This window comes from Candidatus Fukatsuia anoeciicola, assembly GCF_964059965.1.
In the GTDB taxonomy this organism is placed as follows: Bacteria; Pseudomonadota; Gammaproteobacteria; order Enterobacterales; family Enterobacteriaceae; genus Fukatsuia; species Fukatsuia anoeciicola.
This window is the reverse complement of record NZ_OZ060923.1, coordinates 634,387-692,057: the sequence shown is the minus strand read 5'-3', so window position 1 is coordinate 692,057 and position 57,671 is coordinate 634,387. Positions and strand designations below refer to the sequence as shown.

Sequence of the window (57,671 nt, the reverse complement as noted above, 5' to 3'; positions counted from 1 at the left end):
AAGAAATTAAGTTATTTGCTAATAAACAAGCTCAATTGCTCGAACGTTGTTATCAACAACCTAAGGTATCCTGTATGCCACAGGAGGGTAAATTTAACGCTAATATAACTAATAATCAGACCACAAATAATAATAAAGAACCAGATTATTTAGATATTCCAGCTTTTTTACGTAAACAGTCAACTAATAGTTAGAATCTTATTCTTTATGTTAAAATATATGGTAAATTTTGCACTAGCTTAAATTAGCTAGATATATTTGTTGTGAGATAACACAATGATAAAGCAAAGAACACTAAAGAGTGTTGTTCAAACAACAGGTGTTGGTCTACATACTGGAAAAAAAGTTAAACTAACAATGCGACCAGCAGCAGCTAATACTGGCATAATTTATCGTCGTATTGATTTAACACCTATAGTTGATTTTCCAGTAGACGCAAAATCAGTGCAAGATACTTTATTTTGTACTTGTCTAGTTAATGAATATAATGTACGCATTTCTACAGTTGAGCATCTCAATGCTGCTCTAGCAGGTTTAGGGGTTGATAATATCATTATTGAAGTTGATGCCCCTGAGATACCAATTATGGATGGTAGTTCTAATCCTTTTATATTTCTGTTATTAAACGCAGGTATTAAAGAATTAAATAGAGCAAAAAGATTTTTACGTTTAAAAGAAGCGGTACGTGTTGAGGATGGTAATAAATGGGCAGAATTATTACCATTTAATGGCTTCTATCTAGATTTTACTATTGATTTTAATCATCCAGCAATCGACGTTAACACGCAGCATTATCGTTTAGATTTTTCGGTTAACTCTTTTATACAGCAGATTAGTCGAGCACGTACTTTTGGTTTTACGCGTGATATTAAATATCTTCAATCTTGTGGGTTATGTCTTGGTGGTAGTTTTGATTGTGCTATAGTCATGGATGATTATCGTGTACTTAATGAAGATGGCCTACGTTTTAACGATGAATTTGTAAGACATAAAATACTTGATGCTATTGGTGATCTATTTATGTGTGGTCATAATATTATTGGCGCTTTTGTTGCTTTTAAATCCGGTCACGCATTAAATAATAACTTATTACAGGCTGTTCTAAAAAAACAACAAGCTTGGGAATATGTTATTTTTCAAGATGAAACAGAATTACCAACAGCATTTAAAACACCATTAACATTGTCGGCCTGTTAATTAAATTCTTGCTAACGAAGCTAAACGTTCTAGTATAATACGTAATTTTTCTGGGCTACGACTTGCTAGTTTTCTAAGCTCTGTCGCGCTTTTCATGCTTAAATGACGATTTAATAGTACCGGTTTTTTTGTATTTTCTGCTGGTTTTGTAATATCTTTCATAACTTTATAATCAAAGACCATTAGCTTAGGATTAATCTTAATATCAATTGATGATAACGAGGATAAATTTTTTTTTCTTAGTGTAGAAAGTAAATATAGTTGTTGATAACGCAATGCCATCATCCAGCTTGCATTTGCTACTTCTAGTACTAAAATATTTTGTCGGTAATTTGCAACACGACACCATGGTTGTAATTTTAGTGGGAGTAATTCTTGCACCGCTTTATTAAGCTTTAATAGCATAACTGCATGTTGTTGCATACTATAGAGTTGAGAATTATCTTTTTGTAAATAAGATAATAAACTATATTTTTCTGTTATCGTATTATTAAATAAAATGTTCAATAATTGTGGATGGCTTTGTCGCATGAATATAGTCTCTCAGATATTAAACTAATAATTAGTATTCTAAAACCTTGATAATAGTTACACAGCTATTATTTTGGTTACTAGATAATAGACTTCTTGCAAAATTGTTGTTCTATACTACGCTATAGGTTAAGTGAGGGGCCTAATATAACTTTTATTTACCCATATAGCAGTATTGTAAGAGATATTAATAATTATGCTAATTAAATTATTCACTAAAATGTTTGGTAGTCATAATGATCGTATTTTACGTCATATGTATAAAATGGTTGATGTTATTAATTATATGGAGTCAAAAATTGTAAAATTATCCGATCAGCAACTACGTGCTAAAACTGATGAGTTTCGAGTACGTTTATCTAAAAATGAAACATTAGAAAATTTAATGCCAGAAGCTTTTGCGGTTGTTCGTGAGGCAAGTAAGCGGATATTTGGTATGCGTCATTTTGACGTACAATTAATCGGTGGTATGGTACTTAATAAGCGTTGTATTGCAGAAATGCGTACTGGTGAAGGTAAAACATTAACAGCAACGCTACCTGCTTATCTTAATGCTTTAAGTGGTCGTGGTGTTCATGTTGTTACAGTTAATGATTACTTAGCACAACGTGATGCTAAAAATAATTATCCATTGTTTGATTTTCTTGGTTTAAGTATCGGAATTAATATATCAGGTATGCTAGCATCTGATAAACGTAAAGCTTATGCTGCAGATATTACGTATGGCACTAATAATGAGTATGGTTTTGATTATTTGCGTGATAATATGGTTTTTAGTCCGCAAGAACGTGTGCAGCGTGAATTATATTATGTGCTTATCGATGAAGTTGATTCAATTCTAATTGACGAAGCTCGTACTCCGCTTATTATTTCTGGTCCAGTAGAAAATAACTCGGATATGTATCTTAGAATTAATAAGCTAATCCCAAAACTTATTCGCCAAGATAAAGAAGATTCTGAAATCTTTCAAGGCGAAGGACATTTTTTTGTTGATGAAAAAGCACGCCAAGTACATTTAACTGAACGTGGTTTAGTTCTAATTGAACATATGTTAATTGACGCTAATATCATACAAGAAGGTAAATCTCTTTATTCTACAACTAATATTATACTAATGCATCATGTTATTGCTGCACTACGTGCACATGTTTTATTTACGCGTGATGTTGATTATATAGTTAAAGATGGTGCAGTAATTATTGTTGACGAACATACTGGGCGCACTATGCAAGGGCGTCGCTGGTCAGATGGTTTGCATCAGGCGATTGAATCAAAAGAAGGTGTTAACATTCAGAATGAAAACCAAACATTAGCTTCTATTACTTTCCAAAATTATTTCCGTCTATATGAAAAATTAGCAGGAATGACGGGTACTGCAGATACTGAAGCATTTGAATTTAGTTCAATTTATAAACTAGATACTATAGTAGTTCCTACTAATCGTCCGATGATCCGTAAAGATTTAGCTGACTTAGTTTATATGTCAGAGAAGGAAAAAATAGAGGCAATTATTAATAATATTCGCGAATGTACTGTTAGGGGGCAACCAGTACTAGTAGGTACCATTTCAATTGAAAAGTCTGAAATGATTTCTGCTAAATTAAATAAGGCTGGTATTATACATAAAGTACTAAATGCTAAATTTCATGCAATGGAAGCTGAAATTATTGCACAAGCTGGGCGACCTAGAGCAGTTACTATTGCTACTAACATGGCTGGACGAGGGACTGATATCGTATTAGGTGGTAGTTGGCAAAGTGAAATTGATTTATTGGATAATCCATCACAAGAGCAAATTGCTACTATTAAAACTGCTTGGAAAATTCGTCATAATACTGTACTAGCATCTGGTGGTTTACATATTATTGGTACTGAGCGTCACGAATCACGTCGCATTGATAATCAACTTCGTGGTCGTGCAGGTCGTCAAGGTGATGCTGGTTCTTCACGTTTTTATCTATCAATGGAAGATACTTTAATGCGTATTTTCGCTTCTGATCGTGTGTCTAATATAATGCGTAAGCTAGGAATAAAATCTGGTGAGGCTATTGAGCATCCATGGGTCACAAGAGCAATCGAGAGTGCACAACGTAAAGTAGAAGGCCGTAACTTTGATATACGTAAACAATTATTAGAATATGATGATGTTGCTAATGATCAACGACGTGCTATTTATAGTCAACGTAACGAGTTATTAAATACTTTGGATATAAGTAAAACTATAAATAGCATTCGTAAGGATGTATTTACTCTTATTATCAATCGTTTTATTCCACCTCAATCAGTAGAGGAAATGTGGGATATTTATGGGTTAGTTCAATGTTTAAAAAATGATTTTGACCTTAATGTACCTATTAATTCTTGGTTAGTAAATAAAAAACTACTAAGTGAGCAATCATCAGACGAAAAAATATTGCTTAAACGCATTCTTCAGTATTCTATTAATCAATATCAACAAAAAGAAGAAGTTATTGGCAGAGAAACAATGCTTAATATTACAAAAGGAGTTATGCTGCAAACATTAGACTCTCTATGGAAAGAGCATCTAGCCGCAATGGATTATCTACGTCAGGGTATTCATTTACGTGGCTATGCGCAAAAAGATCCAAAACAGGAATATAAACGTGAATCTTTTGCAATGTTTTCTACTATGCTAGAATTACTAAAATATGAAGTTATTAGTATCTTAAGCAAATTGCAGGTACATACTCCAGAAGAGATTGCTTTACTAAAGTTACAATATCATGAAATTATAAATCATATAGCAAACCAGCAACAATTAAGTTATTTAAATAATAATAGCACATTTATTTTATCTAAAAAAAAAATGCAAATAGAGATTAAAGGTAAAATAGGTCGTAATGACCCTTGTCCTTGTGGTTTTAAAAAAAAATACAAACAATGTCATGGTCGTTTAAAAAAATAATTTTTTAAGATTTTAAAAATAAAAGTCTAATATTATAAGATATCAATGAAATTTTTATAAAACTAACTATATATTATAAATTTTACGTTATGTTATATTTACTATTTTATGTATTTATATTTACTACTAAGATTCTTACACGTTAGATATTTTAGTTTTATATAATAAATTTTATTCTATAAACAGTCTAATATAACTTTTGAATTTAGTAGCAGTTAACTTGCTAAATAGAATTATTCATAATATATCTAAAAATAATTATATCTTTTATATACTATTAATAATATAAGTAGTAAATTATTCTTTATATTATTAATAGTATATAAAAGATATGTAAGATACATATAGAAATTTAAAGCTATATTTTTATTTTATTTATTTAAATTAGTAGATTAAAAGTACTTATTTATTACTTGTATGGTACGTGTAATATATTGATTTAATAATTATTTAAGTAACTAATTTAGGGGTATTATTACCTAATTTTTTTCTTTTTTCTTTCTTACTAAATATTTTAGGTTACTTATTTAAAAAGTTGCAACATAATATCTAGCTTTAATAGAAAAGATAATTATCTTATAGTATATTTTGCAGATTTAAAATAATTTATATTTTCGTAGTTTAATCATATTACTATTTAAATATAGGAGAATAGTTTAGATTTATATTTAATCTAATTATAGTAATTTATAACATGAAAATTAGATAAATAAAAGTTTCTAAATAGGTCTATAAAATAAAAAATTTTTTTATTACTACTTATAATGATTATAGAGTGACAAACTATTTAGTTTTATAAATAAACTAATATCTTTAGTTGCTAGTTGAATTTTATCTCATCAGTACCTATTATTCTAGTTACGGTATTATCCGTGATAAAAAGGTATAATGAGACCTATGGAATGGATCCTAGATCCAACTATTTGGGTAGGCTTAGCAACTCTTATAGTGCTTGAAATTGTATTAGGTATTGATAACATAATATTTATTGCTATTTTAGTAGAAAAATTACCATTTCAGCTGCGGGATAAAGCGCGTGTTAGCGGGTTAGTTTGTGCACTTTTAATGCGATTATTATTGTTATCTGGTGTTTCATGGATGGCTAGCCTAACAACACCATTAATGACACTTTATACTTACCAGTTTAGTGCTCGTGATCTTATTATGTTAATTGGTGGGATATTTTTGCTTTTTAAGGCTACTATTGAATTAAATATTCGTTTAGAAGGAAAGGAACAGCACCAATCTGATCAAAATAAAAGTGCACGTTTTTGGCCTGTTATTGTACAAATTGTAGTGCTTGATACTGTTTTTTCATTAGATTCTGTAATTACAGCTATTGGTATGGTTAATCACCTTGCTATTATGATGGCAGCAGTAGTTATTTCTGTTGGTGTAATGCTGCTAGCTAGTAAGTCATTAACTAATTTTATTAATGCGCATCCTACTATTGTTATTCTTTGTCTAAGTTTTTTGTTAACTATTGGTTTTACCCTACTTGCCGAAGGCTTTGGTTATTTTATTCCAAAAGGCTATCTATACGCTGCAATAGGTTTTTCTGTTATAATTGAATCCCTTAATCAATTTGCTCAATTTAATCGCCGTCGTTTTCTTTCTACTGTACGACCTTTACGAGAACGTACTGCAGCAGCAGTATTACGTATGTTAAGTGGTAAACATGAAGAAGCAGAATTAGATAATCATGCAGCTAATTTAATTGCTGATAATACCCATGAAGGGCAAGAAGTATTTAATCAACAGGAAAGACGAATGATTGAGGGAGTTTTAGGATTAGCGCAACGTACTGTTAGTAGTGTTATGACCTCTCGTCATGATGTAGAGTACCTAGATCTTAATGATTCATCTAAAAAAATAGTTCAATTATTAACAAAAAATCTACATACTCGTTTAGTAGTTACTAAAGATGGTGTAACAGACGAACCATTAGGTGTAATCCATATCATTGATTTGTTAAAACAGCAATTAGAAAAAAAAATCCTAGATCTACGAACATTAATTTATCAACCTTTGATTTTTCCTAAACAAGTTTCATTGTTAATGGCTTTAGAACAGTTTCGTCAAGCACAAACACATTTTGCTTTTGTTGTCAATGAATTTGGCACTATTGAAGGGGTAGTAACATTAACTGATCTGATAGAAACTATCACTGGTAATTTACCTATTGCGAGAGAAGTAACAGATACACATCATGATATACAACAAATAGGAGATAATAGCTGGATTGCTAATGGTTATATGCCACTCGAAGATTTAGTATTACATTTATCACTTCCTATTGACGGAAAACGTGAATACTATACTTTAGCAGGTTTGCTAATGGAATATAGCCAACGTATTCCTCAAACCGGAGAACGATTACAAATCGGTAATTATCTATTTGAATCACTAGAGGTTAGTAGCCACCGTATTAATAAAGTAAAAATCACTTCGCTTAATATTAACTAATATATCATATTATAATTAAGTAAACTCATATAAAATGTTTATAAAATTATTATATTATTAATTATTAATTTCATAATAGTTTGTTACTTTAAATACATTATATTTAGCTAAATTGTAAAAAATTCTTTATCTTTTTATCTAATCCTATTAGAATATAATGCTTACATTTAATTTGTATTTTAATTTTTATTAGAAATATTAATATAAAGAAGTGCCTTAATGCTTTATTATATTTAGATTAAATTTAAACTCTTTTCTAATTTATTGATAAATTAATTATAATTTTTTCTATAAGAGTAAATATAGTGAATTACTAGTAAGAGTACTTACTTTAACTAATATTACTTAATATAATATAAGATTAGTTTATAATCTCTAAGTTAAAATAACAGTACATACTCGTATTTCATTTTCTTTACTAATAGTATTAACTATTACTTATTTAAACCATTATCTGATAATTATTTTTATGTAAATAATATTGCTTAATAATAGTAATAACTTAAATATATTTAATTCAGCTAGTGATTGTTGTATCAATAAGTTATTTAGTTTATTTTTTACTACTAATTTTAGTTTATTTATTTTAATTACATAATAAAATAAAATACTAGAGTAGTTAGAATAATTAAAATAGTTTTAGATATGATATTTACTATAACTCTAATATTATTAATAAATAGACTATTATTAATTTATATTTGTAACTAGTTTTATACTAAATACCTAGAGTTAGCATGATATAGTAACTAGTTTATATATTTACTTGCCTACTTATCCTTATTATTAAAATATTAGTAATTTCTAAAAAATTTACTATAGATAATATTATAAACTAAGATCAGTTTCTAGAAAGAAAGTTGAATATTGTTAATTAGCTAAGTTTATTCTATACTAAGTTAAAATTAAGACTATATTAGTTTAATTATTGCTAACTTTTTGTTAAACAAATAAGTTATTAATCAATTTTCTATATTAGTATATAATACTAAGCACTACTACTATTAATAAATATATAAATATTAATAGTAGTTGCTAGAATATTAATATTTATATATTTATTAATTAGTTAAGATCTGTTAATAGCGATAATATAACTATACTTATTAGTATATCCACTTTAATAAGTTTTAATAATTTTTAAATTAATCTTTATAAATACGACTAGCAACAGCTCCTTGTTGATTGCAGTATTTAGCATTTTTTCGGTTATTATATGGACGAATAGCAGAGCTAGAAAGAGGCTCAAAGCTTACTGCACCAATTAACATCCCTGGACGTAGAGCTAGTGGCAACTTACCTGAATTATAGAACTCCAAAACGATATTACCTTGCCAACCAGGATCAATGCGATGCGCAGTAACATGAACCATTAATCCTAAACGCGCTAAGGATGAGCGACCATCAAGCCAACCAACCAAATTATTTGGTAATATTATTGACTCCAAAGTTACCGCTAATACTAGCTCGCCAGGATGTAAAAAAAAAGCCTTTCCTTCCGCTAAAATAATTTCGTCACTCATTACTAGTTCTAATGCAGCGCTAATTTTTTCTTTAGGGCCACTTAAATCAATAAAAGGAGCAGTATAATCACAAAAAACACGAAATTGGTTACCTAAACTAACATCAACAGTAACACCATTAATACGCTCAACTGGCGGGCGTGGAGTAATAGTTAATCTACCACTATCTAGATAGGCTTCTATATCATGATCACAGAGTCTCATTATAAATTCTTATTTAATTTAATTATAGTAATAAAGAGATAATTATAAAGCCATAAAAGTAATATGTTTTAGTATTGCATCATTATAATACTAATAGTTTTTACTACCATTCAAAAAGTAATTAATAATAAATATAACTATATTACTACTTAGATAGTCAATTACTGTCAGTTTACTAAAATTTAAATTTTTACATAAAGCAATACATAGAGATATTTAATTTAGTAATTTACAGTTATATTGTTTCATTAATTTTATCCTACCACTACTAAAATTACTTCTGAACAATTGTGGTACTATAAATATACACGCTTATATTCTGAATAAACCCAATATAGATATATTAGTTTTAAGTTATTTTTAATATCTACATTAATGCTTACTTGCTATTAAACTACGCTAAAATATAATATTTTTATTATCTACTAAGTAACTAATAAAATTAGTTATTAACTTATATGTTATAACTAGTTACATATATTTATTATTAGATGAGGTTAATTATTTGTCTATAACTTGATATATTATGTTAATAAACCATAAATATTTACATCTAAAATATTACTTTAGCATCTATTTTACTAATGCTAATACTAAATTAATTCAATACCAAATTTACTAATGCTATTTTTGCCCCGAGGAGCTAATCACTAAAATATTAAGCACTTCTCGTATGTTTGTCTACTTATTAAGTAGATATAAGTTCTTAATATTATATAAAAGATTTTAATTAATAACTTAAGAATTAAATATCTTAAATAGTCTTTATTAGTTTTTTATAATACTATAAAAACGAAAACCTAGACAAAAGATATTATTAATTTAATATATAACATATTATTAAATAAAGTCTAATAATGTAGATTATATAGTTTACTAAGATTTTTTTAATGTTAGATGAATAAAACGAGTAAGTATCTCATTAAGTTATAATTTTAATAGATTAGAAAAAATTCTGCTCATAAAATTCTTTTGCTTATCTTAATTTTTTAAATTAACCTAAAAATGATGATTAGTAGTATACTAAAATTCTATTAGATAATAGTTAATATTTATGGATATTTTAAATATATAAATTATTAATATCACTTTGTAACCTAGCAATATAGATTATTACTATAACTATTATGCTTTTATGATTAATATAATTTTTAGTATTGGTTAACTCTTTAATATATTTTATCTGTAATAATTGTAGTTTCTTATAACTTTTTAAGTTTTATAATATTTTTTTATTAATAGTAAGCTCTCTATTTGAATATCTCTCTATTCAAAGTAGTAATAGTTATGTTTTTTGCTATTATTTTTTAATAGTATTTCTTACTAAAAATACCTATAGCAATAAAAGAGTAATATAATTAATATAGTAATAAATAAAATTATCAAGAGACTACATATAATTTTCTCTTATTAATGACATATAATATATCCATAAAACTATTTAATTAAATATTAAAATCTCTAACAATATAGAATATCTAGCATTTTATTTTAGTATAAATATTTTAATGATTAGCATTATTTAATTTATAAAAAATGGACTAATAATAACAACGAATTCTAGTGTTATAGGTATAAAAATCTACGTTATTTTGTAACTCAGCTAATAAAACTTAAAAATATTACTTAATAGTATTAATACTACTTATATAACAAATAATCTAAATACTTAAGCTATCTATGATAAATATAAAATTTATCATTTTTATTTTTAATTAAAAGACATTGTTAGTAGTAATATACTAACTTTAGTAACAATTATTTTTTAATCTTTTTATTAATTAAACCTCTTTAAAAATTCTTGTATCTAATTTTCATGCTATAAATGATTGTAGTTATTGGATTATATCTTAATTTAAACCATTATTACCTATTTTAGTAATGATCTAACATAACTTGTAATTAAGTTATCTTTTAATACTAAAAAATTTTCTTTATTTTTTAAGTAGTATTAAATTTAAATGAATTTTACTAGTCTTAAGTAATCTATATCTGTTATTATTTTAATTATAAGATTTATTTATACATAAAACCTTTAAGTAATTTAAAATTAGATTGTGTTTTATTAATAAAAAATTATATAGATAATTGCTTTACTTTTTTATTAATGACTACTTAGTTCTTAAAGTATGTCTTTTTCTAAATAAAACTCTTTATGTTTTATCAGTTTAAACAGTATTTAGTAGTGTTAATAAGTATACGCTGATACTGTATATTACTTTTTAATATGTAATTATTACTTATCCTATATTTTTAATTAACAAAAAAATAACTATGATACTATCGTAAGTATTTGAGTATTATTAATAAATAACTATTTAAACATAATCTTAATTTTAATTATTATTGTTTATTTATACTTATCTAGTGTTAAATATATTTATTATTTTTAATATAAACTATATCTAATACTAATTAAATAATAAATTTTTTTTCTTTTAGCATTTTTATTTATTTCTTCATATTATACAAAGATCCCCTTGTTAGAAGATTATTAGCAATACTTATGTAGGACTAAGGGTATTAGTCTTAAAAGAATTTTTAGTAATTTTAATGTTATATATATTTTTACTAAGTATTAGAATTAATATTATTAAATATAAGACATTAAGATATTAGCAAGCAAAATAGGTATAATATTACACCTGTATAACTCTACGTAGGTTGCGTAATCGTTGTTTTTCTGCTCGTGACATAAACCACCATATAATTAAACTAATAATACCCACTACTAATAGAATCAATGTTGCTAATGCATTAATTTCTGGATTAATACCCATCCGTACATTAGAAAATACCAACATAGGCAAAGTAGTTGAACCAGGACCAGCAACAAAACTAGAGATTACTAAATCATCTAGAGAAAGTGTAAATGCAAGTAATAAGCTAGATACTAATGCTGGGATAATCATGGGTACAGTAATCACAAAAAATACTTTTAGCGGTGTTGCACCAAGATCCATTGCTGCTTCTTCAATTGAACGGTCTAATTCACGTAATCTTGAGCTAATAACCACAGTAACATAGGCGCTACAGAAAGTAACATGTGCTAACCATATAGTAACTATACCACGCTCTAATGGCCAACCAATAGCGTATCCCATAGCAACAAATAGTAATAGTAATGATAGACCAGTAATTATATCTGGCATAACTAAAGGCGCCGTTAACATAAAAGCAAAACTAGTTGAGCCGCAAAAATATTTAAACCTAATCATTACAACAGCAGCTAAAGTACCAAGTACTACCGCCATCATTGCTGATGCTGCAGCTATTATTAAGCTAAGTCCTATAGCTGAAATCATCATGGAGTCATTAAATAGTATACTATACCAATGAACCGACCAGCCCGCCCAAACTGTTACTAATTTAGAGCTATTAAATGAATAAATAACTAGTATTAATATCGGAGCATAAAGGAAAGTATAGCCTATTAATAATATCAGGAAACGCCATATTGAATATATTAGATTTTTCACATCCTTGCTCCTATTATTTTAGATTTTTTAGATCTACTGTTAGGCATATTTAATATTACGTATTACGCATAATCTTTATGTACGTATGCATCCATCAATTTATTATGTTTTAGAGGTATCTTAACTTAATATTGATGTTATAGTTTTGCAAGAAGTTTCTTATTTTGATACTTATGAAACCAGAGTATTGGTATAATCAGCACAGCTAACATAACTATTGCTATTGCTGAGGCAACTGGCCAGTCATGATTATTAAAAAATTCTTGCCACAGAATTCTACCAATCATAATACTATCTGATCCTCCAAGTAATTCAGGAATAATAAATTCTCCTACTGTTGGGATAAAGACTAGCATTGAACCAGCAATAATGCCGCTTTTAGTTAGTGGGATAATAATATTAATGAACGTTTTAAGTGGTTTAGCACCAAGATCTAATGCTGCTTCTACTAATGAATAATCTAACTGTATTAATGCAGTATAAATAGGTAGTACCATAAAAGGTAAGTAGGAATAAACAATTCCAATATATACCGCGATATTAGTATGTAGAATTACTAAGGGCTGATCAATAATACCTAACCATATCAATAAATTATTTAGGATGCCATTATTTTTTAATAACCCCATCCAAGCATAAACTCGAATTAAAAATGACGTCCAAGATGGTAATATAATAAGTAAAAGAAAAATATTACGTGTAGAAGATTTACTTTGAACAATCGCCCACGCTAATGGATAACAAATAAACAAACAACATAGCGTAGAGATAAATGCAACTTGTAATGATTGTAGATAAGCATCTATGTAAAGTCGATCATTAAATAACTGTAAGTAATTACCTAGATTTAGCGTAATACTTAATTTATTATCTAACCAAGTGATAAGATTTGAGTATGGTGGAATAGTACGCATTACTTCAGATAAACTTATTTTAAATACGATTAAAAATGGTAGCATGAACAATAAAAATAGCCAGAGATATGGTAATGCTATTATTAATTTACGACCATGAATTAGCTGAATATGTTGCAATAATGTTTTGACTAATAGGTTAATGGGGGCTATAAATTTTATTAAGGTACGTATAAAATCTAATATTATCATATCAACTCCCTAAAACTACACAACTATCAGCATCCCAACATAAATGTACTATGTCACCCCAAGTTGGCATACCTTTATGGTAACGATGACTATTTTGTAATTGAGCACTAATCATCTGATTACTATATAGTTTTACATGATATATAGATAAATCCCCTAGATAGGCAATATCTACTACTTCTCCTATTGCAAAATTACATGCATCTTGTGGTTTATTTTTACAAAGCATAATTTTTTCTGGTCGTAGTGCAATTAATACCGGAACACCATCAATTACTGAAGCATTAGAGGGAACTTTTAGCAAATAACGTAAACTAGGACTATGTATCCGTAATGCATCATCTTTTCTATCAATTAATAAACCTTCAAAAACATTTATTGAGCCAATAAATTCAGCACTAAATCTACTGTTTGGATGCTCATAGATTTCTTCCGGTTCACCAATTTGTACAAATTTTCCGCGGTTCATAATAGCTATACGTCCAGCCATTGTCATTGCTTCTTCCTGATCATGTGTTACCATAACACAAGTAACACCAATACCTTCTAAAATATTAACTACTTCTAATTGCATGCGATCACGTAGTTTTTTATCCAATGCACCCATAGGTTCATCTAGTAGAAGCAATTTAGGCCGCTTAGCTAAACTACGTGCCAAAGCTACACGTTGTTGTTGGCCACCAGAGAGTTGATATGGTTTACGTTTAGCAAATTCTTTCATATGTACTAGTGTTAGCATTTCAGCAACACGATTTTTGATTTCTTGTGTTGTAAATTTATCTTGCTTTAATCCAAAAGCAATATTTTGCTCTACTGTCATATGAGGAAATAATGCGTAAGATTGAAACATCATATTTATGGGACGCTGATAAGGTGGCATACAGGATAAATCTTGCCCATCAAGTACTACTTGTCCTTGAGTTGGTTGTTCAAAGCCAGCTAATATACGTAATAAAGTTGATTTTCCGCAACCAGATGCGCCTAGTAACGCAAAAATTTCACCTTTGTAGATAGTTAAATTAATATCATCAACTACGACGTTACCATCAAAAAATTTAGTTAAATTGTGTATCTCCAATAAAGGAGTGAAAATTTTTTGGGATTTTAGTGATAGGTGGCTAGTAATTTCGTTCACTCAGTAAACTCTCCAGTCGTTCTATTTGCCGCTTTTAATTTTAGTCCAAGCACGTGTAATTACTCTATCTAATTTTGGTGGGTGTAATTTGAGAATAAACATTTTAGCGCGAATATTTGCTGAAGGATAAATCTCAGGGTTATTTCGCACCACTTCACTCATTAAGGGTATAGCTGCTTGGCTAGCATTGGCGTAGTATATATGGTTACTAACATTAGCAATAACATCTGGACGCATTAAATAATTTAAAAACTGATAAGTTTCCTGTAAATTTTTTGCTTTTGTAGGGATAGCAAATAGATCAAAAGTAACTAATGCGCCTTCTTTAGGAATGCTATAAGCTAAATTAATACTATTTTTTGCTTCTTTTGCTCGGTTAGCTGCTTGGATCACATCTCCACTCCAGCCAATGGTTACGCAAATATCTCCGTTTGCTAGATCATTAATATATTGAGAAGAATGAAAATAACGGATATTAGGTCGTAATTTTAATAATAGCTCAGTTGCTGTACCAGTATAATCTGAAGCTAATGAACTGTTTGCGTCTTTGCCTAAATAATGTAATATAGTAGCAAAAACTTCACTTGGTGCATCAAGAAAAGAAACTCCACAACTTTGTAGTTTTGCTAAATTTTCTGGTTTTAAAACTAAATCCCAACTATCAACTGGTGCATTATTACCTAGTACTTTTTTAACTTTGTCAATATTATAACCAATCCCTGTAGTCATCCACATATAGGGAATAGAAAACTGATTATCTGTATCGTAGTTAGCTACTAATTTTAATAATTGTGGATCAAGATTTTTATAATTAGGTAATTTATTTTTATCTAAAGGCTGAAAAACCTTAGCTATCAATTGACGTTCAAGAAAACTATCTGAAGGAACTACTAAATCAAAACCAGTATTTCCTGCCATAAGCTTGCCATCTAGTACTTCGTTAGAATCAAATACATCATAAACTACTTTAATACCAGTTTCTTTTTGAAAATTAGTTAGTGTATTAGGTGCAATGTAATCAGACCAGTTATAAATATATAATTTTTTCTCCTTAGCAGAAATAGAAACAAATGTAGTTATTAATAGAACCGTAGTTATAGTAGATAACCACTTTATATTGAACATCTATACTCCTTAAAAACCTATTAAAACCTATTTTAAATCTTTTATATTAGTTATATTTTAATCAAGTATTTTTATTAAAACGTACTTAAAATACTTATTTTTCCCTTGTCTGAGTATTGTTTAGGAAGATTTAGAATAAGTTTTTAGGAATTTATTTTTAAACTTGTTGATACTTCATTAAAAATGAGTATTTTAATTACACAAAAGAAGTGACGATGTTTTTCGTTTTTCTAAAATTAATGGATAATTGGACGTAATTTCGATACTAATAGTGAATTTTTTGCTTCATTCTCTTCCTTATCCTCTTCTTCGTCATCCTTATATTCATAATAGTTATTAAGAAATAGCATATCATTTTCTACTATTGTAGAAATAATCATTAAAATTTGTTCTGTAGATTGCTGTATAAAATAGTTAAATTGCTGCTTTATGATGCCAGTTGCTATACTGATAGATTGACATATGACTAGCTGTGCTAAATTATCATCTTCTTCAATATTAATAAATGCTTTTGCTGTCAAAGAGAGAGTATTAATATGACTTAAATTATTATTTAATGAAATTAATGCTATTGGCCTAATTTCTACTAATACTGAAAATAAGATAATGTTATCTTTAAGATCAATTCTGACATCAGATACGCAATTATGTTTTTGCATATGACGTAAGTGGAATGCCTGACAAGAGTCACACTCAAAAAATGGACATTCTAGTTGACTTAGCCAACAACGTAACAAAGCCAAATCTGGAATCTTAAAATCTAAAGCATTAAGTGAGACCATTATAATTAACCTCATTGAGACAAAATTAACATAACTTATGTAATATTTACGATAAGTGCTATTATTAATTTTAATAAATTAAAGAATAAACGTTCATCTTACTTTTACTCTCCTTAGAGTCTATTTAAATTTATGATTCTTGTGAGTATCTACAATACAACCTTAGTAAGGGGTTTATTATTAATCATAACAATAGATAATTACTACTTTTTTCTATAAATTTTTCTTTCAATAACAAATATTTAAGTAGATGTAATCTTTTATTTAAATTAATGGCTATGTTAATTAATTTAAATAAAAGATGAATATTATAATATTTTTATTTAGTTTATATTTTATATCTTAATACATTAATATTACTAATTATTTATTATATCATGGTATAATAAATAATTTTTAGAAATTAATTTCTTTACTAAATAATAAATCTATAAAATAGCAAAGTAAAATATTACTATTTTAACTAAATATGGCTAGAATGTATTTATGATTCTAAATCTTAACATAGATCTATTTTTAAACTTAAATAGCAAAATATAGAGCGTGTTTGTAGTATAATAAAAACTATAAACGTTTTAAAAATAACCTCTATTTAAAAGATTATAAAAAATAATTCCATATCATCTAATATATTTAATTTTTCTTAGAATATAATAATCATAAATTTTTATCTTTATTTTTAATAAAAAGTGGCATCTTTATTTTTTTAAATAAATATATGCTTAATATTATATATCTTACATAACTTACTGCATGAATAATATTTATTATATTTTCAATATTATAAGATAGTTAAATAGCAGTAAAGACACTAAAATTAGGTAATTGATAAAAATCTATTTAAAAACAAGAATACTATAATGTATGTACTATTATATTCAAATATAATAGTATTCTTTTATATTTATATACAAGAATTACTAAATAAGCTTTCAGCATAACTTAATAAATTTTAAGTTTAGTTATATTAAGATTTATATAGAAAATATTAGTAAAATAGATCTAGAAATTAGTATAGGTAAACTAGTTTATATAATACTATATATTGTTATTAACAATAACATATTAATAATTATATAATTTGAGACTTATATTAAAAAATATTCTTATTAAATTTATCAAATAGTATATTTATATATTTCTTATGAAGTACTTTGAATAATAAAGGAAAACAGCAGGCATCTGCTGTTTTCTATACTAATTTTTTTCAGTATTTGTAGATTCAACAAAACAAAAATTATTTTTTTTTGTTTTTATATTTGGTAAGTCAGTAATGCTACCTTCATAGATCTCCGCAGCTAGACCAATAGATTCATGTAAAGTTGGATGAGAATGAATAGTAAGAGCAAGATCTTCAGCATCACAACCCATTTCAATAGCTAATCCAATTTCACCTAATAATTCACCTCCATTAGCACCAACGATAGCGCCTCCAATAACGCGATGTGTTTCTTTATCAAGAATTAGTTTAGTAATACCTTCGGCACAATTAGAAGTAATCGCACGTCCTGATGCTGTCCATGGAAAAGTAGAAGTTTCATATTTTTTTACATTGGTTTTTTCATTATAAATAATACCATCTTTTTCTGCTTGTAATTTATCTTTTGCTATGAGTTCTTTTTCTGTCAAACCAATCCAGGCAACTTCTGGCTCAGTATAAGCGATAAAAGGGATTACCTTAGGATCAAAATAATGTTTTTTCCCTGAGATAACTTCAGCCGCAATATGTCCCTCATGTATTCCTTTATGAGCTAGCATTGGTTGACCTACAATGTCACCAATAGCAAAAATATGCGGTATATTAGTGCGTAATTGTTTATCAACAGGAATAAAACCAAGTTTATTGACGTTAATTTTTGCTTTTTCTGCGTCTAATAACTTACCGTTTGGTACTCGACCAATTGCAACAAGTACAGCATCATAACGTATTGATACATCAGGTGCTTTTTTTCCTTCCATCATCACATAGAGCCCATCTTTTCTTGCTTCTATTTGAATAACTTTGGTTTCTAACATTAAATTAAATTGCTTACTAATCTGTTTATTGAATATTTTAATAACGTCCTTGTCTACTGCCGGAATTACTTGATCAAGCATCTCAACTATATCAACTTTAGAACCTAATGCATGATAAACCGTACCTATTTCTAAACCAATAATCCCACCACCCATAATAAGTAATTTTTCAGGAATCATATCTAATTTTAGTGCATCAGTAGAATTCCATATACGTGGATCATTATAAGGAATAAATGGAAGTTGAATCGGACGTGAACCTGCTGCAATAATTATATTATCAAAATGAAGAGTTGTAATTACCCCTTTTGCATTTTCTATTATTAACGTGTGTTCACTAGTAAATTTACCTATTCCATTTACTACTAAGATTTTGCGCCCTTTTGCCATTATTGCTAAACTACTATTCATTTGAGAGATTACTTTTTTTTTCCAATCTTGTACTTTTTTTATATTAATAATAGGATCGCCAAATGTGACCCCACAATTACTTATTGCTTTAGCCTCGTTAATAACTTTTGTAATATGTAATAAAGCCTTAGAAGGAATACAACCTACATTAAGACAAACACCACCTAAAGTCTCATAGCGCTCAACTAATACAGTTTTAAGACCTAAATCTGCACAACGGAAAGCTGCAGAATATCCTGCAGGGCCTGCTCCAAGTACTGCAACCTGAGTTTGTATTTTAGTATTCATTATATTTTCTCATAGGGTTTGTTTGATAATAAAATATCACATAACAAGACGACGGATATCTGCCATTAAATAGCTAATATGTTTGATAAAATGAGCACCTGCAGCACCATCTATAACACGATGATCAAAGGAAAGTGATAGCGGTAGCATTAAACGTGGCACAAACTTTTTACCATTCCAAATCGGTTTTATTAATGACTTAGAGACACCAAGAATTGCTACTTCTGGGGCATTAATAATGGGTGTAAATGCTGTACTACCGATACCTCCTAAGTTTGATATAGTAAAACATCCCCCTTGTATATCAGTAGGAGTTAACTTGCCATCACGTGCTTTTTTAGAAATTAATGCTAGTTCACGTGATAATTCAATTATGCCTTTTTTATTGACATTACGAAATACCGGAACAACTAAGCCATTAGTTGTATCAATGGCAATACCAATATTAATGTATTTTTTAAGTATTAGTTTTTGGGCATTAGAAGAAAGAGAACTATTAAAATACGGGTAAACTTCTAATGCTTGCGCTGCTGCTTTCATTAAAAAAATAAGGATAGTGATTTTTACATCATATTTCTTTTTTTCTAATTCAATATTTTGTTGTTTACGGAAAACCTCAAGTTCTGTTATATTGGTTTCATCGAATTGCGTAACATGTGGAATCATAATCCAGTTACGGCTTAAATTAGCACCAGAAATCTTTTGGATACGATTTAATTCAATTTCTTCAATGTCACCAAATTTACTAAAATTAACTTTTGGCCATGGCAAAATATCGTTACTTGGTGTTTCCTTTTCACCAGTATATTTAATTAGTTTTTTCATATATATTTGTAGATCTTCATGTAGGATACGCCCCTTACGGCCTGTTGCGATTACTTTTGCTAAATCAATACCAAATTTACGTGCCAAACGACGTATTAACGGTGTTGCATGTGCATAAGAGGAATTTTCTGTAAACTTATTTATGTTATTTATATCACTACTACCTACACTACTATTGTGAATTTTATTATTAGTAGTATCATTATTAATATTATTTTTATCAATTGTGATAAGCGTTAATGGAAGTTCCGCTGTTAGTTTTTCTTCTATATTGGCAGACATGTTATCGTTATTAGGATAACACTCACAAATCATAATTAATTTACCAGTTTCGATTTTATCACCAAGCGCAACTTTAATTTCTTTTATGATACCTGTATATGGAGAAGGAATTTCAATTGACGCCTTATCACCTTCGACAGTGATTAATGATTGCTCGATCTCAATAGGATCTCCTATTTTTACCATAATTTCGGTAACTTCTACTTTATCGGTGCCAATATCCGGTACTTTTATTTCAATAGACATAAATAAATTACCTTTTATTTCTACTAGGTCTGTTGTATCTGTTACGCTAAGCGTGGGTTAACTTTATCAGCATTAATATTAAATTTAGTGATGGCTTCTGTAACAATACTGGTATTAATATCACCATGCTTAGCTAATTCATTTAAAGCAGCAACTACTACATAAGAAGCATCAATTTCAAAATAACGACGTAAATTTTCACGACTATCAGAACAACCATAGCCATCAGTACCTAACACACAGAATTGATTAGCAGGAATGAAGTTTCGGATTTGCTCAGCAAATAATTTCATGTAATCAGTAGAGGCGATCGTAGGTGCATCATGCATAATTGTTGCAATATAAGGGATACGTGATTTTTCTGTTGGATGTAACATATTCCAACGTTCGCAATCTTGACCATCACGTGCTAGTTCAGTAAATGAAGTAACACTATAAACATCAGAGGTAATACCATATTGCTCAAAAAGAATTTGAGCTGCTTTGCGAACATGCCGTAAAATAGCACCTGAGCTAATTAATTGAACCTTACCCTTGCTATCATTCTTATCAGTTGTTTCTAATTTATAAATACCTTTACGAATACCTTCTTCAACCCCTTTCGGCATTGCTGGCATTGCATAGTTTTCGTTAAGCGTTGTCAGATAATAGTAAATATTTTCCTGTGCTTTACCATACATACGTTTTAAACCGTCATGTATAATAACTGCAACTTCATAAGCATAAGCAGGGTCATAAGAAAGGCAATTAGGAATAGTTAACGATTGAATATGACTATGACCATCTTCATGTTGTAAACCTTCACCATTAAGAGTAGTACGTCCTGAAGTGCCACCAATAAGAAAACCACGTGCTTGTTGATCACCAGCTGCCCAGCATAAATCACCAATACGCTGAAAACCAAACATAGAGTAATAGATATAAAACGGAATCATAGGAAAGTCGTTACTACTATATGACGTCGCTGCCGCTAACCAAGAAGCAGCTGCTCCTAGTTCGTTAATGCCTTCTTGTAAAATTTGTCCTTTTCTATCTTCTTTGTAATAAGCAACTTGTTCATGATCCTGTGGAGTATACTGTTGACCATTAGGGTTATAAATACCAATTTGACGGAATAAACCTTCCATACCAAATGTACGTGCTTCATCAGCAATAATAGGTACTATACGGTGTTTAATTGATTTATTCTTTAATAGTAAATTTAATACGCGTACAAAGGCAATAGTAGTAGAGATTTCTTTTATTTGTGTCGTTAATAGTGAATTAAAATCTGTTAGCATAGGTAATTCTAATTCTTCTTTTTTAGTAAAATTTTTTAAACGAGCTGGTAAATAACCAGATAAGGCTCGACGACGAGCATGTAGGTATTTATTTTCTTCAGAATCTTTATCAAAGGTAATGTATGGCATTTTTTCGATATCAGTATCAGTAATAGGTATATCAAAACGATTACGCAAATAATTAACTTCAAGTATACTCATTTTTTTTACCTGATGAGCGATATTTTTACCTTCTACTGTTTCTCCCATGCCATAGCCTTTAATAGTATGAGCTAAGATAACCGTCGGTTTACCCTTAGTATTATGTGCTTTTTTTAACGCAGCAAAAATTTTCTTGGGATCATGCCCACCACGGTTTAGTAACCATATTTCATTATCACTCATATCTGCGACTAATGTTTGAGTTTCAGGAAAACGACCAAAGAAATGTTTACGAATATAAGCACCATCTTTAGATGTAAATGTTTGATAATCACCATCTAAAGTTTCATTCATTAATTGAATTAATTTACCACTGCTATCTTTGCGTAATAGGGCATCCCAACGATCTCCCCAGATAACTTTTAAAACTTGCCAACCAGCACCAGCAAAAATGCTTCCTAATTCGTTAATAATTTTACCATTACCTGTAACTGGGCCATCAAGGCGCTGTAGGTTACAGTTGATAACAAAAATCAAGTTATCTAGTTTTTCACGGGTTGCAATAGTGATAACACCCTTAGATTCTGGTTCATCCATTTCACCGTCCCCTAAGAAAGCATAAACTGTTTGTGCTGAGGTATTTTTTAAGCCACGATTATTTAGGTATTTAAGAAACTTTGCCTGATAGATAGCGCTAATAGGTCCTAGTCCCATGGAAACTGTAGGAAATTGCCAAAATTCAGGCATTAATTTAGGATGCGGGTAAGAAGAAAGCCCTTTTCCATCAATTTCTTGGCGAAAGTTATCCATTTGCTCTTGTGTTAATCGACCCTCAAGAAAAGCACGCGCATAAATCCCTGGGGCAATATGACCTTGAAAATAAACTAAATCACCACCATCTTTTTCATTACGGGCACGAAAAAAATGATTAAAACAAACATCATAGAAAGTTGCCGAAGATTGAAAAGAGGAAATATGTCCACCTAGATTAAGATTCTTTTTTGAAGCACGTAATACTGCCATTATGGCATTCCAACGTATAGCAGAGCGTATACGTCGTTCTAAATTAAGATTACCTGGGTAAGCGGGTTCATCTTCTACGGGAATAGTATTAATGTAATCATCATTTATCGAATTTATATTTATTAAATTTGGAATTAAATTAACACCACCTTTATAGGCTTCATTTAAAACTTGATATAGAAGGTATTGAGCGCGCTCAATACCTTCTTCATGGATGACTGATTTAATAGCCTGCCGCCAGTCACTAGTTTCGATTGGATCTTGGTCATTATTTAAATAATCTGACATGGTAGTATTCCTGTTTTATTTCTCAGTTGGTTACAACCTTGCTATCCTGTGATTAATTCTCAGGAACAAAGCCATGCTCTTAAGTAAAATACCAAGGTTATTATGCTCAATATTTAACTTATTTTAATATTAAGAATATATCAATAGATCTCTTGCTAAATCTATTGATATATTCTATTAGTTTAAATTTAGTTTTACATAAGTTTTAGTTCTAATGGTATTTTGCTAATTGCGCCGCTAGTTTCTCGTACAAAACGTGGTACGAGATAACCAGATACACGGCTTAATAGCTCTTTCATTAGATATTGTGCTTTGTTATTATCAACCATAAAATGCGCAGCACCTTGTACTTTATCTAATAAATGAATGTAATAAGGCAAAATACCAGCATTAAATAATGCATTACTAAGTTCTACCAATGCTATCACAGTATCATTGACGCCTCTTAATAAGACACTTTGATTTAACAATGTTACTCCTGCATATTTTAATTGTGCCATACTGTCATATAATGGTTGATTGATTTCATTTGCATGGTTGATATGTGTCACCATTAATATTTGCAGGCTTGAATTAGAAAACTGTTGACATAAAGCTTTAGTAATGCGTGCTGGAATTACTACAGGCAGACGAGTATGAATACGTAGTCGTTTAATATGCTTAATTTTTTCAAGCTCAGTAATTAACCAATTTAATTCATAATCTTTTGCCATTAAAGGATCCCCGCCAGAAAAAATAATTTCATCAAGCTCAGTATGTTGACGTATATATTGTAATGATTGATGCCAATTTTTTTTATTACCTTGGTTATTTTGGTAAGGAAAATGACGACGGAAGCAATAGCGACAATTGATAGCACAACCTCCTTTTACTAATAGTAGTACACGATTATGATACTTATGTAGAAGACCTGGTATTATGGTACTTTGTTCTTTTAGAGGATCGCTAGTAAAGCCAGATACAGCTATAAACTCTTCTTGGATAGTAAGAACTTGTAACAACAAAGGATCTTTAGCATTTCCAATTTCCATGCGTGCGACAAAAGCTCTAGGAACATGAAGAGGAAATAAGCTACGCGCATTACATCCTTGTAGTAAATCTGAATGTTTATTAAGTTCTAAAAGATGTAACAATTCATTAGGGTTAGTAATAGAATCAGAGAGTTGCTGCAACCAATCTTCTTTAGTAGATGTATTTAGAGTTATAATATGTGTCATTTTTATTTAAATATTAGCTTTGAGAGAACTATTATGGCGACTTATTTTAGTAATGAATTTCGTTCTGGTCTTAAAATTATGTTAGATGGTGAACCTTGTACTGTTATTGATAATGAATTTGTTAAACCAGGTAAAGGGCAGGCATTTGTTCGTACCCATATTCGCAAGCTTATTTCTGGTAAATTACTAGAAAAAACTTTTAAATCTACTGATACTGTGTCCTCAGCAGATGTAGTCGATATAAATTTAACATATTTATATAATGATGGTAAATTTTGGCACTTCATGAATAATGATAATTTTGAGCAGTTAGCTGTTGATAAAAAAGTTATTGCTGCAAATATAAAATGGTTAGTAGAACAGACTAAATGCGTTTTAACTTTATGGAACGGTCAGCCGATTACAGTCAGTCCACCAAATTTTATTGAACTTAAAATTATTAATACTAATCCCGGATTAAAAGGAGATACTACAGGTACTAGTTATAAGCCAGCAATCTTGAGTACAGGTGCAATAGTTAAAGTACCATTATTTGTTCAACAAGGTGAAATAATTAAAGTAGATACTCGTTCTGGTGAATATATTTCTCGTATTAAATAATAGTTTAAAGTATTAAAAAATAATTTTTTTTATTTCTCCCCTTGATGCTGTGATGCATGACCCCATCTTATCTATTAACCGTAATCACTAATGTTGTGGTGTGATGGAGTTAATAGACAGTCAAGAATAGACCATCCTTCCACAGATTAATAATAAATTTATTTTGGGGTAATGTCAGATGACTGAACAACAACAACAAAAAAAGAATAGATCTAAAATTATTGGTATTGACTTAGGTACAACTAATTCTTGTGTCGCTGTTATGGATGGTAAAAAGGCGCGTGTTTTAGAAAATAGTGAGGGTGATCGTACTACGCCTTCTGTTGTTGCTTATACTGAAAACGGAGAAGTTTTGGTAGGACAACCGGCTAAGCGTCAAGCTGTTACTAATCCAAAAAATACATTATATGCCATTAAACGTTTAATTGGTCGTCGTTTTAAAGATGAAGAAGCTCAGCGCGACAAGGGTATTATGCCATATAAAATCGTTGCTGCTGATAATGATGATGCTTGGGTTGAAGTAAGAAGAGAGAAGATGGCGCCCCCACAAATTTCTGCTGAAATATTAAAAAAAATGAAGAAAACGGCAGAAGATTATCTTGGTGAAAAGATTACTGCAGCTGTTATTACTGTGCCTGCTTATTTTAACGATGCTCAACGTCAGGCTACTAAAGATGCGGGTCGTATTGCTGGTCTAGAAGTAAAGCGTATTATTAATGAACCTACCGCTGCTGCTTTAGCTTATGGGCTTGATAAAGAAGAAGGTGATCGTACGATTGCTGTTTATGATCTAGGTGGAGGTACTTTTGATATCTCTATTATTGAAATTAGTGATACTGATGGGGAAAAAACCTTTGAAGTACTAGCAACTAATGGTGATACCCATCTTGGTGGTGAAGATTTTGATAACCGTTTAATTAATTATCTAGTTGAAGAGTTTAAGAAAGAACAAGGTATTGATTTACGTCAGGATCCTTTAGCAATGCAACGTCTAAAAGAAGCGGCAGAAAAAGCAAAAATTGAACTCTCTTCTGCTCAACAGACGGATGTTAATCTTCCATATATCACTGCTGATGCTTCTGGTCCAAAACATATGAACATTAAAGTGACGAGAACAAAACTAGAATCACTGGTAGAGGATTTAGTTAAACGTTCTATTGAGCCATTAAAAGTAGCACTAAAAGATACAAATTTATCTATTAATAAGATTCAAGATGTTGTTTTAGTTGGTGGTCAGACTCGCATGCCTATGGTACAGAAGAAAGTTGCTGAATTTTTTGGTAAGGAACCACGTAAAGATGTTAATCCAGATGAGGCTGTTGCTATTGGAGCTGCCGTTCAGGGTGGTGTTCTTGCTGGTGATGTGAAAGATGTATTATTACTTGATGTTACTCCTTTATCGCTTGGTATTGAGACAATGGGTGGGGTAATGACAGCATTAATTACTAAAAATACGACTGTTCCCACTAAACATAGTCAAGTTTTTTCTACTGCAGAAGATAACCAATCTGCAGTAACTATTCATGTACTACAGGGTGAACGTAAACGTGTTAGTGATAATAAATCTTTAGGTCAATTTAACCTTGATGGTATCGCACCAACAAAGCGTGGTATACCTCAAATTGAGGTTACCTTTGATATTGATGTAGATGGTATTTTACATGTTTCTGCTAAAGATAAAAATAGTGGACGTGAACAAAAGATTACTATTAAAGCTTCTTCAGGTCTAGAAGAAACAGAAATCCAAAAAATGATTGAGGATGCAAAAGCTAACGCTGAAAATGATCTTAAGTTTGAGCAATTAGTACAAACACGTAATCAAGCTGATCATATAATTCATAGTACGGAAGAACAGCTAAAAAATATTGGTGATAAGCTAACAGCAGAAGATAAAACTGCCATTGAAACAGCATTAATTGCACTAAGGACTGCTGCTAAAGGCGAAGATAAAGATATGATGACTGCAAAAATTAAACAATTAGAACAATATTCTAGTAAATTGTTAGAAGCAGTACAGCAACAAGTCGCTACACCTGGATCAAGTAATAATAGTACTAAAGCTAAAATAGAAGATGACGTTGTTGATGCTGAATTTGAAGAGGTAAAAGATGAAGAGCAACAAAAGAATAAAAAATAATCACTTTTAAAATAGATGTGGTAGTGATTACTACAGCTGAAAATCAGCACGGGCGTTGAGGTAACTCTACGCCCGTGCGCGTATGTGAAGGATAGGAAAAAATAAATGGCGGATAGAGATTATTATGATATTTTAGGCGTTAATAGAAATGCAACAGATGATGAAATCAAAAAAGCTTATAGAAAGAAAGCGAATCAGTACCATCCTGATCGCAATCAGGACAAGAATGCCGAAGCTAAATTTAAGGAAATTAATGAGGCTAATAAAATTTTAAGTGATAAGGGAAAACGAGCAACATATGATCAATATGGTCATGCTGCTTTTCAATCCGGTGGAATGGGAGAGTCTTCAACAACCACTGGTTTTGCTAGCGATTTTGGTGAAGATCTAGGTGATATATTTCAAAGCTTTTTTGGTGGGGGACGTAGTAAGAATAGCAACCAACGTCGTCGTGGTTCTGATTTGCGTTATGATCTAAAGTTAACGCTAGAAGAAGCAGTTCGAGGTATTACCAAAGAAATTAGTTTCTCAGTTTTAAAGACTTGCGATAGTTGTCATGGTAGCGGCGCAAGACCTGGTAGTTCTCAGCCGGTTTGTCCTACTTGTAAAGGTAATGGTGAAGTATGTATAAAACAAGGTTTCTTTACTGTACAACAAACCTGTCCTCATTGTGCAGGTAATGGTAAAATTACTAGAGACAAATGTAGTAAATGTGCTGGGAAAGGGCAACGAGAAAAACCTAAAACTTTATCAGTGCAAGTACCTGCTGGTGTAGATACAGGAGATCGTATTCGTTTATCTGGTGAAGGTGCTGGTGATGGTGATTTATATGTTCAAGTAGAAGTAAAATCTCATCCAATTTTTAAGCGTGATGGTAATGATCTATATTGTGATGTTCCTATTAATTTTGCAATAGCTGCTTTAGGGGGTGAAATTGAAGTTCCAACCCTAGAGGGACGAATTAAATTAAAAATATCTGAGGAAACACAAACAAATAAATCATTTCGTCTTCGTGGTAAAGGTGTTAAATCTATTCGTGGTAATAATAAAGGTGATTTATTCTGTCGCGTTGTTGTTGAGACGCCTGTTAACTTAAATGAGGAACAAAAACAGTTATTACGTAGTTTTTCAGGTACAGCAGATGAAAAAAATAGTCCACGTTCAAAGAGCTTTCTAGATGGTATTAAAAAGTTTTTTGATGATTTAACTCATTAATAAAAATATTTTATTATTAAATTAATGCTGAGTATAATCATATAATTAGTATAGACTCGAGGGAAAGCACATAACCTTCTAGAAAGAAGGTTATGTGTTATGAATTTCATATTATATGGTGCTTATAATCTTTGTTTTCTTATGTATATAATTCTTATATGTATCGTAAGTACCGTATAAATTACTTAAGTCATTATATTACGCTACGCATTTTATATAAAATATAGCAGGTTTAAATTTAATTAAATATAAATAGATTTAATTTAAAATATTTCGTGTAATATAATAATTAATATATAATGCAATTTGATGAGTTAATGTTTTACTTTTATTATTTTACTATATCTTATTAAGAATTATTTTTATAAAAAATTATTTATTAATTATCGTATTTAAAGATAATAGATAATCTTATTTTTTATAACTATTATAATTGTAATGTTAACCATTATAAATAATCTTTTATTTAATTTTTTTTATTATAAATGTTGCATTGGTAAATATTTAATAAAAATTATTTTTAATAATAGTTTTTTAGTCTTAGAATTAAAAATAAAATATGAATTATTATAAACACCTTTTGTAGAATATAATTGATAATTATTCTAGTTATTACTTTAAAAATAAAGGTAATATTAGTAATTACTATAATATATTTATTATTTAATGATATAAATAAAACTATTTATTATAATTAACTATTTTTACGTTATTGTTAATATTATTTTATTTTCAAGGTAATAACTTTAGAGTATAGCTAGTTTAAAAGTTTATTAGTATTAGTTATTATTGATAATTTTAAAATTATTATTATTTTTTATTTATTGATTAAAAGATTTTTTGTTAACCTTATAGTTACTGTAGTAATTATTATATTACTGGATTACATAGTAAACTAATATAAAGTGAATAAAAATAATACTCGCCTATAATAAATAAATATCATTTTAGGAGAGTATTATTAATTTAATATAGATATTAATTTAGTAGAGTGATCCTCAACCTCATAATTCTATTATATATAAATGCTATAACATGCATTTAATAAATGCTATCTCTAAAAACTTTAAAATATATTTATATCTAAGGTTCACTACTTATATTTTTTTGTTTTACTATTATTTTTAGGATGCTATCCTATTTTTAATAGAAGTATTAACTGTACAGGATTAACGATATTATTATTAAGTATTAGTTATACTTTATTTATTAATAAATACTAAGAATTTTAGTTCTTAAGTGGTATATTGTTAAATCTAAATCTAGTTTTATTAACTTGCTTCATTTGATTAGTTTTAAATAAATTTTTTCTGTTATTATTTTTATAATATTATCTTTACTATATTAATAATTATTGTTTAACTAATTTTATTAGTATAAACATAAGTTCACTACTATTCTAAAATAGAAATATTATTTAGTTTAATTACTACGATAATCACAAGTTTATTTTTTTATAATGTTTTATATAATTTAAAATAAAAGTGATAATAGATAATTAAATTTATTAAAAAATAATAATATACTATTTTGTATAGTAGTATGCTAGTAAGTTTTATATACTATGCAATGTTATAGTTAAATAATTTATCTTCACAGTACTTCCTAGAATTTATAAGAAATCTATTACAATTATAAATTGTTTAAAGTTAGTAGAAACAAAGAGATTAAAAGCAGCATTAAGCATTTATTTAAAAAATAAATTAATAAATAATTTTTTGTAGTGTTAAATTACTTAATTATGCAAAGAATATGTTAGAATAGTTATTTTTTGTTATTTAATAATATGTACCAATATAAAACTTTTTATTAAACTAAGTATTAGTTTAATAAATAAGGAATAAAAATAAAAAATTTAAAAAAGTACTTAGTAATAGTCATCAAGTGAATTTACTATGCAAACTATAAATTATATAAATTAATAGATAATTTAAAATAATTTAACTATTAAAATTTTACAAATTTATTTTGCAATTAAATATAAAAAACTTATATCTAAATTAGATATATATTTTATATTATTACTTAAATTTTTTTATATATTTATATTAATAAGAAAATCTTATTTAATATATAAAAGTTATTAGTAAAACAAACCAATTAATGTTTATTATTAATATAATTTAAATAATTTAACTAGCCTTGAGTAATCTATATCTATCACTATTTTAATTATAAGATATGTTCATATACTAAACTCCTTAAATAATTTATTTTAATATCTTTATTACTTTATATTTTATAAAGTTTCCTATTTAGAAGATTTTGCTAAAATTTTTAATATTATTTCTTTTATTATCTACAGGATAAATTTATATAATTACTGCATAATATATTTTTAGATAAATAGTAAAATAAGGAATTTTATACAATAATTAATTAAAAAATTAAATATAAACGCTCTGGTGTTTTATTAAATAATTCTACTTATACAGTCTACTTATCTAATTCAGCAGGTAAAATATTAATAATTTTATCATGCACCCAAAAAATACTATGTGAAATATTTAATCATTACGTTTATATTTTATTTTTCTTATTATTTATAAATATTATATTAGATTATTTAATCTGTAAATTACTGATACCAAAGTAATAAAAAATTATATTTTTATTATTTAAGTAAAGTTTTATTAATAGATAAGTATGTTATTTAACATAATTATTAATTACTAAATATTTTTTATAAAGATATCTAAACTAGGTATGTAAGTTTTAGACTAATAATAATTATTATATAAATAAAAATATTCTACTATATTATTAGGAAATAATACTTTCATTTTTACCATATAATTATTCTATAAATGTTTTATTAACACAAGAATTATAGTAGATTAATTAAAATTAGCCATAATATTAGCTACAGTAAAAATATTGCTCGATCCATAATACTTGGTAGAATTTAGTGTACTAGACCATTTTTTAATCTTTTCCGAGTTAATAAATTACTATAAGTTAACTACCAGTAAATTTTAAATAATATGTAATAAAATACCTTTTAATTATCTGTTGATAATAATATAGATTAGAAAATTAATTATGCAGTAGAATATTTAATAAATAATAACTAAATAGATATATGTTTTGCAGACTGTGTAAAATAACGTTTATCTTCCCAACGTAATAGAGTTAGTTTACCTCCCCAGCAACAGCCTGTATCTAATGCATAAATACCTATGGGCGTTCCTGCTCCCTGTAAGGATGACCAATGGCCAAAAACAATAGCATAATTTGCATCAATTAAACGTGGCAGCCTAAACCATGGTATTAAAGGAAAGGGAGTATTTTCAGGTATATCTTTATAGATCATATCTAGTTGCCCATGTGGAAGACAATAACGCATTCGTGTTAACGTATTAATATTAAAACGTAAGCGTGCTAATCCTGAATGTTTAGGATTCCAGCTATTTAGTGCATCATTAAACAATGCATTAAGAAATAGAGGATAACTATTACTACTAAGAACATCTTCAATTTCATGAGCACAGTTTTGTGCTTTTTTAATATCCCATTGTGGGCTAATACCTGCATGTACCATGATAAGTTTTAACATGTGATCAATTTGTAAAAGTGGTTGATGGCGCAACCAATTGATTAATTCATCTATGTCGTAGGCGTTAAGTAATTCAGTAAGGCGGTCTTTCTGCTTATTACGTCTTAGACCTACGTATACTGCTAATAAATGTAGGTCATGGTTACCTAACACAATACGTACACTAGATCCTAGAGATCTAAGATAACGTAATACTGCTAATGATGAAGACCCACGAGCAACTAGATCACCAGTTAACCATAGTGTATCTTGTTGTATATTAAAGTTAACTTGTGCTAGTAAAGCACGAAGTTCAGTAAAACATCCATGAACATCACCGATAAGATAAGTAGACATGATTAATAGGTTATAATTAGATTAACTAAGCAAAAAATTAAATTAAAATCTTAAATAATTAACTGATATAATTAAATATTTAGAATATCTTTTTATTACATTTAAAGATTTTTTAAGAACTATATTAAATAGTATATAAAATTTACTTGCTATTAAGATAATAGACACTCTCTTATGATACTGTTTATTTTAATCTTAGTTTTACTATGATTACTATTTATGATAAGTTACTAGTAATTAAATAGTATTATTTTAAGTATAGATTAATTTTGTAAAGTTAATTATACTTCTATATAAATTAATTGGTTTAGATTATTAAAGATTATTACTACTATAGGTTATTTGATCTGAAAGCCAATTAGTTAATCTACAATATTGCGTTAAAGTGATATTTTCAGCTCTACAAGCAGGATCAATACTAAGCTTTATTAGTTGCTCGGGAATAAATAATTTTCTTAAACTATTACGAATAGTTTTCCGTCGCTGATTAAATGCCTGAGCGGTAATATACTCTAGAAGGCGTGTATCCTTAACTAGATTAGATTTTTGTTGGTGTGGAATTAAGCGCACTACTGCAGAGTCAACTTTAGGAGATGGTATAAATGCAGATGATGGTACTTCTAGTATAGGGATAATTTGGCAATAATACTGTGCCATTACTGTTAAACGGCCATATGTTTTACTATTAGGAGAAGCAACTAAACGTTTAACTACTTCTTTTTGTAACATAAAATGCATATCACTAATTATATTAGTATAATTAAAAAGATAAAATATTAATGGGGTAGAAATATTATAAGGTAAATTACCGAATATACGTAACGGTTGTTTTGAAAGTTTTGCTAGTATAGAAAAATCTACTTCCATAACATTTTGCTGATAGATAATTAGTTTATCTTTAAGTCTAGGATTATTAATAAGACTAATAGTAAGGTTACGATCTAATTCAATAACTGTCATTTTATCTATACGATCTGCTACTGGTACAGTTAGTGCTCCTAAGCCTGGTCCAATTTCAATTATTGCTTCACTTGGCAGAGGGTTAATAGTCGAAACAATACTATTAATAATATAGCTATTATTTAAAAAATTTTGCCCAAATCTTTTACGAGCAAAATGTCCTTGGTAGATTCTATCGCACATTTTATTTATTATTTAAATGTTATATAATTTTATGATTATATTTGATTATTTTTTTGTTAGTTATTATTTTAATAACTAACTCTAATACTATAGTAAAACTACCAGTATTAATGTAATCATTGCAACGAATTTTAATATAGTGCTATAATTAATTAAAGTATAAATAAAAAAACAAAACTATGAATAATATTTATTACCTAATTCAAATCTTAATATTTAAATATTAATAATCTTTAATCGTAGTATATAATAAGTGCTATATTAGTATTTTAGATATTCTAGTTAAAATAACATGTTTATCTGTGTATAGTAAACTAATAAATTATATTACTTTTCGTATAATAATCTTAATATTAGTATAATAATACTTACTTTTATATTATATATAACTCTTTTATTCATATAAAAGTTAAATTTGTATTATAAATTTTAGGATAATTAATAATAAATTTATTTTTAATAATATTAAAGAGAGCAATAATAACTTGATACAAATATATCTAAGTAATAGTTAAGCATATTTGTAATAAAGCTAAATATCTAGTTATTAGTATATAATTTCTATTTATTTTTATATTGATAATATAATAACAACTAAACAGTATAATACATACTACAAAAATTAATATACCCAATACAGAGAACACCAGCTTCGTTGATATTAGTTTTTATATTAAACTAGTAATTCATACTGAAAACTTATTATTTAAGCAATCATTACAGGTATAAGTAAATATTTTTACGATGTAATCAATATCTTTTATATTTTAAGTTTGCTTAATATAGTTGCGCTATTTTTATTAACAACGTAATTAATATCTTAACTAGCTATAATTTATTTAATTTTTATTAATGATTTATTGTTAATAAATTAACTTATATTTAAGTAATTTTACTAGTGCTATAGTTATTTAATGTATTTAATTAATATATTATTTAAATAAAACACTAGTTTAATTGGCCTTGTTTATAAATAAAAATAACAATTAGATTCAGTTTAACCTTAATAAATCTATCATGGATAATAGTAATGAGTTTATAACTTTTTAGTTTATTTTTGTAAATAATTATTATCAAGAATTTTTACGTAGGACGCTGCACGTTGTTGTTGCATCCAACTTTCAACTTTTTCAACAAATTTACGGGTAATAAGCATTTCATAAGCACGATTTTTTTGTATAATATTACTATAATCTATTTTACGTATATTAAGCAGTTCAATTAAATGCCAACCAAATAGTGAACGAACAGGTATGCTAATTGCTCCCTTTTTAAGTTTTAGTAATGCCTTACAAAAAGCTGGATCATAGGTATCATATGTAGCCCAACCTAGATCGCCCCCTTGCTTTGCAGAATTGGGATCTTCAGAAATTTCTTTCGCGACAGTAGTAAAATTAGTTTTACCACTTTTTATTTCCTGCAAGATAGTCTGTAGCTTAGCTTGTGCTTGGTTATCAGTCATCGTATTTGAAGGTTTAAGTAAAATATGACGCGCATGTACTTCTGTTATTAACATTGCTTTATCTGTTCTACGTATATTATTTATTTTTAAAATATAAAAACCTACCTCAGAACGTATTGGACCAACAATATCACCTTTATTAACTGAATATAATTTAGTAGCAAACAAACTTGGTAGCTCTTTTCTTCTGCTCCAGCCTATTTCTCCGCTTTTTAATGATTGTAGATTAGGCCAGTTAGCTTTAGCTAGCTTGGTAAAATTAGCACCTGCCTTAATTTTAGCTATTATTTTATTTGCTTGTTTTTCAGATTGGTTTTTCTGTTGCTGAGATGAATTTTCTGGTATAGAAATAAGAATATAACTTATATTTAGCTCTGTATCTTCATTTATTTGATTAGAAATTTGTTGTGTTAGCGACTCAATTTCTTGTGGTAATATTATGATATGGCGTAGAACTTCGTTATTACGAACTTCTGATATTAGTATTTCTTTAAGAATTTGCATACGATAATTTTTATAATCAATGCCTTCTTTTATTAACTGATTGCGCATCTGATTAATAGTCATCCTATTTTTTGTTGCAATATTAGTAATGACTTTATTTAAATCATCATCAGATATATTAATACCTATTTTTTTAGCTATTTGTAATTGAATGTTATCCATGATTAGCTGTTCAAGAATCTGATGATTCAATTCAATATTATCAGGAAGCTGTTGGTCCGTTTGTAGGGCATTCAATTTAATCATCTTTTTCATATTGGTAATATCACTTTGTAGTATTGCATCATTGTTAACAATAGCTACGATTCTGTCGATTTCTTGTAGTATTGCGAATGCACTATTGGTATATACTACTAACCCTAAAATTAGTATTCTCCAGTTTTTCATATTTTATTTTCGCTTATATTATTCATATATACAGATTAAAATTAAAATATACTTTGATAGGGTAAAGTTTTTGTGTTTAATATGTTATGAGTATTTAGACTAAAATTATTATTTAAGCCACGTAATCTAAGATTAAATGATATATGATTGTTATATTTACTATTATTATATTTTATATTCCAACCCATAATTTTACGTTCGTAATCTAATTTTACTGCCCAACAACAGGTAGTGTATTGCAAGCCAACTAGTTTACTAGTTGGCTTGCGTACTTTAATATCATAATTATAAGCACCTACTATGGTCCAATGATTAGTTAGTGGTAAACTAGTTACAATGCCAATTTGTGAAATCCCTTTTTTATAAAAGTGGTTATCTTTTCGTTTTGGTAGTAAAATTTTAATATATTCTGGACTAGCATAACGATAGTTTAATTGAAATATTCGTTCGTCATTATTTCTATATTCTATTACCCCATTACCTTGTATTAAACTCCCTAGTTGAGCGTCATATTGTATTTCTCCTCTAGTTTTCCATGTATTAGTAATCTTCCAGTTGCTATCTCCTATCCAAATTAGATTGCCAATATTATTATTGTTATCAATCATAGTACTACTTCTAGAATTAGCATGACTAAAATTATAAATTTGACCAAGAGAAACATTAAAACGCTCTACTAAAGAATCATCAAAAATACGTGAGATTAAACCCATAGCAACTTGATTAGCAGGAGCAATGCGGTCTAGGCCACTATAACTACGATCACGAAATAAACCGTTATAATCAGTTTGCAGTAAGGTAGTATCGTAAATATAGATATTATCTTGGTAATGATAAGGACTGTAGAAGTATTGCGCTCGTGGTTCTAATGTTTGTATAAAATGACTATTCCAATCTATTGCTCGTTTAAGCATTATTTGGCTATTAATCTTAAATTGCGGTATAATTCTATTAATATAATATTTATAAGTATTAGAAAAATTTATAGGAATATCTTGTTGATAATGAGTGGCCATTAGTTTTGTTTCGATGTTAAAACTACTCCAAGCATTAGTTAAAGGCAAATAAATTGCTGATTCAACATGAAAACGATTAGTTTTGGGGTTATTCGGGTTAACACTAATAAACCTTACTGCTTGACCATAAGTATGCAAATTAAAAGGTCCAATTTTATTTTTATAATAATTTATATCTATTTGTGGCTGAGCTCTGTAAGTATCTCCATTATTTTTATTGGTAAATACTTGAAACTGTTTAGAAGAAAGAGTTGCATTCCAGTTTTTTTGTGAGTAATTAGTACTAAATATTTGTGTTGCATAACTATTAGCGGTAGAGCCATAAGGAGAAATCAGATCGTTAAAGTATTTTGTATCACTAATCTTGGTATAATTAATACTAAAATGCCATAAATTGTCAAGCACACTATTGTGTTGCCAATTATATAACCAGCGGGTCTTATTTTTATCATAAATATTATTACCCATATAAGCTTTATCGTTGGGTAACCATTCTAGTGCCATAGAGCCATTTCCTGATGCTAATAGATAACGGAATTGGTTTTGCCATTGAATTCCTTGTTTACGTAGATAGCGTGTTGTAATTGTAGCATTAAGATTTGGAGTGATATTCCAGTAATAAGATTGGTTAAACTCAAAATAATTATTACTAGTATAAATAATATCAGGCATCAGAAAACCAGAGTGACGCTTATTTCCTATAGGTAATTGTAAATAAGGACTATAAAATACAGGGATTCCACCAATTTTAAAACGAGCATTCCATATTTTAGTAATTTGTTCTTTACGGTCATGAATAATTTTGGATCCCTTAATACTCCAACTATTATCAGTAAATAAACAAGAAGTAAATGTACCATTTTTTAAAATAGCATAACGATTTTGGCTGCGTAACTTTATTACATCCGCATCACCACGCCCCTGTTGGCCAACCATTTGGTACTGACCTTTATCTATATTAATATCTTTATTATTCAGACTTAACCAACCTTTTTGTCCTTGTAATTTGAAATATGGATCTTCATAGGTAACATTACCTATTGCAGTTAGAGTTCGTACTGGTATAGTTAGATAATTTTTTTGTGTTTGATGTAGTTTAACTTTATTAGCAGTTAGTATACTGTTACCTTGTTGCATAATAACGTTATCAATAAATTGCATGTTATATGGATAATAGGCCTTGATTTTATTTGCTCTGATATTAATAGGAAGATGATTAATATTATTGCTTACTAAGACTTTATTATATATAGACATACCAAGCACGCATTGTTTAAAGGAGGAGGAATTAGCTAATACATACTGACTATAAAATATCGTCCAAATTAGCAATATTAGAGGTTTTTTTTTCATATTTTTATGACTTATCACGGTTACATTAAGATTAAGTTAAGTAATTTATTAACTTTACTATTAAGTTATAAACTAGATATTAAGTATAGTAATGCAAATTACTACTAATGACATGATGAATTAACAAGTATATGCAGTATTCAATAAAATTACTTAATCTTACATTGTGATTATATCGGTATTAGTTTCTAGGGAGTATCATTAGACTTATTTATTGGTCATACTGTAAATAAAGTATGTAATATATGGAATCAAAAATTTTTTACTAATTAATAAAAAGGATAATTATTTTTTTTATTGTGCTTTTAAGTAATAAACTACCTGAGTAAAATAAAATGATAAGTAATAAAAAATTGATATTAGATTGCTAATCAATTAATAAAAATATATATATTTATATGGTTCTATATATCACGTAGTGCAATAATCTTTTCTTAAGACAAGAAAAGTATTTTTCATTTAGAGCTAAACTAAAAAAATTATATAATATGTATTTTAGATATTTTAATCTAATTTATATATTTTTATAGATCCAATTTTAAGTAGTTTTTGCTAATAATTTTTTCTACCTGAACCTAAATAAATGACAAGTATTAATGTATAATTACTGAAGAATTAAGTATTTATTATATTTAACTTAATTATTTTATTAATATTGTAGAAAAGAATATCAGTTTAGTAACAAGAAAAAATTAATAAGATTATTCTAATAAAAATCAACATGGCAATTTTAAACTAATAGCCTAAATACCTACATTAGTAAATAATCATAAAATTTTAGTAGTAAAACCTAATAATAGCATACTTATTAAGTGTATCTATTAAAAATTAATAGTAAATATTATTCTGATAAGTTATTAATAAAAGATTTGCCTCCTAAGATAACGGAAATAGTAAAAGAAAAAACTCAGAAAATATAAGTGGTTTATAATTTAATTAAGCATCAAGTTAAGTTTAAGTAAATTATCTAATAAATTAATTATTGCTCTTTCAAGTATTAAATTTTTTATTATTAAATAATATCTACTAAAACTTAATATACAGTTAAAATAATATTATTAGTAATGATAAAAATATATCAATAGAATATTAAAATTATTAAATTATAATAATTATTATTTATTTGTATAAAATAATTATACATAAAATTAAAAAACAACTTATATCTATTATATACTAAATTAGTAGTAGTTTAATAAGATATTTAAATCTTTTTTCTATGAAACATACTAAATAAAATTTATTAAATTCGCTTTTTAATTATAGTAAAGATAGTTATCTTTCTTTTCTTACTAAAAATACAATAACTAAAAGCTAGATACATAACAAAAACTCTAATTAGAATCTTATAGTTAGTTATATTTTATTTTGTTAAAAAATTAAATAAAAAAATCAAAATATAAAGTTATGACAAAAAAGAAATTAAAAAATATAATTTGTTATAAAAAATAAATTTATTAAAATATAGCTGTATGTTGCACTGGCACAATTATATAAACTATAATGATAAGATTTATTAAAATAAAATAGAACAGCTTATAATAACTCAGTCAAATAAAGAGATAAATAGTTGTAACTATATCTATTTAAATAAAATTATTAAGTTTAATAATTATTAAAATAAATAGAATAAAAAATTAGTGACCATGTAACTTTCATTGCTAATTATGATTTATTTATGATAGCACTAAAATTAAAAAATAAAATAGTAATAAGATAAAAGCATTAAAAAAAATAAATAGAAAAAATTTAAAAAAGTTATTAGTTTAGTAATAATAAAAGTACTTAGTTAAAACAAGATGTATAGTAGATTTAAAATAGGTGTATCATCTTATAGATAATAGATTATTTAGTTAAATTAAATAATAAATTAAAAAGTAAGAGATTTTAGTAGAAATCTAGTTAATGATAACTCTAAACTGCGTAATTATTTTCTAAATTATAATAGTATTATTATAATAATACTACAAAAAATATAATAATTAAAAATTAGCAAAAAAATAGTTTATTAGCAATAATATCAAAAAAAATATATTAACTATAGTAATTATACTTATAATATACTAACTATTAATATATATAATAACTAATAAATTTAAATAATTTCTTAAAAGAATTCTGCTTTTATTAGTAGAAAATAATTAAAATAGTAAGAGCTGTATCTAACTTTGTTAAATAAATTATTAGATAATAATATAGTATTAAATAACCTTAATATAATTATAAAACAATTTATTAATTTTTATATAAATAAAAGACCTTGTCAATTCAAGTAGAAAAAAATAAAAATGATTATAGAAAAGATAAAAAATATTATTTTTTACTATAATAATTAATTAGATAGCTTGTTTATTATATTAGATGCACTATATTAATATAGTTATTTATATTTATATACTAATAATGTTTTAATTTGATAAATAGTTTATCATTACAAATGATATTAATTTATTAAAATTTATTTTAAATCTATAGTTTTTAAATATTATATAAATATTTAATTAAAAATAAAAAATAAATAGTAACCTTATACTTAATATCTTTATTTAATATAATTAAATATCATTAATACTTAATTAAAAAATTAATAAATTGTATTATTTTACTATAAAATTAATATATTTATTATATATTTTTATCTTTATTTTTTATATAAAAAATCTATTTTTTAATTTAAAAATTTATAGAATAACTCTATCGTAACATAATAAATTTATTACTAAAATAGTTTGATAACATTATATTTAATGCAAATAATTATTTTAATGCTTATTAATGCAAGCATGTTTTATATCTCTAAGTAAATATTGAGGGTATCCTGTCATGATTTAAACATATTAAATTTTATTATAAAAATATCTTAATAACCTAAAGCTATTTTTATAGTCTAGAATAATTTTAGTTAAAGATACAGGTCTATATAAAGATATAAGACCTATTATTTATGTGAATAAAGCTGTATTTCTTATAAAGCCTATATAAATGTATGCTTTTATAAAAATTTTTAGATTATCTTAATCAAGATGTTTAAGTATAGTTTATATTTCACCTTACTACACTAAGCTTACTTCTGTAGGTTCTAATAAAATATATTACTTATACTTTATCAATTTATATATCTATATTATTAAGTCTGTGCGTTCTCAATATAGGACTTACTAAAAATAAAGATGACTTAACTTAATTGTTTTAATATTATTTCTATTTCTATATCTAGTGCTACTTTTCTTCTTATAAATTTTGCTATATTTAAGTATCAGACTATACAAATTATTAATCTAAGAGTAAGCTTTATTACAATATAATACTTTATTTTAAACATAGATTAAAATAAGTAATTAATAAAAATAGTTAATCTAATTCTTAAAAGATAGTATATCTAATATATTAGAAGATAATAGATAACAAATTATAAAATTAGTTAAAGTATAAATTTTATAGCAAAATATAATAAATGATCATTATTTCAAGTATATTATAGTAATAAATCTTCAATTAATTTGATTATTTTTATTTAATTAGAGTACCTTAAAGTTAAAGCAATTTGATAAAATATTTAGCATAAAAATTAATTTTTTACTATAGGATAAATACTGAAAGATTACTTAAATAACTAGATGGGATGATAAAAAAATAGGTTATAATTGATTTTTAGCCAAAACGTTAAGTAATTTTTGTAAACGGGATGTATTTAAAAGCAAAATATGAATCATCGCTTAATAAGGCTAGTTTGTATAGTTTTATTGTTAATTGGTTGTGCTAGTCGTTCTTCATATCAAGATAAACAAAACCATGTTGATACACTAGAATATTTTAATCGAATAATGTTTAATTTTAACTATAATATTATGGATCCCTATCTAATGCGTCCAGTAGCAGTAGTTTGGCGTAATAACATGCCACAACCTATCCGTAATGGTTTAAGCAATTTTTTTAATAATCTTGAAGAGCCAGCTAGCATGATTAATAGTTTTTTAATTGGGGATCCCTACAAAGCAATGAAACATTTTAATCGTTTTTTTTTAAATACATTATTAGGTATGGGAGGATTTATTGATGTTGCTGTTATAGTTAATCCTAAGTTAATAAAAGAGATTCCTTATCGTTTTGGTTCTATGTTAGGTTATTATTATATTGGTTATGGTCCTTATATAGTTCTACCTGTTTATGGTAGTATGACACTTCGTCAGGATGTTGGAAAATGGGTAGATACGCTTTATCCCATGCTAAGCTATCTAAAATTCTGGATGTTTACTGGCAAGTGGATTCTTGAAGAAATAGAAATCCGTGCTCAATTACTAGATTCTGATAGTTTATTACGCAACTCATCTGATCCTTACCAAATAGTACGAGATGCTTATTTTCAGCATTATGATTTTCTTGCTGATAATAGTGCACTAAGTAATAAAGTTAACCTAAATGCTTTAGCAATTCAAGATGACCTACAAAGTATTGATTCTAGTTATTAATAATTAGCACACTAACTTTTTATAAGTTATTTTAAACATAAAAATTTTAGGTTTATAAAATAACGCTATCTAAGCTGTATTTTTATTTTTTATCACTAATATCAACTGGGCGCATTGTAGGGAAAAGAATTACATCACGAATAGTATGACTATTAGTTAATAACATAACAACGCGATCAATACCAATACCTAAGCCAGCTGTGGGTGGTAAACCATGCTCCAATGCTGTTATATAATCTGCATCATATAGCATAGCTTCGTTATCATAGGTTTTCTTAGTCTGTACCTGTATGTTAAAATGTTCTGCTTGAACTTGTGCATCGTTTAGTTCAGAAAAACCATTACCAATTTCTTGACCGCCAACAAAAAACTCAAAGCGATCAGTAAAAAATGGATTTTTATTATTACGCCGTGCTAATGGTGAGACCTCTGCCGGATACTCAGTGATAAAAGTTGGTTGTATTAGATAGCTTTCAGTTGTTGCCTCAAAAATTTTACATTGAATACGACCTAATCCCCAGTTTTTTTCTAGTTTAATTCCTAAGGAATCTGCAATTTTTTTAGCTTTATCGATATCTTCTAAATTAGTAATATTAATATTTTTACAATATTGACAAATTGCTTCTTTCATTGTTAATTTAATAAATGGTTTTGAGAAATCAAAAATATTATTACCATAAGTAACCATATTATCACCTAATACAGTTTTAGTTAGTATGCGGAATAGTTCTTCTATTAGAGTCATTAGATCTTGATAATCTGCATATGCCATATATAATTCTATCATAGTAAACTCTGGATTATGATATGGTGAAATACCTTCATTACGGAAATTACGATTAATTTCAAATATACGTTCAAATCCTCCTACTACTAAACGTTTCAAATAGAGTTCTGGTGCAACGCGTAGATACATATCAATATTTAGAGCATTATGATGAGTTTTAAATGGACGTGCTGCTGCACCACCAGGAATTACCTGCATCATTGGTGTTTCGACTTCCATAAAATCTTTTTCTACCATAAACTGGCGGATAGTCGCAATAATTTTTGAACGTGTCTTAAAAATATTACGTGACTTATTATTAGCAATCAGGTCTAGGTAACGCTGACGGTAACAAGTTTCCTGATCTACTAAACCATGAAACTTATCTGGCAATGGCCTCAAAGCTTTTGTTAAAAGGCGTAATTCAGTACAATAAATTGAAAGCTCACCAATTTTTGTTTTAAATAATTTACCGCGAGCGCCTAAAATATCACCGAGATCCCATTTTTTAAATTCTCTATCATAGAAATTTTCTGGAAAACTATCATAGGTAACATATAACTGAATACGTCCATGCATATCCTGTAAAGTAATAAATGAAGTTTTACCCATAAGACGACGACTAATCATGCGACCAGCAACAGTAACTTCATTTTTTAAAGTGGATAATTCTTTATTTTCTTTATTGCCATATGCGTAATGTAATTTATCAGATAATGCATTGCGGCGAAAATCATTTGGAAAAGTAATGCAATTATTTTTTCGCAATATAGCCAATTTTTTTTTACGAATTTGTAGCTCATTATTAAATTTTTGTGATAATTTGGTTGCTAATTCTCTAATAAGTGATCTTTTTTGTTCTAACATTTTTTATTCCTTATAGCCCAGATTTTAAACTTGCTTTAATAAATTCATCTAGATCACCGTTAAGGACAGAATTTATATTCCTTGTCTCTATACCAGTTCGTAAATCTTTGATACGGGAATCATCTAAGACATAAGAACGAATTTGATTTCCCCAACCAATATCTGATTTATTATCTTCTAATTGCTGTTTTTCAGCATTTTTTTTCTGCATTTCAAATTCATGTAATTTTGCTTTAAGTTGTTTCATTGCTTGATCTTTATTTTTATGTTGCGAACGATAACTTTGGCATTGAGTTACAATATTTGTAGAGAGCTGGGTAATACGAACAGCAGATTCTGTTTTATTAACATGTTGGCCACCAGCACCTGATGCACGATATACATCAATACGTAAATCTGCTGGATTAATTTCTATATCAATATTATCATCAACTTCAGGATAAACAAAAGCAGAGCTAAAAGAAGTATGACGACGATTGCCAGAGTCGAAAGGACTTTTACGCACTAAACGATGCACTCCTGTTTCAGTACGTAACCAACCAAAAGCATAATTTCCAATAATCTTAATTGTTACTGATTTTAATCCAATAATATCACCATAAGATTGTTCAATAATTTCAGTTTTAAAACCTTTTGTTTCAGCCCAACGTAGATACATACGTTGTAAAATATTTGTCCAATCTTGTGCTTCTGTTCCACCAGAACCTGCTTGCAGATCTAAATAACAACTAGCGCTATCATATTTACCAAAAAACATACAACGAAACTCTAATTGAATGAATTTATCATTAAGTATTTTTAATTCAGTAAGTATTTCATTAAACATTTTTTCATCTTTATCTTCTAACACTAACTCTAATAAATTAATAACGTCATCTAATTCTTTTTTAAATTGATCAAGAGTATTAATTATTTCTTCGAGCATAGAACGTTCTTTATTTATTGCTTGTGCATGTTTTGGTTCTTGCCAAATATTAAGTTTTTCTAATTCTGCATTAACTTCTTCTAATCTTTCCTTCTTAGCATTATAGTTAAAGATGCCTCCTAAGAATATTTATTCTCTTAAAGAGATCTTGAATGCTATTTTTTACTGTATTTATTTCAAACATGATTTTAGTATCTTATGTTAAGTTTTTATAGTATGATGTTATTTATAGTATTAATTTTAAAGGATTTATTTAATAGTTTATAGTTAATTACATAAAAATGTATTAATAATATATAAATTAATTTATATGTTATTATATTTAATTTGTTATTTTTAATTTTTACTCATACTATTAAATCATAAATCTAATACTAATACTAATACTAATACTAATACTAATACTAAATAATATAATATTTTTTAATATTTATAATTCACCAATATCTTTTATTAAACTTATTTTACCTATTTTATCTTTTTATTCTCTATATATTTTATATAGTATAGATATTATTATTTAATAATAATATATTTTTTAGTAAAAATTAATTTATTATCACTTATAATATTTTACTTTTTGTATTATAAGATTTTTTTATATTAAAATAATCTTTGTTAAATTTTTTTAGAATAATTTTACTAGAATAATATTCTAAATATTTATTTAGCTAAATATAGTAAAAAATTACTTTGATTAATAAATTCTTTTATTCTTCTTTATTAGTATTTTACTATGTATTATTAATATTTGTAATAATTTTATTAAAATAGATTATTAGTATTTTACTAAGCATTTACTATGATAAATAGATTAAATATTATTAAGATTGAAATCTTAATAATTTATTAAATTAGTTTTTTATTAATATAAAAGTTATTACTATTTATAATCAAAAATAATTAATATCATATTTCTAATATATATATTATATTCTCTAGTAAAAATATTAATTTTTTATTTTATAGTATTTAGTAAATAAATTACTAACTTACTTATGTTTTATAAGTAATTCTATTTTACTATTTTTATTTATATTATCTGTATATATAATACTAATTTTTTATAAATAAAATATACGTATTAATTATTTTTATTTAATAATTCTATGTATGAAAATAATATTTATAAATATATCTATTGAGACAAGATATATCTTAAAGTTATATATACATAGGTATATTTTTAAAAAATAAAAATATTAACAAAATAACCTCTAGGAAGTATTCAAAATATATTATTATCATACTCTATAACTATAAAAAATTAAAACTAAGTTTTAGTATGACTTAAATCTATTTATAGATAATACTAGTTTAATAAATAAGTTATGGTAGAGTTATTTATAAAATAATACTTCGATACTCAATCCTTATATTAGTAGTATTTTACGTAAATAATATAACTATTTTACCTATATTTTTTGATATACATACTTAAACATTAACCTAATTTATTAGATAATATTTTTAATATTATAGATTTATCTATTAATAAACTAAAATAATTAACTAATACTTTATATTATTTTATGTTAAGTTTAAATGAATACTTAATAATACTAAATCGTAAATTATTATTTTATATTGTATTTTTTAAGTCTATTTCATAATAGACCTAAAGTAAAAATAACAGTATATTTCTTAATTATCTTATAATATAGTATTAATTAAAATCATATGTTCTTTACTGTGAAATATGTAACTCATATTATTAATATGTCTATTGAGTTATTTAGTAATTTATTTTGTACTTAGTTTATAATTTAATCTATATGAAAGTTTATATGTAGTATATAAATAAATATTTAATTTTTTTAAAATATGTAGTATAAGATAAAGAAAAGAAAACTATACTTAAGATTAAATTTCTTTATTATGTAAATTAAACTAATATTATTTTTTTAATTAATTCTAATAATGTTAGACTACAATTGCTATAATAACGAGAAATTTTGCTATCAATTGTAAATTATTTTTAATCATTTATTATAGTCACTATAAATTATCATATAGTATGAATCTAGAAAAATAGAATTTTTATTCTAATATAAATAAAGATAGTAGTCAATTTTATCAAAATAAAGCTAGGTGGTATATCTAGTCTATTACTATTCTATTTTTAATGATTTTATCTGTGGAAGATAATGTAGTGGATTGACAGATTTTCCTTTATAACGGATTTCAAAATGTAACCTAATTGAATCAGCTCCAGTATTACCCATAGTTGCTATTTTTTGTCCTGCTTTCACTTTTTGTTGCTCCTGAACTAAAATAGTATTATTATGAGCATAAGCGCTTAAATAATCATCATTATGTTTAATAATAATAAGTTCACCATAACCGCGTAATGCATTTCCAGAATACACCACTTTACCATCAGCAGCAGCAAATATTGGTTGCCGAAGTTTACCTTCTATTTCAATACCCTTATTGCCTTCTCGAACAACTCGAAAATTACTAGCTGGCCATTTCCACTCTTTTACTAGACTGATATTATTAAAATTACTATAGATTCTTTTTTTAGTATTAGCTGATTCTGTTATACTAATTTTTGGTAAAATTTTGTTAGTATTTCGTTTAGTTAAATAAGAATAATGTTTATTTTTTACTTTAAAATTAACTGACTTAACTTTCATTACTTTATTTGATGACAGCATAGTTATAGCATTAGTCTTTGTATTATTAACTATCAACGTGTGCTGATTAGGTACGTTAATCAATTTAAGAGATTGCCCTACGTTAAGACTATAAGGTTGGAGAATATTGTTTTTACTTGCTAACTTATGATAATCTTTACCAGTAATCCATGCGATACAGAATAAAGTGTCACCCTTCTTAACGGTATAGGTATTACCATTGTAGCTTCCTTTAGGAATATTATTATATCTACTATTACAAATTACAGGAGCTGTAGTATTTTTTTTGTTACCAATTTTTTTTTTGAAAACTTTGTTTCCTATGGTGCTAATTGGTGCAAAAGTTAACGTATTGTTACTACAACTAACTAACCATAAACTAACAACTATACATACTATAACCCGATGTAAAATAATTATAGAGTTTTCGGTGCTCATATTTTCCCCTATTAAAACAGGTGCAAATACACTTTATATAATAACTTTGCTTTTGCGGAAAGCTTAGTACAAAAATTAGTTATTTTTATATAGATAGCTCTTAAAATATTTTTATAGACGTTCTTTAAAAAAGCAATATTATTTTATGAATACGTTATCTTCAGGTTAATTAGTATAATCTGATAAAACTAGATAAGTACCATGTGTTATCCAGTAGAACAATGATAAAAATTTACTAAATTATAAAATTATGAAATACTTTATTTTTACTGATACTTTGCTAGTTGCTCATATTACATTATGAACTACTCTAATAAAGCAATATACTATTAGGTAAAATACATGTAGCACAGGAATAGAATTAGATGCTTTATTATATTGCGTAATACATTACAATATGTACATAATTATTATAGATAGAATTAAGTTATGATATAGTAATTTAATTCTATCTATGATGATGTTATTATTTAAATTAAATTTTTTTACTTTTATCTTAGTACTTTAATAAATTTATTAGCCCCTTACATTAAATTGTAGGTCATTAAAATAATAATATTATTTTATATAAAATCTTGTATTTATCATTAGATTATTTAATTTTTTTAATATGATTTTTAATAATTATATGATATGCAAATTAAACTTACGTAAATGTAGTATTTATTTATATAGATAAAGTTTAGAATATAGTTTTATGTTATAAATTATTTTTTATAGTACCAGCATAATTAGTGTTATTTTGTTTAGTAAAAGTAAATAATAAAAGATCATTATATTATATTAAATACTATTAAAAATAAGACAATTTAGTTCGCTGAATGTATTATTATCTTTTAATGTTACTTATTCGCTGAATTTTTTAGTTATATAAAATTCACTAAAAATTTATATAAATAAAGGAAGTAATACTAATAAAAACCATATCATCTATTATGATGCACTATAAAGTAAAATTAAAAATAGTTGTATCAATAATAGTTACTGCTAGATAATAAATATTAGTTCATATATTAGGGTCTTATGATTTAATTTAAATAAAATCATAAAAATAAAGAGTAAATATCTATCATTATTTTCTATAAAGCACTTTTGTTTAAGGCTGTTTATGTTTAAAAAATAAGTATTATATAACGTAATAATTTTTATATATAAATAATAATTAATGTTAGTATATTATTTATATATAACACATAAAGTTATAAAATTTTACTAGATAATAAAATATAAAGTATGTTAAATAATAATAATTTATAGGAGTTATTTATGGTTTTAGTCACTCATGAAGCACCTGATTTTACTGTTGCAGCTATTCTAGGTAACGGCGTAATAATCGATAATTTTAACTTAAAAAAATATTTAGACAGTAAAGTTGGTGTATTGTTTTTCTGGCCATTAGATTTTACTTTCGTCTGTCCCTCAGAATTAATTGCTTTTGATCATCGCTACCAGGAATTTAAAAAACGCGGCGTTAAAGTTGTTGGCGTTTCTATTGATTCACAATTTGCTCATAACGCATGGCGTAATACTTCTATTGATAAAGGTGGTATTGGTCCGGTGCAATATCCTATGGTAGCTGATATTAAACGTGAAATTATTCAGGCATACGGTATTAGACATCCAGCAGGTATTGCATTACGCGCTTCTTTCCTTATTGATAAAAAAGGTATAGTTCGTCATGAAGTAGTTAACGATTTACCATTAGGACGTAATATTGATGAAATGTTGCGTATGGTTGATGCTTTACAATTTAATGAAAAACATGGTGAAGTATGCCCTGCACAATGGGAAGCTGGTAAAGCAGGTATAATTGCTACACCTAGCGGTGTAATAAAATACTTATCTGAAAATGCTACTAAACTATAATACAATATGAGTTCATAATATAATTATATTACTCTATAAAACATAAAACTGATTTTTATCGGTTTTATGTTTTATCTAAATAGAATCTATTATTTAATAATTTATTTAAAAATCTTAATTTTCTTCCTTCCCTTCTTATTATTCTGAAAATATGCTTTAATACAATAACTAACTAACAATAATGCTATCCAGCCTGATCCAATAAAAAGTGATATACGAGTCTTAGGAAAATAACTAATCATGCCAATAATAAATAGCAGAAAAATAATGGCTACTACCGAGGTAGTAATGCCACCCCATAGTGGAAAATCTAACTCTTTTACTTGATTTTGATTTAGAGAATAACGAAAAGCAATTTGCGAACATAGAATCATAATCCAAACCAAAACTGTAGCAAATGTCGATAGAGATGCAATTACTAAAAATACTTTTTCAGATATAAGATAATTTAAGTAAACTGTAACTAACATAACTAACATCATTATTATAACTGTTATCCAGGGTATGCCGCGCTTAGAAGTTATACTACACAATTTAGGCGCATAGCCCTGTTCAGCCATACCATGTAACATGCGTCCAATACTAAAAACATTACTATTTATTGCTGACATTGATGCTATGATAACTATAAAATTTAAAATACTAGCAGCAACAGTAATTCCTAAATGTTCGAAAGTTAAGACAAATGGACTACCATAGGTACCTATCTGATCCCATGGATAAATTGACATAATAATAAATAATGTACCAACATAAAAAACTATAATGCGCCAAGGAACTGAGTTAATTGCTTTAGGTATAGATTTTTTAGGATCTACTGCTTCACCTGCAGTAATACCGATAATTTCAATGCCACCATAAGCAAACATTACTAATTGCAGTGATAGCAACATGCCTATTATGCCATTACTAAAAAACCCACCGTTAGTCCATAAGTTACATATTCCTGTTGGTAAGTTATCATTAATACCCCAAAAAATTATGTTAATACCTGCTAGTATCATTATAATGATAGTTATTACTTTAAAAAAAGAAAACCAGAATTCTAATTCACCAAACACTTTAACATCCATCATATTAATGATGCTTATGATAAATATAACACTCAATGCCCAGACCCAGTGTGGCACATTAGGAAACCATACTCCCATATAAATACCAAAGGTGGTAACGTCAGCAATAGCAACAATCAATATTTCAAAACAATAAGTCCAACCAGTAATATACCCTGCTATTGATCCTAAATAATCTTGGGCATAACGTGAAAAAGCACTAGATTGTGGATTGTTAACTAACATTTCACCAAGAGCACGCATAATGATAAACGCTACTAAACCACCAATAAAATAAGCTAACAATACACTAGGGCCAGCTATCTTGATTGCGTCTGCTGAACCATAAAATAAACCAGTACCAATTGTTGATCCTAGTGCCATAAAACTAATATGACGAGTAGTTAAACCACGCTTTAGTTTATTTTTTACTGGTAATTTCATAAAATTCCGTCTGGCGAAAGCCACGTTTATCAGTTACGTAGTTATAATAATAAGCACAAGGTAGACGACCCTTGTATAATCTGCAACATGATTAAAAATCACGATCTTACAAGAAATTTATACTTATAGATATGATTAAGATAAATACAAACAGTTACGCCAATATAGCCTGAAAATAGAAGATTTATACTATTATTTTATAGTAACCCTACTACGGTAATAATTAATACGATCATAAAGAGCAACCAAAATAAGCACTAATAAGGATGGTGATAACCAAGCTAATCCTTGATCTGCTAATGGTAAATCTTGAGTCCAAGTAGGTAATAAATAGTCAAAATTTGCTACTTTTATTGCATCGTGAATACCAAATAATAGACTTGCTAAGGTTACAGAAGAAATTACTATTTTTGTGTTATACCACCAGCGTAATGTAAAACTCAATATTATTAAAACAATACAAGGTGGATAGATTGCCGTTAATACAGGAATTGAAACTTGGATTAAGTGACTTAACCCAAGATTTGAGACTAGCATTGAAAAAAGACCAAGAATAAATACTAAATTACGGTAAGATAATGGTAAAAACTGACTAAAAAATTCAGCACAAGCACAAATTAAACCTACAGCAGTAACCATGCAAGCAATAAAAATTAAGATTGCCAAAAAAATACTACCTATATCACCAAAAGTATGTTGAACATAAGCATATAAAATACTAGCACCATTTTGTGTATCTGGTATTAAAACACCACTGTTTAAACCAAGCTTAAATAAACTAAGATAAAAGAGTACCAAGCCAATACCAGCAATCACTCCAGCCCAAATAGTATAGCGAGTTAGTAAACTAACTGAAATAACACCACGAGAACGAGCAGCATTAACAATTACAACACCAAACACTAAAGCTCCTAAGGTGTCCATTGTCAAATAACCATTAATAAAACCAGTAGAAAAAGGTGTTTGTTGATAAACCTGAATAGCTGGAATAGGCGAACCTGCAGGCCAAAATAACGCAGAAATCCCTAAAATACTAAAAGATATAATTTTTAATGGTGCGAGAACATGTCCTATAGTATCTAATAAGCGACGTGGATAAAGTGAAATACCAATCACTAATGAAAAATATATCAGGCTATAAATTAATAATGCCAAATTACTATTACCTATTAAAGGAGCAATACCCACTTCAAAAGAAACAGTTGCAGTACGAGGGGTAGCAAATAAAGGACCAACAGATAGATAACAAATAGTTGATAACAGTAAGCCAGTACTACGACCAATAGGTATACTAAGAGCATCAATACTTCCACCTGCTCGCGCTAATGCAATGATAGTTATTATTGGTAAACCTACAGCAGTTACTAGAAAACCAATAGCCGCTAACCAAACATATTCGCCTGATTGCAAGCCTACAATAGGAGGAAAAATAATATTACCAGCCCCAACGAATAAAGCAAATGTCATAAAACCTAATGCTAAAATTTCTTTAAATGATAAATGATAACCCATAATTATTGCCCAATTAAATATTTAAAAAATTGTTGATTTTTCGATTCTATTAAAATGATAAACCAACAATAGAGATTAAGAAAAACTTTTATATACAAAAAGACAAACTAGTATGATAAAAGCAGAATTATTTTCTTAGATAAAATAAAATAGTAGTTAAACTTACTAGTGAGTAGCAAATATACATGATAATTTTTAGAATATACGTTAAAAATTATAAAGAGTAGCGCATATGATGAGAGAGGGCATCAAATAATATAAGATTTACAATACTTAGTAGTTTTATAAGAAATTTATTACCACTGAGTATCATCACATATATTAGTAGCTACATTTTCTTATTATAGGTAAAAGCACGCGTTATGGCCGGGAAAAAATTAAATAACAATCTAGTAGTGCCAAAAGATCACCAAGTAGAAAGATTAAAACTACCACCGTATTCGTTAGAAGCAGAACAATGCGTATTGGGAGGGTTAATGTTAGATAACGAACGCTGGGATCATATTTCTGAGCATGTAACTAGTAATGATTTTTTTAGTCAGTCACATCGCCATATTTTTATTGAAATGCAACGTTTATTAGAAATGGGCAAACCGATTGACCTAATAACTTTATTTACTTCTTTGGAGCAAAAAGGAGATCTAGAGATTGTAGGAGGTTTTGCATATTTAGCTGAGTTATCTAAAAATACACCTAGTGTCGCAAATATCAGTGCTTATGCTAATATCGTACGTGAGCGCGCAATAGTACGTGAAATAATTTCAGTAGCAAATGAAATTGCTGATGCAGGCTACAATCCTCAAGGACGTAGTACTGAAGACCTATTAGATTTTGCTGAATCTCGAGTTTTTAAAATTGCTGAAAATCACGTAAATAAATATGAAGGACCAAAAAGTATTGATAAAATTTTAGAAGACACTATTACTCGTATTGAAGATCTTCATCGTCGACCTAATAATAACGTAACTGGTGTTACTACTGGTTACCAGGATCTTGATAAAAAAACTGCTGGGTTACAAAAATCTGATTTAATTATTATTGCCGCACGTCCTTCAATGGGCAAAACTACTTTTGCTATGAATCTATGTGAAAATGCAGCATTAACTCAAGATAAACCAGTACTAATTTTTAGCCTAGAAATGCCTGCAGATCAAATTATGATGCGTATATTGTCATCACTTTCTCGTGTTAATCAGACCCATATTCGTACTGGTCAACTAAATGATGAAGACTGGGCACGGATTTCTAGTACAATGGGAATATTATTAGAAAAACGTAACATGTACATTGATGACTCTTCTAGTCTAACACCTACTGAAGTGCGTTCACGTGCTAGAAGGATTTTCCGTGAACATGGTGGGTTAAGTCTTATTATGATTGATTATTTACAATTAATGCGTGTACCGGCATTAATAGATAACCGTACTCTAGAAATTGCAGAAATATCCCGTTCATTAAAAGCTTTAGCAAAAGAATTACAAGTACCAGTAGTAGCATTGTCTCAACTAAATCGAAGCCTAGAACAACGCTCAGATAAACGCCCAATAAACTCAGATTTACGTGAATCTGGTTCTATTGAACAAGATGCTGATCTAATCATGTTTATTTACCGTGATGAAATTTATCATGAACATAGTGAAATGAAAGGAATTGCAGAAATTATTCTAGGTAAACACCGTAATGGACCGATTGGCTCAGTACGACTAACATTTAATGGACGTTGGTCACGTTTCGATAATTATGCTGCTCCACAATACCAGAATGAAGAGTCTAAAATCTACTAATTAATTTTATAATAGCAACTATTTTTAAAAAACATGCAGTATTTAATCTTGTGTATTTTGATTATTACTTCTAGTATCTAGTAATTAAAGTTTTCTACTTTGCTATCTTCTGCCTTATAGGTTAAGGTTAATAATCTAATTATTAGGTTTATTATAATATAATTATAGATTACGTAAATATTTAGCAAAATATATTTTACACTTAATTATTCTATTTAGTAAAATACTTTACAATATCCTCTTTACGTTAAAGCTAAAACATCTTGTTTAAGAGCATAATCACGTATATACGATTTAGCAATAACTACAAATAATTTACGTATTAGGATAAAAATGTTTTTCTAGGTCCCTAGATTGAATTTATTATTTACCTAATAAAATTTTTGATTAATATTAATTACTTTTAAAAAAGTAACTAATTACTAACCGTAACATCTTTTATAATATTATAAAAACGTTTTTAATAATTACTTTATTATTATATACACCATGTTTTACATGTCAATATTGATTACGTAATCAGCAAAACGAATAATATTCCTATTATACTTAACCATAATTACAGTATTACTTAAACTAAATAAAAGATTCTTTTAATACATGTATTACACCTATTAAACCACACTGCTCTAACTAATTAACTAAATATATTATATTTTATTACCAGATAAACTATTAGCTAAATGATAAAATAATAAATAATTTAAATTAATATTATCTAAAACTTAAGCTAATCACGAATCTCTTTTAATATTTTCAGCTATTTATACCTGCTAACCTATTAATTTTATATTTTAAAAAATATCAGCACTTTACTAATACTCAAAATAGAATCTTAGGTAATATTTTTCTTCTATAAAATATAATATGACTTTCTTATATAATTTTATATCTAAATAACAACTACATAAATGATTATTAATGAATTTAGCTAATTTATTATGTATTATTAGATTCTATTTCATTATAATGGTACTCTATATTATATGAAACGTTTTCAAATAGAAAATATTATACTTTATTATTGCTATAATCGCTGATATATTTAAATCTAATGATCTTTTCTAAATTATATAATATTAATTCTTTTATTTTAAAATTTAATAAACAGAATAGCATATTAATATTAAATTAATAATAACTAACTAAATGAACGTAGTATTTAAAATACTAAAAAATTTAGGTAATCTTGATTATAAATAATACTATTCACTAAAAATAAATTAGTATTTTATACCACTAGATTAGATTAAAAAATTATTATATTCTTAATTTATCATAAATCTAGTAAACATTAACTAGGTTATTGAGTAAAAATAAATAAAATTTTAACTTATTATTTAGAGATTAGATAAATCATAGACTTTACTGCTATTTATACATAGATATGATCCTATACTTATAATTTTTTAGTATTTTACTATACATATTTTATGCACCTTTACTAAAGTATTAATAATATTAACCGATAATTACCATAATTAATTTAAAATATTGTCTATTATTTAATTTTTTAATCTATGTAACCAAAAGTAAATAATGTCATAATTAAGAAAGTATAACCTATCAATACGAGCAAGTAATAAACATAAATAATCATGAATTTACGTGATAGCACTAATAGTAAAAGATATTTAATATAGCACGTTGACTCTGCATATGAAGTATTAAATTTCAACAAAGACCTGCCTAAGTTAGATAAACTAGTATTAATAATTAATTTGTCTTGAAAAATAATTAGAATTAATATTCTTAAGATTATAAATATAAATGCCTATAACTTCTACTTATCCACGTACTCTTTCTAATTATCGAAATATAAAACTAGTACTAAGCAGATAATTATAATATAAAAAAATTAAATAGATATTTAAATTAGTGTATAATGTGTTCAAGTATTATAAAAAATTATAAGTTATTTTACAGTTATCACTGCTATGCTGATCTGTTCATCACATGTTATACTTAGTTACTTATACTAAAACATATTATAGTAGGAGAATAAACATGGCTAGCAGAGGTGTAAATAAAGTAATTTTAGTTGGATATTTAGGACAAGATCCTGAAGTTCGTTATATGCCAAATGGAAATGCCGTGGTTAATCTTACTTTAGCAACATCAGAAAATTGGCGTGATAAACAGACTGGTGAACAAAAAGATAAAACAGAATGGCATCGTGTCGTATTATTTAATAAACTAGCAGAAGTAGCAGGTGAATATCTGCGCAAAGGCTCTCAAGTCTACATTGAAGGAACTTTGCAAACACGTAAATGGCAAGATCAAACTGGCCAAGATCGTTTTACTACTGAAATTATCGTTGGTATTAATGGCGTAATGCAAATGCTAAGTGGTGGACGTCATACGGCTAGTGTAGTCAATAATAGTTTGCAAGACATGACAAATACAATTACTCCCTCTAACATGCTATTAAAAGATAATATTGTTGTACGTAATGGTGCACCAGGATGTCCACCCCAACAACCAGCAACTAGTAACAAACCCTTTAATACTCCTCCTATGCCGCCGCAATATAATCAATCAAGATCAGCTACTCTATCTAATAATAGTAATGAACCTACGGAAGTTTTTGATGATGATATTCCATTTTAAGATTAAGTATCTTGCTATAACCTAAAAGTAATTTGATACTAGTCATGAATCATTACATATAATGTTTCGCCTTGTTTTAACTGCGTAACTCTATGTAGT

Annotated in this window: 31 protein-coding genes (1 of these 31 running past the window's edge); 11 read left to right on the top strand and 20 right to left on the bottom strand. The window is 27.2% G+C overall.

Going from position 1 to position 57,671, the window contains the following annotated elements; translation table 11 throughout:
* Together ftsZ and lpxC are read left to right on the top strand one after the other, a co-directional pair.
* On the top strand, positions 1-194 hold the end of the coding sequence (gene ftsZ / locus AB4W73_RS02205; protein ID WP_367680224.1) for a cell division protein FtsZ. It extends 961 nt beyond the left edge of the window; only the last 194 of its 1,155 coding nucleotides appear in the window; its start codon lies beyond the left edge, outside the window; its stop codon occupies positions 192-194.
* Positions 195-276: 82 nt separating this feature from the next.
* Positions 277-1,197 carry a UDP-3-O-acyl-N-acetylglucosamine deacetylase gene (lpxC, locus tag AB4W73_RS02200; protein ID WP_367680223.1) on the top strand — a complete coding sequence of 307 codons (921 nt, stop codon included), beginning with the start codon at positions 277-279 and terminating at the stop codon, positions 1,195-1,197.
* Here lpxC and AB4W73_RS02195 read toward each other — a convergent pair whose 3' ends face one another.
* The gene (locus AB4W73_RS02195; protein ID WP_367680222.1) at positions 1,198-1,728 is read right to left on the bottom strand and encodes a DUF721 domain-containing protein; all 531 of its coding nucleotides are present in this window, start codon (positions 1,726-1,728) and stop codon (positions 1,198-1,200) included.
* 196 nt (positions 1,729-1,924) lie between these two features.
* On the opposite strand from AB4W73_RS02195, the gene secA reads away from it, so the two are divergent.
* Both secA and AB4W73_RS02185 read left to right on the top strand, forming a co-directional pair.
* Positions 1,925-4,654, top strand: a complete 2,730-nt coding sequence (secA, locus tag AB4W73_RS02190; protein WP_367680221.1) for a preprotein translocase subunit SecA — start codon at positions 1,925-1,927, stop codon at positions 4,652-4,654.
* 897 nt (positions 4,655-5,551) lie between these two features.
* Positions 5,552-7,120, top strand: a complete 1,569-nt coding sequence (locus tag AB4W73_RS02185) for a TerC family protein (protein ID WP_367680758.1) — start codon at positions 5,552-5,554, stop codon at positions 7,118-7,120.
* A 1,145-nt stretch (positions 7,121-8,265) separates the two neighbouring features.
* Here the strand turns inward: AB4W73_RS02185 and dcd are convergent.
* The 10 genes from dcd to epmB all read right to left on the bottom strand — a co-directional run bounded on the left by dcd (position 8,266) and on the right by epmB (position 24,491).
* Positions 8,266-8,847 carry a dCTP deaminase gene (gene dcd, locus AB4W73_RS02180; protein WP_367680220.1) on the bottom strand — a complete coding sequence of 194 codons (582 nt, stop codon included), beginning with the start codon at positions 8,845-8,847 and terminating at the stop codon, positions 8,266-8,268.
* 2,639 nt (positions 8,848-11,486) lie between these two features.
* Positions 11,487-12,326, bottom strand: coding sequence for a putrescine ABC transporter permease PotI (potI, locus tag AB4W73_RS02175; RefSeq protein ID WP_367680219.1), 840 nt, complete (start codon positions 12,324-12,326; stop codon positions 11,487-11,489).
* Between the two features lie 137 nt (positions 12,327-12,463).
* Positions 12,464-13,432 carry a putrescine ABC transporter permease PotH gene (potH, locus tag AB4W73_RS02170; RefSeq protein ID WP_367680218.1) on the bottom strand — a complete coding sequence of 323 codons (969 nt, stop codon included), beginning with the start codon at positions 13,430-13,432 and terminating at the stop codon, positions 12,464-12,466.
* 1 nt (position 13,433) lies between these two features.
* Positions 13,434-14,567, bottom strand: coding sequence for a putrescine ABC transporter ATP-binding subunit PotG (potG, locus tag AB4W73_RS02165; RefSeq protein ID WP_367680217.1), 1,134 nt, complete (start codon positions 14,565-14,567; stop codon positions 13,434-13,436).
* A gap of 21 nt (positions 14,568-14,588) precedes the next feature.
* On the bottom strand, positions 14,589-15,692 hold the full coding sequence (gene potF / locus AB4W73_RS02160) for a spermidine/putrescine ABC transporter substrate-binding protein PotF (protein WP_367680216.1): 1,104 nt from the start codon (positions 15,690-15,692) through the stop codon (positions 14,589-14,591).
* A 236-nt stretch (positions 15,693-15,928) separates the two neighbouring features.
* Positions 15,929-16,474 (bottom strand): YbjN domain-containing protein, encoded by a 546-nt coding sequence (locus AB4W73_RS02155; protein WP_367680215.1) that lies wholly within the window; start codon positions 16,472-16,474, stop codon positions 15,929-15,931.
* Positions 16,475-17,671: 1,197 nt separating this feature from the next.
* A complete protein-coding gene (gene lpdA, locus AB4W73_RS02150; protein ID WP_367680214.1) occupies positions 17,672-19,189 on the bottom strand; it encodes a dihydrolipoyl dehydrogenase in 1,518 nt (505 codons plus the stop codon).
* A 36-nt stretch (positions 19,190-19,225) separates the two neighbouring features.
* Positions 19,226-20,542, bottom strand: coding sequence for a dihydrolipoyllysine-residue acetyltransferase (gene aceF, locus AB4W73_RS02145; protein WP_367680213.1), 1,317 nt, complete (start codon positions 20,540-20,542; stop codon positions 19,226-19,228).
* A 41-nt stretch (positions 20,543-20,583) separates the two neighbouring features.
* Positions 20,584-23,274 (bottom strand): pyruvate dehydrogenase (acetyl-transferring), homodimeric type, encoded by a 2,691-nt coding sequence (gene aceE, locus AB4W73_RS02140; protein ID WP_367680212.1) that lies wholly within the window; start codon positions 23,272-23,274, stop codon positions 20,584-20,586.
* 194 nt (positions 23,275-23,468) lie between these two features.
* A complete protein-coding gene (gene epmB, locus AB4W73_RS02135) occupies positions 23,469-24,491 on the bottom strand; it encodes an EF-P beta-lysylation protein EpmB (RefSeq protein WP_367680211.1) in 1,023 nt (340 codons plus the stop codon).
* Between the two features lie 33 nt (positions 24,492-24,524).
* On the opposite strand from epmB, the gene efp reads away from it, so the two are divergent.
* From efp to dnaJ, 3 genes are all read left to right on the top strand, one after another.
* Positions 24,525-25,091, top strand: a complete 567-nt coding sequence (gene efp / locus AB4W73_RS02130) for an elongation factor P (protein ID WP_367680757.1) — start codon at positions 24,525-24,527, stop codon at positions 25,089-25,091.
* Between the two features lie 178 nt (positions 25,092-25,269).
* Positions 25,270-27,228, top strand: a complete 1,959-nt coding sequence (gene dnaK, locus AB4W73_RS02125) for a molecular chaperone DnaK (protein ID WP_367680210.1) — start codon at positions 25,270-25,272, stop codon at positions 27,226-27,228.
* 105 nt (positions 27,229-27,333) lie between these two features.
* Complete coding sequence (gene dnaJ, locus AB4W73_RS02120; protein WP_367680209.1) at positions 27,334-28,443, top strand: molecular chaperone DnaJ; 1,110 nt, start codon at positions 27,334-27,336, stop codon at positions 28,441-28,443.
* A 3,070-nt stretch (positions 28,444-31,513) separates the two neighbouring features.
* Here the strand turns inward: dnaJ and apaH are convergent.
* The 4 genes from apaH to lptD form a co-directional block, all read right to left on the bottom strand.
* The gene (gene apaH / locus AB4W73_RS02115) at positions 31,514-32,335 is read right to left on the bottom strand and encodes a bis(5'-nucleosyl)-tetraphosphatase (symmetrical) ApaH (protein WP_367680208.1); all 822 of its coding nucleotides are present in this window, start codon (positions 32,333-32,335) and stop codon (positions 31,514-31,516) included.
* A 315-nt stretch (positions 32,336-32,650) separates the two neighbouring features.
* The gene (gene rsmA / locus AB4W73_RS02110) at positions 32,651-33,478 is read right to left on the bottom strand and encodes a 16S rRNA (adenine(1518)-N(6)/adenine(1519)-N(6))-dimethyltransferase RsmA (protein WP_367680207.1); all 828 of its coding nucleotides are present in this window, start codon (positions 33,476-33,478) and stop codon (positions 32,651-32,653) included.
* A gap of 1,051 nt (positions 33,479-34,529) precedes the next feature.
* Positions 34,530-35,831 carry a peptidylprolyl isomerase SurA gene (gene surA / locus AB4W73_RS02105; protein WP_367680206.1) on the bottom strand — a complete coding sequence of 434 codons (1,302 nt, stop codon included), beginning with the start codon at positions 35,829-35,831 and terminating at the stop codon, positions 34,530-34,532.
* Positions 35,832-35,872: 41 nt separating this feature from the next.
* Complete coding sequence (lptD, locus tag AB4W73_RS02100; RefSeq protein ID WP_367680205.1) at positions 35,873-38,200, bottom strand: LPS assembly protein LptD; 2,328 nt, start codon at positions 38,198-38,200, stop codon at positions 35,873-35,875.
* A gap of 3,704 nt (positions 38,201-41,904) precedes the next feature.
* Between lptD and mlaA the strand changes: the two genes are divergently transcribed.
* Positions 41,905-42,669, top strand: coding sequence for a phospholipid-binding lipoprotein MlaA (mlaA, locus tag AB4W73_RS02095; RefSeq protein WP_367680204.1), 765 nt, complete (start codon positions 41,905-41,907; stop codon positions 42,667-42,669).
* A gap of 82 nt (positions 42,670-42,751) precedes the next feature.
* Here mlaA and lysS read toward each other — a convergent pair whose 3' ends face one another.
* From lysS to nlpD, 3 genes are all read right to left on the bottom strand, one after another.
* A complete protein-coding gene (lysS, locus tag AB4W73_RS02090) occupies positions 42,752-44,302 on the bottom strand; it encodes a lysine--tRNA ligase (protein WP_367680203.1) in 1,551 nt (516 codons plus the stop codon).
* A gap of 10 nt (positions 44,303-44,312) precedes the next feature.
* Positions 44,313-45,411, bottom strand: a protein-coding gene (gene prfB / locus AB4W73_RS02085) for a peptide chain release factor 2 (protein ID WP_367680202.1) whose coding sequence is annotated in 2 segments (ribosomal slippage) — positions 44,313-45,344 and positions 45,346-45,411 — 1,098 coding nt in all. Because the reading frame shifts where the segments join, the coding sequence is not laid out codon by codon here.
* 1,927 nt (positions 45,412-47,338) lie between these two features.
* The gene (nlpD, locus tag AB4W73_RS02080) at positions 47,339-48,286 is read right to left on the bottom strand and encodes a murein hydrolase activator NlpD (protein WP_367680756.1); all 948 of its coding nucleotides are present in this window, start codon (positions 48,284-48,286) and stop codon (positions 47,339-47,341) included.
* 1,284 nt (positions 48,287-49,570) lie between these two features.
* On the opposite strand from nlpD, the gene AB4W73_RS02075 reads away from it, so the two are divergent.
* Positions 49,571-50,170: a peroxiredoxin C gene (locus tag AB4W73_RS02075; RefSeq protein WP_367680201.1), complete on the top strand. Its 600-nt coding sequence runs from the start codon at positions 49,571-49,573 to the stop codon at positions 50,168-50,170.
* A 101-nt stretch (positions 50,171-50,271) separates the two neighbouring features.
* Here the strand turns inward: AB4W73_RS02075 and proY are convergent, their stop codons facing one another.
* Together proY and brnQ are read right to left on the bottom strand one after the other, a co-directional pair.
* Positions 50,272-51,666 carry a proline-specific permease ProY gene (gene proY, locus AB4W73_RS02070; protein WP_367680755.1) on the bottom strand — a complete coding sequence of 465 codons (1,395 nt, stop codon included), beginning with the start codon at positions 51,664-51,666 and terminating at the stop codon, positions 50,272-50,274.
* A 192-nt stretch (positions 51,667-51,858) separates the two neighbouring features.
* A complete protein-coding gene (brnQ, locus tag AB4W73_RS02065; protein ID WP_367680200.1) occupies positions 51,859-53,178 on the bottom strand; it encodes a branched-chain amino acid transport system II carrier protein in 1,320 nt (439 codons plus the stop codon).
* 362 nt (positions 53,179-53,540) lie between these two features.
* On the opposite strand from brnQ, the gene dnaB reads away from it, so the two are divergent.
* The gene (gene dnaB, locus AB4W73_RS02060; RefSeq protein WP_367680199.1) at positions 53,541-54,962 is read left to right on the top strand and encodes a replicative DNA helicase; all 1,422 of its coding nucleotides are present in this window, start codon (positions 53,541-53,543) and stop codon (positions 54,960-54,962) included.
* A gap of 2,007 nt (positions 54,963-56,969) precedes the next feature.
* On the top strand, positions 56,970-57,572 hold the full coding sequence (locus AB4W73_RS02055) for a single-stranded DNA-binding protein (RefSeq protein ID WP_367680198.1): 603 nt from the start codon (positions 56,970-56,972) through the stop codon (positions 57,570-57,572).
* Positions 57,573-57,671: the final 99 nt, after the last annotated feature.

What these genes read in the sequence shown, in the direction of transcription:
- lpdA (WP_367680214.1), bottom strand. Translation starts at nt 19,189, where the DNA reads ATGAATACTAAAATACAAACTCAGGTTGCAGTACTTGGAGCAGGCCCT.
- potH (WP_367680218.1), bottom strand. Translation starts at nt 13,432, where the DNA reads ATGATAATATTAGATTTTATACGTACCTTAATAAAATTTATAGCCCCC.
- epmB (WP_367680211.1), bottom strand. Translation starts at nt 24,491, where the DNA reads ATGACACATATTATAACTCTAAATACATCTACTAAAGAAGATTGGTTG.
- AB4W73_RS02075 (WP_367680201.1), top strand. Translation starts at nt 49,571, where the DNA reads ATGGTTTTAGTCACTCATGAAGCACCTGATTTTACTGTTGCAGCTATT.
- dnaB (WP_367680199.1), top strand. Translation starts at nt 53,541, where the DNA reads ATGGCCGGGAAAAAATTAAATAACAATCTAGTAGTGCCAAAAGATCAC.
- secA (WP_367680221.1), top strand. Translation starts at nt 1,925, where the DNA reads ATGCTAATTAAATTATTCACTAAAATGTTTGGTAGTCATAATGATCGT.
- AB4W73_RS02155 (WP_367680215.1), bottom strand. Translation starts at nt 16,474, where the DNA reads ATGGTCTCACTTAATGCTTTAGATTTTAAGATTCCAGATTTGGCTTTG.
- lysS (WP_367680203.1), bottom strand. Translation starts at nt 44,302, where the DNA reads ATGTTAGAACAAAAAAGATCACTTATTAGAGAATTAGCAACCAAATTA.
- mlaA (WP_367680204.1), top strand. Translation starts at nt 41,905, where the DNA reads ATGAATCATCGCTTAATAAGGCTAGTTTGTATAGTTTTATTGTTAATT.
- aceE (WP_367680212.1), bottom strand. Translation starts at nt 23,274, where the DNA reads ATGTCAGATTATTTAAATAATGACCAAGATCCAATCGAAACTAGTGAC.
- brnQ (WP_367680200.1), bottom strand. Translation starts at nt 53,178, where the DNA reads ATGGGTTATCATTTATCATTTAAAGAAATTTTAGCATTAGGTTTTATG.
- AB4W73_RS02195 (WP_367680222.1), bottom strand. Translation starts at nt 1,728, where the DNA reads ATGCGACAAAGCCATCCACAATTATTGAACATTTTATTTAATAATACG.
- aceF (WP_367680213.1), bottom strand. Translation starts at nt 20,542, where the DNA reads ATGTCTATTGAAATAAAAGTACCGGATATTGGCACCGATAAAGTAGAA.
- dnaJ (WP_367680209.1), top strand. Translation starts at nt 27,334, where the DNA reads ATGGCGGATAGAGATTATTATGATATTTTAGGCGTTAATAGAAATGCA.
- rsmA (WP_367680207.1), bottom strand. Translation starts at nt 33,478, where the DNA reads ATGTGCGATAGAATCTACCAAGGACATTTTGCTCGTAAAAGATTTGGG.
- dnaK (WP_367680210.1), top strand. Translation starts at nt 25,270, where the DNA reads ATGACTGAACAACAACAACAAAAAAAGAATAGATCTAAAATTATTGGT.
- lpxC (WP_367680223.1), top strand. Translation starts at nt 277, where the DNA reads ATGATAAAGCAAAGAACACTAAAGAGTGTTGTTCAAACAACAGGTGTT.
- efp (WP_367680757.1), top strand. Translation starts at nt 24,525, where the DNA reads ATGGCGACTTATTTTAGTAATGAATTTCGTTCTGGTCTTAAAATTATG.
- proY (WP_367680755.1), bottom strand. Translation starts at nt 51,666, where the DNA reads ATGAAATTACCAGTAAAAAATAAACTAAAGCGTGGTTTAACTACTCGT.
- potF (WP_367680216.1), bottom strand. Translation starts at nt 15,692, where the DNA reads ATGTTCAATATAAAGTGGTTATCTACTATAACTACGGTTCTATTAATA.
- AB4W73_RS02185 (WP_367680758.1), top strand. Translation starts at nt 5,552, where the DNA reads ATGGAATGGATCCTAGATCCAACTATTTGGGTAGGCTTAGCAACTCTT.
- lptD (WP_367680205.1), bottom strand. Translation starts at nt 38,200, where the DNA reads ATGAAAAAAAAACCTCTAATATTGCTAATTTGGACGATATTTTATAGT.
- surA (WP_367680206.1), bottom strand. Translation starts at nt 35,831, where the DNA reads ATGAAAAACTGGAGAATACTAATTTTAGGGTTAGTAGTATATACCAAT.
- AB4W73_RS02055 (WP_367680198.1), top strand. Translation starts at nt 56,970, where the DNA reads ATGGCTAGCAGAGGTGTAAATAAAGTAATTTTAGTTGGATATTTAGGA.
- dcd (WP_367680220.1), bottom strand. Translation starts at nt 8,847, where the DNA reads ATGAGACTCTGTGATCATGATATAGAAGCCTATCTAGATAGTGGTAGA.
- apaH (WP_367680208.1), bottom strand. Translation starts at nt 32,335, where the DNA reads ATGTCTACTTATCTTATCGGTGATGTTCATGGATGTTTTACTGAACTT.